Origin of the sequence: Halomonas sp. KM-1 (assembly GCF_000246875.1) — a bacterium.
Classification (GTDB): domain Bacteria; phylum Pseudomonadota; class Gammaproteobacteria; order Pseudomonadales; family Halomonadaceae; genus Halomonas; species Halomonas aerodenitrificans.
In genome coordinates this window covers 1-43,466 of the sequence record NZ_BAEU01000003.1, presented here as the reverse complement: position 1 = coordinate 43,466, position 43,466 = coordinate 1, and the positions used below count along the sequence as shown (strand labels likewise).

General features: G+C 66.1%; 37 protein-coding genes and 2 tRNA genes. 25 read left to right on the top strand and 14 right to left on the bottom strand.

The genetic code is table 11. From position 1 onward, the window contains the following. Positions 1-149, bottom strand: a 149-nt coding sequence (locus tag B8115_RS00260) for an AAA family ATPase (protein WP_010625719.1), incomplete at its 3' end; no start/stop codon positions are given. Positions 150-383: 234 nt separating this feature from the next. On the opposite strand from B8115_RS00260, the gene grpE reads away from it, so the two are divergent. The 5 genes from grpE to B8115_RS00235 all read left to right on the top strand — a co-directional run bounded on the left by grpE (position 384) and on the right by B8115_RS00235 (position 5,685). Next, the gene (gene grpE / locus B8115_RS00255) at positions 384-1,013 is read left to right on the top strand and encodes a nucleotide exchange factor GrpE (protein ID WP_010625718.1); all 630 of its coding nucleotides are present in this window, start codon (positions 384-386) and stop codon (positions 1,011-1,013) included. A 121-nt stretch (positions 1,014-1,134) separates the two neighbouring features. Continuing rightward, the gene (gene dnaK / locus B8115_RS00250) at positions 1,135-3,066 is read left to right on the top strand and encodes a molecular chaperone DnaK (protein WP_010625717.1); all 1,932 of its coding nucleotides are present in this window, start codon (positions 1,135-1,137) and stop codon (positions 3,064-3,066) included. A gap of 105 nt (positions 3,067-3,171) precedes the next feature. Then, a complete protein-coding gene (gene dnaJ / locus B8115_RS00245) occupies positions 3,172-4,323 on the top strand; it encodes a molecular chaperone DnaJ (protein WP_010625716.1) in 1,152 nt (383 codons plus the stop codon). A 175-nt stretch (positions 4,324-4,498) separates the two neighbouring features. Next, positions 4,499-4,780 carry a DUF2218 domain-containing protein gene (locus B8115_RS00240; protein ID WP_010625715.1) on the top strand — a complete coding sequence of 94 codons (282 nt, stop codon included), beginning with the start codon at positions 4,499-4,501 and terminating at the stop codon, positions 4,778-4,780. Further along, the gene (locus tag B8115_RS00235; protein WP_010625714.1) at positions 4,777-5,685 is read left to right on the top strand and encodes a DMT family transporter; all 909 of its coding nucleotides are present in this window, start codon (positions 4,777-4,779) and stop codon (positions 5,683-5,685) included. Before B8115_RS00240 ends, B8115_RS00235 begins: the two co-directional genes overlap by 4 nt. Here the strand turns inward: B8115_RS00235 and B8115_RS00230 are convergent. Next, a complete protein-coding gene (locus B8115_RS00230; RefSeq protein ID WP_010625713.1) occupies positions 5,682-7,670 on the bottom strand; it encodes an MBL fold metallo-hydrolase in 1,989 nt (662 codons plus the stop codon). The two genes, B8115_RS00235 and B8115_RS00230, sit on opposite strands and share 4 nt — an antisense overlap. Before the next feature lie 132 nt (positions 7,671-7,802). Here B8115_RS00230 and dapB point away from each other — a divergent pair, with 132 nt between their 5' ends. The 4 genes from dapB to greA all read left to right on the top strand — a co-directional run bounded on the left by dapB (position 7,803) and on the right by greA (position 13,877). Continuing rightward, a complete protein-coding gene (dapB, locus tag B8115_RS00225; protein WP_010625712.1) occupies positions 7,803-8,606 on the top strand; it encodes a 4-hydroxy-tetrahydrodipicolinate reductase in 804 nt (267 codons plus the stop codon). 364 nt (positions 8,607-8,970) lie between these two features. Beyond that, positions 8,971-10,116 carry a glutamine-hydrolyzing carbamoyl-phosphate synthase small subunit gene (gene carA, locus B8115_RS00220; protein WP_010625711.1) on the top strand — a complete coding sequence of 382 codons (1,146 nt, stop codon included), beginning with the start codon at positions 8,971-8,973 and terminating at the stop codon, positions 10,114-10,116. 57 nt (positions 10,117-10,173) lie between these two features. Next, positions 10,174-13,404, top strand: coding sequence for a carbamoyl-phosphate synthase large subunit (gene carB / locus B8115_RS00215; RefSeq protein ID WP_010625710.1), 3,231 nt, complete (start codon positions 10,174-10,176; stop codon positions 13,402-13,404). Then, a complete protein-coding gene (gene greA / locus B8115_RS00210; RefSeq protein WP_010625709.1) occupies positions 13,401-13,877 on the top strand; it encodes a transcription elongation factor GreA in 477 nt (158 codons plus the stop codon). The genes carB and greA overlap by 4 nt, the downstream gene beginning before the upstream one ends. 113 nt (positions 13,878-13,990) lie before the next feature. On the opposite strand, the gene yhbY is transcribed toward greA, so the two are convergent. After that, entirely contained in the window at positions 13,991-14,317 is a 327-nt protein-coding gene (yhbY, locus tag B8115_RS00205; protein WP_010625708.1) for a ribosome assembly RNA-binding protein YhbY, read from the bottom strand. A 164-nt stretch (positions 14,318-14,481) separates the two neighbouring features. Here yhbY and rlmE point away from each other — a divergent pair, with 164 nt between their 5' ends. From rlmE to pnp, 15 genes are all read left to right on the top strand, one after another. Continuing rightward, complete coding sequence (gene rlmE, locus B8115_RS00200) at positions 14,482-15,222, top strand: 23S rRNA (uridine(2552)-2'-O)-methyltransferase RlmE (RefSeq protein ID WP_010625707.1); 741 nt, start codon at positions 14,482-14,484, stop codon at positions 15,220-15,222. A 224-nt stretch (positions 15,223-15,446) separates the two neighbouring features. Continuing rightward, positions 15,447-17,468: an ATP-dependent zinc metalloprotease FtsH gene (gene ftsH, locus B8115_RS00195; protein ID WP_026037778.1), complete on the top strand. Its 2,022-nt coding sequence runs from the start codon at positions 15,447-15,449 to the stop codon at positions 17,466-17,468. Positions 17,469-17,623: 155 nt separating this feature from the next. Continuing rightward, positions 17,624-18,418: a dihydropteroate synthase gene (gene folP / locus B8115_RS00190; protein WP_010625705.1), complete on the top strand. Its 795-nt coding sequence runs from the start codon at positions 17,624-17,626 to the stop codon at positions 18,416-18,418. Next, on the top strand, positions 18,411-19,760 hold the full coding sequence (gene glmM, locus B8115_RS00185) for a phosphoglucosamine mutase (RefSeq protein ID WP_026037776.1): 1,350 nt from the start codon (positions 18,411-18,413) through the stop codon (positions 19,758-19,760). Before folP ends, glmM begins: the two co-directional genes overlap by 8 nt. Before the next feature lie 72 nt (positions 19,761-19,832). Next, positions 19,833-20,582: a triose-phosphate isomerase gene (gene tpiA / locus B8115_RS00180; RefSeq protein WP_010625703.1), complete on the top strand. Its 750-nt coding sequence runs from the start codon at positions 19,833-19,835 to the stop codon at positions 20,580-20,582. Between the two features lie 4 nt (positions 20,583-20,586). Then, positions 20,587-20,946, top strand: a complete 360-nt coding sequence (gene secG / locus B8115_RS00175) for a preprotein translocase subunit SecG (protein WP_010625702.1) — start codon at positions 20,587-20,589, stop codon at positions 20,944-20,946. 24 nt (positions 20,947-20,970) lie between these two features. Further along, positions 20,971-21,057 (top strand) — tRNA-Leu (locus B8115_RS00170). A 136-nt stretch (positions 21,058-21,193) separates the two neighbouring features. After that, positions 21,194-21,270, top strand: a tRNA-Met gene (locus tag B8115_RS00165). A gap of 214 nt (positions 21,271-21,484) precedes the next feature. Next, positions 21,485-21,946 (top strand): ribosome maturation factor RimP, encoded by a 462-nt coding sequence (gene rimP / locus B8115_RS00160; RefSeq protein WP_010625701.1) that lies wholly within the window; start codon positions 21,485-21,487, stop codon positions 21,944-21,946. 52 nt (positions 21,947-21,998) lie between these two features. Further along, complete coding sequence (gene nusA, locus B8115_RS00155; RefSeq protein ID WP_010625700.1) at positions 21,999-23,492, top strand: transcription termination factor NusA; 1,494 nt, start codon at positions 21,999-22,001, stop codon at positions 23,490-23,492. A gap of 27 nt (positions 23,493-23,519) precedes the next feature. After that, positions 23,520-26,057 carry a translation initiation factor IF-2 gene (infB, locus tag B8115_RS00150; RefSeq protein ID WP_010625699.1) on the top strand — a complete coding sequence of 846 codons (2,538 nt, stop codon included), beginning with the start codon at positions 23,520-23,522 and terminating at the stop codon, positions 26,055-26,057. 18 nt (positions 26,058-26,075) lie between these two features. Continuing rightward, positions 26,076-26,492 carry a 30S ribosome-binding factor RbfA gene (rbfA, locus tag B8115_RS00145; RefSeq protein ID WP_010625698.1) on the top strand — a complete coding sequence of 139 codons (417 nt, stop codon included), beginning with the start codon at positions 26,076-26,078 and terminating at the stop codon, positions 26,490-26,492. Continuing rightward, on the top strand, positions 26,492-27,409 hold the full coding sequence (gene truB / locus B8115_RS00140; RefSeq protein ID WP_010625697.1) for a tRNA pseudouridine(55) synthase TruB: 918 nt from the start codon (positions 26,492-26,494) through the stop codon (positions 27,407-27,409). The genes rbfA and truB overlap by 1 nt, the downstream gene beginning before the upstream one ends. Positions 27,410-27,512: 103 nt before the next feature. Next, on the top strand, positions 27,513-27,782 hold the full coding sequence (gene rpsO / locus B8115_RS00135; RefSeq protein WP_010625696.1) for a 30S ribosomal protein S15: 270 nt from the start codon (positions 27,513-27,515) through the stop codon (positions 27,780-27,782). 167 nt (positions 27,783-27,949) lie between these two features. Continuing rightward, a complete protein-coding gene (gene pnp / locus B8115_RS00130; RefSeq protein ID WP_010625695.1) occupies positions 27,950-30,082 on the top strand; it encodes a polyribonucleotide nucleotidyltransferase in 2,133 nt (710 codons plus the stop codon). A gap of 196 nt (positions 30,083-30,278) precedes the next feature. On the opposite strand, the gene B8115_RS00125 is transcribed toward pnp, so the two are convergent. The 11 genes from B8115_RS00125 to dksA all read right to left on the bottom strand — a co-directional run bounded on the left by B8115_RS00125 (position 30,279) and on the right by dksA (position 42,439). Then, entirely contained in the window at positions 30,279-31,454 is a 1,176-nt protein-coding gene (locus B8115_RS00125) for an acetyl-CoA C-acetyltransferase (protein WP_010625694.1), read from the bottom strand. A gap of 119 nt (positions 31,455-31,573) precedes the next feature. Continuing rightward, positions 31,574-31,954 (bottom strand): aspartate 1-decarboxylase, encoded by a 381-nt coding sequence (gene panD, locus B8115_RS00120; protein WP_010625693.1) that lies wholly within the window; start codon positions 31,952-31,954, stop codon positions 31,574-31,576. 36 nt (positions 31,955-31,990) lie between these two features. Next, a complete protein-coding gene (gene panC, locus B8115_RS00115) occupies positions 31,991-32,839 on the bottom strand; it encodes a pantoate--beta-alanine ligase (RefSeq protein ID WP_010625692.1) in 849 nt (282 codons plus the stop codon). 30 nt (positions 32,840-32,869) lie between these two features. Further along, a complete protein-coding gene (gene panB, locus B8115_RS00110; RefSeq protein WP_010625691.1) occupies positions 32,870-33,661 on the bottom strand; it encodes a 3-methyl-2-oxobutanoate hydroxymethyltransferase in 792 nt (263 codons plus the stop codon). Between the two features lie 120 nt (positions 33,662-33,781). Continuing rightward, complete coding sequence (folK, locus tag B8115_RS00105) at positions 33,782-34,276, bottom strand: 2-amino-4-hydroxy-6-hydroxymethyldihydropteridine diphosphokinase (protein ID WP_010625690.1); 495 nt, start codon at positions 34,274-34,276, stop codon at positions 33,782-33,784. Next, complete coding sequence (gene pcnB / locus B8115_RS00100; RefSeq protein WP_026037775.1) at positions 34,273-35,673, bottom strand: polynucleotide adenylyltransferase PcnB; 1,401 nt, start codon at positions 35,671-35,673, stop codon at positions 34,273-34,275. Before pcnB ends, folK begins: the two co-directional genes overlap by 4 nt. Positions 35,674-36,533: 860 nt before the next feature. Then, positions 36,534-37,925: a sigma-54 dependent transcriptional regulator gene (locus B8115_RS00095; protein WP_010625688.1), complete on the bottom strand. Its 1,392-nt coding sequence runs from the start codon at positions 37,923-37,925 to the stop codon at positions 36,534-36,536. Further along, a complete protein-coding gene (locus tag B8115_RS00090) occupies positions 37,903-40,860 on the bottom strand; it encodes an ATP-binding protein (protein ID WP_010625687.1) in 2,958 nt (985 codons plus the stop codon). The genes B8115_RS00095 and B8115_RS00090 overlap by 23 nt, the downstream gene beginning before the upstream one ends. Next, positions 40,850-41,026, bottom strand: coding sequence for a hypothetical protein (locus tag B8115_RS23695; protein ID WP_010625686.1), 177 nt, complete (start codon positions 41,024-41,026; stop codon positions 40,850-40,852). The genes B8115_RS00090 and B8115_RS23695 overlap by 11 nt, the downstream gene beginning before the upstream one ends. Positions 41,027-41,035: 9 nt before the next feature. Beyond that, complete coding sequence (gluQRS, locus tag B8115_RS00085) at positions 41,036-41,914, bottom strand: tRNA glutamyl-Q(34) synthetase GluQRS (RefSeq protein WP_010625685.1); 879 nt, start codon at positions 41,912-41,914, stop codon at positions 41,036-41,038. Positions 41,915-42,001: 87 nt separating this feature from the next. Then, complete coding sequence (gene dksA / locus B8115_RS00080; RefSeq protein ID WP_010625684.1) at positions 42,002-42,439, bottom strand: RNA polymerase-binding protein DksA; 438 nt, start codon at positions 42,437-42,439, stop codon at positions 42,002-42,004. 229 nt (positions 42,440-42,668) lie between these two features. On the opposite strand from dksA, the gene B8115_RS00075 reads away from it, so the two are divergent. Beyond that, positions 42,669-43,466, top strand: a 798-nt coding sequence (locus B8115_RS00075; protein WP_010625683.1) for an aminotransferase class I/II-fold pyridoxal phosphate-dependent enzyme, incomplete at its 3' end; no start/stop codon positions are given.

Below are 43,466 nucleotides of genomic sequence, written 5' to 3'. Positions count from 1 at the left end.
CTGCGCTCGCCCAGGCACAGCCCCAGGGCGCCGAGCAGGATCGACTTGCCGGCGCCGGTCTCGCCGGTGATGGCGGTCATGCCGCCGGCAAGCTCCAGATCGAGCGTATCGACGATGGCGTAATCGCGAATGGCAAGCTGAGTCAGCATGGGACCTCCCGGCGGCCGGTATCCTGGTGAGCTGGATATCCATACACGTTATTGCGTTTTTATACAGTAGTCGAGGTTCGCTCACAACACATGCGCAAAACAGACCCCATCGTTGATGCCCGATCACTTGAGTTTGCGGCGAGGACCCCCATATAGGCCGCAGACCTTACAAGGCATTTGCCGATTCGAAATCTTTCCGGCCTCGCTGGGCCGGTGCTGCTTCAGGAGATGCGCATGGCTAAAGAACCCCAGACCCCGCTTGACGACGAGCTGGCGCGGCGCGAGAAAGAGGCCCGTCCGGAGCCGCTGGAAGGCGAGCTGGACGATGCGGCTAGCCTCGTGGAGGACGACGCCGCGGCTTCCGAGGAGCCGACGGAGGTGAGCGACAACCCCGAGGCCGACATGCTGGCAGCCCAGGTCGAGGAGCTGGAGCAGAGCTTGGCCGAGGCCAAGGACCAGGCGCTGCGCGCCGCCGCCGAAGCGCAGAACGTGCGGCGCCGCGCCGAGCAGGAGGCCGAGAAGGCGCGCAAGTTCGCCCTGGAGCGCTTCGTCAAGGAACTGCTGCCGGTGGTCGACAGCCTGGAGAAGGCGCTGGACGCCATGGGCGAGGACGCCAGCGATGTTCACCGCGAGGGCGTGGCCATGACGCTGAAGATGCAGCAGGACGTGCTGGCCAAGTTCGGCGTCGAAACGGTCGAGCCGGCCGGCGAGCCGTTCGACCCGAAGTTCCACGAAGCGATGGCCATGGTGCCCAACCCCGAGCTCGAGCCCAATAGCGTGATGGAAGTGATCCAGAAGGGCTACCTGCTCAACGGGCGCCTGGTGCGTCCGGCCATGGTGGTGGTCAGTCAGGCCACCGGCTGAGGCCTAGCGAATGAAAACGGGGGCGGGGCTTGAAAAGCCACCCGGCGCCCCCAGATAGACGTCAACCGCGGCAACTGCCGCAGCGATGGATTCAAGGCAAACGAATTTTCGAGGATTTCCTATGGGACGCATCATCGGTATTGACCTGGGGACCACCAACTCCTGTGTGGCCGTGCTCGACGGCGACAGCGCCAAGGTGATCGAGAACGCCGAAGGTGCCCGCACCACGCCTTCCATCATCGCCTATACCGATGATGGCGAGATTCTGGTGGGGCAGTCGGCCAAGCGCCAGGCGGTGACCAACCCGCAGAACACCCTGTACGCCATCAAGCGCCTGATCGGTCGTCGCTTCAAGGATGACGTGGTGCAGAAGGACATCAAGATGGTGCCCTACGGCATCACCGAGGCCGACAACGGCGACGCCTGGGTGCAGGTGAAGGACAAGAAGCTGGCACCGCCGCAGGTCAGCGCCGAAGTGCTGAAGAAGATGAAGAAGACCGCCGAGGACTACCTGGGCGAGCCGGTCACCGAGGCGGTGATCACCGTGCCGGCCTACTTCAACGACAGCCAGCGTCAGGCCACCAAGGACGCCGGTCGTATCGCCGGTCTCGAAGTCAAGCGCATCATCAACGAGCCCACCGCGGCGGCGCTGGCCTACGGCATGGACAAGTCGCGCGGCGACAAGACCATCGCCGTGTACGACCTGGGCGGCGGTACCTTCGACATCTCCATCATCGAGGTGGCCGACGTCGACGGCGAGACCCAGTTCGAGGTGCTGGCCACCAACGGCGACACCTTCCTCGGTGGTGAAGACTTCGACATGGCGCTGATCAACTACCTGGTCGATCAGTTCAAGGCCGACAGCGGCATCGACCTGTCCGGCGACAACCTGGCCATGCAGCGCCTCAAGGAAGCCGCCGAGAAGGCCAAGATCGAGCTTTCCAGCGCGCAGCAGACCGACGTCAACCTGCCCTATATCACCGCCGACAACACCGGGCCCAAGCACCTCAACGTGAAGGTGACCCGGGCCAAGCTGGAGTCGCTGGTGGAAGAGCTGGTGCAGCGCTCGCTGGGGCCGTGCAAGACCGCGCTGTCCGACGCCGGCCTGTCCGCTTCCGAGATCGACGACGTGATCCTGGTCGGCGGCCAGACCCGCATGCCGCTGGTGCAGAAGAAGGTTGCTGACTTCTTCGGCAAGGAAGCGCGCAAGGACGTCAACCCGGATGAGGCCGTGGCCGTGGGTGCGGCGATCCAGGGCGGCGTGCTGGGCGGCGACGTCAAGGACGTGCTGCTGCTCGACGTCACTCCGCTGACCCTGGGTATCGAGACCCTGGGCGGCGTGATGACTCCGCTGATTGAGAAGAACACCACCATCCCGACCAAGAAGACCCAGACCTTCTCGACCGCGGATGACAACCAGACTGCCGTGACCATTCACGTGCTTCAGGGTGAGCGCAAGCAGGCTGGCCAGAACAAGTCGCTGGGCCGCTTCGACCTGGCCGACATTCCGCCGGCGCCGCGCGGCGTGCCGCAGATCGAGGTGGCCTTCGACCTCGACGCCAACGGCATCCTCAACGTGTCCGCCAAGGACAAGGCCACCGGCAAGGAGCAGTCGATCGTCATCAAGGCCTCCAGCGGTCTGACCGATGAAGAGATCGAGCAGATGGTGCGCGACGCCGAGGCCCACGCCGACGAGGACAAGAAGTTCGAGGAGCTGGTGGCGCTGCGCAACCAGGCCGACGGCATGGTCCACGCCGCGCGCAAGACCGTGCAGGAAGCCGGCGAGCATGGCACCGACGAGGAGAAGCAGGCCATCGAGACGGCCGCCTCCGAACTCGAGGAAGCGCTCAAGGGCGACGACAAGGACGACATCCAGGCCAAGCTGGACAAGCTGACCGAGCTCTCCGGTAACCTGGCGCAGAAGATGTATGCCGCCCAGGCCGAGGCCGCCCAGCAGGCCGGTGGCGAGGGCCAGGAGGCCGGTGCCAAGCAGGAAGACGACGTGGTCGACGCCGAGTACGAAGAAGTCAACGACGATCAGAAGAAGCAGTAATCGCCAAGGCGATGCCACGGACGACGGTAGCGCGGGGGGACGACTCCCGCGTTGCCGTTTCCGCGGATCGGGCAGCACTGCCTAGACCAGGAGGCGCATGGACCCATGTCCAAACGCGATTATTACGAGGTGCTCGGTGTCGAACGAGGGACCGACACCAAAGAGATCAAGAAGGCCTACCGGCGGCTGGCGCAGAAGTATCATCCGGACCGTAACCCGGACGATGACAAGGCCGCCGAGAAGTTTCGCGAGGTCTCCGAGGCCTACGAGATCCTCTCCGACAACGAGAAGCGTGCCGCCTACGACCAGTTCGGCCATGCCGGCGTAGACGGACAGGCCGGAGGTTTCGGCGCTGGCGGCTTCGGCGGTGCGGGTGCCGGCGGCTTCAGCGACATCTTCGGCGACGTGTTCGGCGACATCTTCGGTGGCGGCGGCGGTCGGCGCAGCCCCCATGCGCCGCAGCGCGGCAGCGACCTTCGCTACAACCTCGAGCTCGATCTCGAGAGCGCGGTGGCCGGCACCACGGTGGACATTCGCGTGCCGCGTCACGTGGAGTGCAGCCGCTGCGACGGCGAGGGCGCCGAGCCGGGCTCCACCAAGGAGACCTGCCCCACCTGTAACGGCCTGGGTCAGGTGCGCATGCAGCAGGGCTTCTTCGCCGTGCAGCAGACCTGTCCCACCTGTCACGGCAGCGGCGTGCACATCAAGGTGCCGTGTCACAAGTGCCACGGTGAAGGCCGTGTGCGTGAGACCCGCACCCTGTCGGTGAAGATTCCCGCTGGGGTCGATACCGGCGACCGCATTCGTCTCAACGGCGAGGGCGAGTCCGGCATCAACGGCGGCCCGCCCGGCGATCTCTACGTGCAGGTGGCGATAAAGCCACACCGTATCTTCCAGCGCGACGGCAAGCACCTGCAGTGCGAGGTGCCGATCAACTTCGTCGATGCCGCACTCGGTGGCGAGCTCGAAGTGCCCACCCTGGATGGCCGGGTCAAGCTCAAGATTCCGCCCGAGACCCAGACCGGCAAGCTGTTCCGCCTGCGCGGCAAGGGCGTCAAGCCGGTTCGCGGGGGCCCCCCCGGCGACCTGCTGTGCAAGGTGGTGGTGGAGACCCCGGTCAACCTCAGCGAAGACCAGAAGGCGCTGCTGCGCCAGCTTCAGGAGAGCCTGGGGGGCAGCAACAGCGCTCACCACTCGCCGAAGAAGAGCGGCTTCTTCGACGGCGTGAAGAAGTTTTTCGAAGACATGAAGCCGTAAGGCGGAACTGCGCCACGAAAGCCCCCGAGCCCTGGCGGTGTCGGGGGCTTTTGCGTTTTCGGCGTGAACGGTTCCTTCGAACCCAGCGTTCCGCCCTGCGCTGTGCATCGGGGCTGGCGCCAACCCGCTCCGGCGTCTTAGTCTGTTGGCTCAGATACGAATGGAGATCGTTGCTATGCCGATGTCGCGTGCGGTGATCGCCACCGAATCCGGGGCGAGGGTGATGAACCGGCTGTGCAAGCACTGGGCGCACAAGCTGGAGGTGGAGCAGGGCGAGGAGCAGAGTCGCGTGGCGTTCGAGGGCGGCTCCTGTGTGATGCGCGTCGAGCCGGGCAAGCTGCTGGTAGCCATCGAGGCGCTGGACGAAGAGGTGCTCGATCAGCTCGAGGGCGTGGTGGATTCCCACCTGCAGCGTATGGCGGGCGACGAGGAACTGGCTATCGTCTGGGAAAATTGAGCGCGCCGACGTCGCTCCGCCTGGCCCACCTCGGCATGCTGCTGTGGGCCCTGCTGGTGGGGCTGTCGTTTCCCGCCGTGGGGCTGATGAGCGAGCTGCCGCCGCTGTCGCTCACCGCCCTGCGTTTTGCCATCGCCTGTGCCGGGCTGTGGTGGCTGGCGCGGCGCTCGTCCGACTTCCTCCCGCCCTGGCGGGTGTTGCCGCTCTACACCCTGATGGGGCTGTGCCTGGCCGGTTTCTTCGGCGCCATGTTCTGGGCCGCCCATCACGCCACCGCGCTCTCCATGGCCACCCTCTACGTCACCGTGCCGCTGCTGGCCTACCTGCTGGGGCTCGGTTTTCGCGTCGAGCGGTTGGGCTGGCAGCTGCCGGCCATTCTCGCGCTGGGAGCTGCTGGGGCACTGGCGCTCGCCTTCGCTGAGGCCCGCAGCCACGGCGAAGGCATGCGGGTGGGGGTCGGCGAGGCGGTGTTCTTCCTCGGCTGCGTGTCGTCGGCGCTCTATCCGGTGCTGAGCAAATGGGGGCTGGCGCGGGAGTGGCTGCCAGAGTCGGCGGCGGTACGCACCTTCTGGAGCCTGGGGCTGGGCGGCATCGCCATCGGCCTGCTGGGACTCGCCATCGAACCCGCCACGCAGCTCGTTACCATGCGCTGGCAGGATCTGGCTCTGGTGGTCTATCTCGGGCTCTTCTCCAGTGCGCTCACCTTCTGGCTGATGCAGCGCGCTACCTCGGTGCTCACGCCGGGAGCCGTGACCGCCTACGGCTACATGGTGCCCTTCGTCTCCATGCTGCTGCTATTCGTCAACGCCCCCGAGCAGCTCGGCTGGCACTGGCTGCCGGGCAGCGCTCTGGTGCTCGCCGCCATCGGGCTGCTGCTGTGTCAGGATGGCAAAGCGGCCCGTTAATCCAGCTTGTCGTCATCCGTGGCTTCGCTACCTGGCGTCGCGGCCAGCCGCGCAAAATGGCGGCGAATTTCGGCGTAGAGCTCGCTCACGTCCTCCACGTGACGGCGCGAGAAGTGGAACGGCACCAGCTGGCCGACCCCGGCCGCGGCGGCGATTTCACCGCAGGCGCGGGCGGTCAGATGGCCGGTAAGCCGGGCCTGCTCGGCCTGGTCTTCACGAAACGAAGCCTCGCAGAACAGCACCTCGGCGCCGTGGGCAAGCGCACCTAGGCGCTCGCGGTTTTCCGGCGTGTCGCCGAAGTCGGTGGCATAGACCAGGCGCTGGCCCGGCTGCGCGAACAGCAGTTGCTCGGCCAGTTCGACGACGGAGTGCCGGCTGCCGTCGGGCAGGGCAATCTCGTCTGCGTTGCCTTCCAGCGCGCGCTGCTTGAGCTCGCCGAGCCAGGGGCCGGGCGCCCAGCCGTGGGCGTCCAGGCACTCCTTGCGCACCTTGAGCTGCGTCGCCGGCTCGTAGGCGAAGGCCAGCACCGGGGTGCCGTGATCCAGCGTGGCGGCGCGCACGCGAAAGCCGGGCTCGGCGTGGATCACGCCGCCATCCACCTCGCGTGGGGAGAGTACCTGCATCGGCTGCCCGGCAACGAGGCGATAGTGGGCCAGGCGCTCGCCGTGCAGCTCGAAGACCTCGAAGCGGGGCGCCTTCTCCTCGACCCGGTCCCACAGGATGCCGCGCAGAAAACCATCCAAGTGAGTGGCGAGCCCGGGCGGGCCGTAGACACGGCAGGCCGGATAGTCGCCGATGCGTGAGCGCAGCAGCCACAGGAAACCGCCGACATGGTCGACGTGGGCGTGGCTGATGAAGACGTCGCTGATCTGGTGGGCCAGCCGCGCCGGTAGTCGGCCGGGGTCGCCCAGGTCGAACAGCAGGCTGCGCTTGCGGTGGCGCAGGCGCAGATGCAGCAGCGGGTCGCCGAATACGCCGTTGACCAGCGTGGCGCGCAGTCCATTGAAGCGCAGCGTCGGGCGGGGGCCGGTGGTGTTTTCCTGAGGGGTAGTCGAGAGCGTCGGCTCTTCGCCGGATGCGGTCGACGAGGGGCGAGGATGGGGGCGCGCCGTGCCGAGCTGACCCTCGGCGTTGCGCCGGGCATCGCGAATGACCAGGGTGCGCGGCGTGTTCGTCAGGGGCGGAGTGCGCACGCTGAGCCGATGGCTCTCCACAGCGATGACTTCGCCCATGGCCAGGCTCGTCCCGGCGGCATCGAGCAGGCCGACCTGGCGTCCTGGCCAGGCATGAGGAGCATCGCCGGGCGGCGGGGCGCCGACGATGATCAGCGCCGACAGGTCGAGTTCCCGCGTCTCGGCGCCGTCGAGATAGGCGTCCCAGGCGCCGGTGCGCCACTGGCGGCGCAGCTGTTTGCCGGGGTGGCGCGCCTGAGGGTGCGCGGGCAGGTTCAGCGTCGCCAGGCCAAGGGCGGAGCGCTCATGTGGATACGGATCGCGCTCCTGCGCCGGCGCCAGGCGTACCACGGCACTCACCCGGCCGGCGTTGGCCAGTGCCGGCAGCAGCTCGGCGCCGCCGATACCGCGCTCCACGCCAGGAGCGTCGATGAGCAGCGGCGTCGCGTCGAGCCGTGCGACCATGCGGCGTACGGCTTCTATCAGCGGCAGGCGGAAGCGGGCGCTGTCCAGCGTGGCCAGTGCCTCGATGGCTTCCAGCTGCCAGTCGCCCAGGCGCGCATCCCAGCGCCCCAGGCGCTCATCCCAGTGCCCCAGGCATACGGCGCCGGGCGGGCCGAAGCCGGGCAGACCGGGGTCGGCGGCCAGGCAACGACACACCTGGCCGCGTTCGGCCAGGGCCGCCGCCGCGCTTCGTGCCAGGGTGCTCTTGCCGCTGCCGGGTGGGCCGGTGAGCAGCACGCGCGGATGTCGTTCGAGCAGCTCGACCAAGGCGGCTACGCGGGTGGTGTCGGGCGGCATCGGCTCAGACATGGCGTTCCTTGTGTGGGGGCGTCATGCCCAGTGTGGGCGATTCCGCCGCCGCTGCCCAAGCGCCCGGCCAGCCCGGTCGATGCTCTGATATACTGCTTCGATTCCCACTCGTCAGCTTTCGCAGGAGTCCGCATGACCCGTATCGCCATCGTCGGTGTCGCCGGCCGCATGGGCCGCACCCTGGTCAACGCCGTGCAGGAGGATGCCGGCGCCACCCTGGCCGGCGGTATCGTCGAGCCGGGCAGTTCGCTGGTTGGGGCCGATATCGGCGAGTTGGCGGGGCTCGGCAAGCTGGGCGTCGCCGCGGTGGACTCCCTCGAGGCCATCGTCGACGACTTCGACGTGTTGATCGACTTCACCGCCCCCCAGGTCACGCTGGCCAACCTGTCCTTCTGCGCGGCGCACGGCAAGCGCATGGTGATCGGCACCACCGGACTTGCCGACGACGAGCTGGCCGAGCTTGACGGCTATCGCGAGCGGCTGCCCTTCGTCTTCGCCCCCAACATGAGCGTCGGAGTGAACCTGACCCTCAAGCTGCTCGAGACTGCGGCCCGGGCGCTGGGCGACGAGGGCTACGACATCGAGGTGATCGAGGCTCACCACCGGCACAAGGTCGACGCGCCCTCCGGCACCGCGCTGAAGATGGGCGAGGTGGTGGCCGAGGCGCTGGGGCGCACGCTCAAGGAGCACGGCGTGTTCGAGCGTGTCGGCCAGTGCGGGCCGCGGGACCCCAAGGAGATCGGTTTCGCCACGGTGCGCGCCGGCGACATCGTCGGCGAGCACACGGTGATGTTCGCCACCGAGGGCGAGCGCATCGAGATCACCCACAAGGCCTCGAGCCGCATGACCTTCGCCAAGGGCGCGGTGAGGGCGGCGCGCTGGGTCGCCGACCAGAGTAATGGACGTTACGGCATGCAGGACGTGTTGGGCCTGTAAGCGCAGGGCAAGCCACGCGAGACGCCGGGGACAGGTTGAAAAAAGGAGAGAGGGAGCTGTCGACGGGGTAGTCCCGAGGACATCGCCAACTGCTCTGGACTGCCCGATGGGGGTAGCCGCTGAGCGCCATTTCCTGTAACATCTCCAAAATTTTGGCCGGGCGCCTGAAATACAGCAGTCCAACTGCGCGCTTGTTGCGTGGCCAGCCCCGAGCAAACAGAGACAACAAGCGGGATGAAACCGGTTCCATCGGCTTCGTCCCGCTTTTTTACGAGCCAAATCTGTCGCCGCGACGATAGCCGCCGAGCCTGCGCCCCTCAGGCTCGCACCAGCATGGGAGGACCTTGTCTTGAACAGCCCCGCATTGAGCAGACCCGCGATATTGGCCCTGGAAAACGGCAGCGTGTTTCACGGCACCGCCATCGGCGCCGATGGGCAGACCAGCGGCGAGGTGGTGTTCAATACAGCCATGACCGGCTATCAGGAGATCCTCACCGATCTCTCCTACACCCGACAGATCGTGACCCTGACCTACCCGCACATCGGTAACACCGGCGTCAACGCCGAAGACGTCGAGTCGGGCTCGATCGCCGCCGCCGGCCTGGTGATCCGCGACCTGCCGCTCATCGCCAGCAACTTCCGCTCCGAGCAGTCGCTCTCCGACTACCTCAAGAGCCAGAACGTGCTCGGCATCGCCGATATCGACACCCGCCGCCTGACCCGCATCCTGCGCGACAAGGGGGCCCAGAACGGCGCCATCCTGGCGGGGCGGGAGGCCGAGGGCGAAGACGCCGTCGAGCGTGCGCTGGCCGCGGCGCGGGCGTTCCCCGGGCTCAAGGGCATGGATCTGGCCAAGGAAGTCAGCTGCAAGCAGGCCTACGAGTGGAACGAGGCAGAGTGGGTGCTGGGCCAGGGTAACGTCGATGCCAGTGGCAGCGAGCGCCCCTTCCACGTGGTGGTCTACGACTACGGCGTGAAGTACAACATCCTGCGCATGCTGGCCTCCCGCGGCTGTCGCCTCACCGTGGTGCCGGCGCAGACCCCGGCCAGCGACGTGCTGGCGCGCAATCCGGACGGCATCCTGCTGGCCAACGGTCCCGGCGACCCCGCCCCCTGCGACTACGCCATCAAGGCGATCCAGGAGATTCTCGAGACCAACGTGCCGGTGTTCGGCATCTGCCTCGGCCATCAGCTGCTGGCCCTGGCCGCCGGTGCCAAGACGGTGAAGATGAACCACGGCCACCACGGTGCCAACCACCCGGTGCAGGATCTCGACAGCGGCCACGTGATGATCACCAGCCAGAACCACGGCTTCGCCGTCGACGAGGCGAGCCTGCCGGGCAACGTGCGCGCCATTCACCGTTCGCTGTTCGACGGCACGCTGCAGGGCATCGAGCTGACCGACCGCCCGGCCTTCAGCTTCCAGGGCCACCCGGAAGCGAGCCCCGGACCGCGCGACGTGTCGCCGCTGTTCGACCGCTTCGTGACGATGATGCGTGAGCGCCGCTGAGCGGCGCCGCCTTCGTCTTATCGCCTGCTATCAACGAATCCAGCCGCGGGAACCGACATGCCCAAGCGTACCGACATAAACAGCATCCTGATCATTGGCGCCGGCCCCATCGTCATCGGCCAGGCGTGCGAATTCGACTACTCCGGCGCCCAGGCCTGCAAGGCGCTGCGTGAGGAGGGCTACCGGGTCATCCTGGTCAACTCCAACCCGGCCACCATCATGACCGACCCGGTGATGGCCGACGCCACCTATATCGAGCCGATCACCTGGCAGGCGGTGGAGAAGATCATCGAGGCCGAGCGCCCCGACGCCATCCTGCCCACCATGGGCGGCCAGACCGCGCTGAACTGTGCGCTGGCGCTCGACAAGCACGGCGTGCTCGAGAAGTACGGCGTGGAGATGATCGGCGCCAACGCCGACACCATCGACAAGGCCGAAGACCGCGACCGCTTCGACAAGGCGATGAAGAACATCGGACTGGAGTGCCCGCGGGCCAAGGTCGCCCACTCCATGGAAGAGGCCTGGGAGATCCAGGCCGAGCTCGGCTTCCCGGTGATCATCCGCCCCTCCTTCACCATGGGCGGCTCCGGCGGCGGCGTGGCCTACAACAAGGAGGAGTTCGAGGAGATCTGCGATCGTGGCTTCGACCTCTCGCCCACCAAGGAGCTGCTGATCGACGAGTCGCTGCTGGGCTGGAAGGAGTACGAGATGGAGGTCGTTCGTGACAAGAACGACAACTGCATCATCGTCTGCGCGATCGAGAACTTCGACCCCATGGGCGTGCATACCGGCGACTCCATCACCGTGGCCCCGGCGCAGACGCTGACCGACAAGGAATACCAGATCATGCGCGACGCATCGCTTGCGGTGCTACGCGAGATCGGCGTCGAGACCGGCGGCTCCAACGTGCAGTTCGGCGTCGACCCCAAGACCGGGCGCATGGTGGTCATCGAGATGAACCCGCGGGTGTCGCGCTCCTCGGCGCTGGCCTCCAAGGCCACCGGCTTCCCGATCGCCAAGATCGCCGCCAAGCTGGCGGTGGGCTACACCCTGGACGAGCTCTCCAACGACATCACCGGCGGCCGCACCCCGGCTTCGTTCGAGCCCTCCATCGACTACGTGGTCACCAAGATTCCGCGCTTCACCTTCGAGAAGTTCCCCCAGGCCAACGACCGCCTCACCACCCAGATGAAGTCGGTGGGCGAGGTGATGGCCATCGGGCGTACCTTCCAGGAGTCGCTGCAGAAGGCGCTGCGCGGGCTCGAGACCGGCAATGACGGCCTCGACCCCAAGGTGAGCGAGTTCACCGAAGAGGCGATGCAGCACATCAAGGGTGAGCTGCAGGCCGCCGGCGCCGAGCGCATCTTCTACATCGCCGACGCCATGCGCGCCGGCCTGAGCGTGGAAGAGATCTTCACCCTGACCAATATCGACCCCTGGTTCCTGGTCCAGCTCGAGGAACTGGTGCGTATCGAGCAGGACGTGGCCAAGCGCTCGCTCTCAGAGTTCAGCGCCCAGGAGCTGTTCCGTCTCAAGCGCAAGGGCTTCTCCGACGCGCGCCTGGCCAAGCTGCTCGGCGTTTCCGAGAAGGAATTCCGCAAGACCCGCCAGAAGGCCGGCATCCGCCCGGTCTACAAGCGCGTCGACACCTGTGCCGCCGAGTTCGCCTCGGACACCGCCTACATGTACTCCACCTATGAGGAGGAGTGCGAGGCCGAGGTCAGCGACCGTCAGAAGATCATGGTGCTGGGCGGCGGGCCCAACCGCATCGGTCAGGGCATCGAGTTCGACTACTGCTGCGTCCACGCCGCCTTCGCCATGCGCGACGACGGCTACGAGACCATCATGGTCAACTGCAACCCGGAGACCGTCTCCACCGACTACGACACCTCCGACCGCCTCTACTTCGAACCGGTGACCCTGGAGGACGTGCTGGAGATCGCCGACAAGGAGCAGCCGGTCGGCGTGATCGTGCAGTTCGGCGGCCAGACCCCGCTCAAGCTCGCCCGTGAGCTCGAGGCCGCCGGCGTGCCGATCATCGGCACCACCCCGGACGCCATCGACCGTGCCGAGGACCGCGAGCGTTTCCAGCAGATGATAGACAAGCTGGGCCTCAAGCAGCCGCCCAACGCCACCGCGCGCAGCTTCGACGAGGCCTTCGCCAAGGCCGAGGCGATCGGCTACCCGCTGGTGGTGCGGCCGAGCTACGTGCTCGGCGGTCGTGCCATGGAGATCGTCTACTCCGCCGACGAGCTGGAGAACTACATGACCCACGCGGTCAAGGTCTCCAACGACTCGCCGGTGCTGCTCGACCACTTCCTCAATGCTGCCATCGAGATCGACATCGATGCCGTTTCCGACGGCCACGAAGTGGTAATCGGCGGCATCATGCAGCACATCGAGCAGGCCGGCGTGCACTCCGGCGACTCCGCCTGTGCGCTGCCGCCCTATTCGCTGCCCGCCGAGGTGCAGGACGAGATGCGCGATCAGGTCAAGCGCATGGCCGTCGAGCTCGGCGTGGTGGGCCTGATGAACGTGCAGCTGGCGTGGCAGGACGGCGAGATCTACGTCATCGAGGTCAACCCGCGCGCCTCGCGCACCGCGCCCTTCGTCTCCAAGTGCATCGGCACCTCGCTGGCCCAGATCGCCGCACGCTGCATGGCCGGCAAGAGCCTGGTCGAGCAGGGCTTCACCCGCGAGATCGTGCCGCACTTCTACAGCGTCAAGGAGGCGGTGTTCCCGTTCAACAAGTTCCCCGGCGTCGACCCGATCCTGTCGCCGGAGATGAAGTCCACCGGCGAGGTGATGGGCTCGGGCGAAACCTTTGCCGAGGCCTTCTACAAGGCGCAGCTGGGTGCCGGCGAGGCGATTCCCAAGCTCGAAGGCGAGCGTAAGGCGTTCCTCTCGGTACGTGAACCGGACAAGGCGGGAGTTATCGAGATCGCCCGTTCTCTGCTAGGATTGGGGTTCACCCTGTGCGCGACTCGCGGCACCGCCGCAGCCCTCGAAGCCGCCGGCCTCGAGGTGGAAGTCGTCAACAAGGTCTATGAAGGTCGTCCGCATATCGTCGATCTGCTCAAGAACGACGACATCGCCTATATCGTCAATACCACCGAGGGTCGCCAGGCGATCAACGACTCTTCGGTGATCCGCCGCACCGCACTGGCCCGCAAGGTGCCCTATGCCACTACGTTGGCAGGGGCCAGTGCCGTTTGCATGGCACTGGAATATGGCAACGAGATCACGGTGCGGCGGTTACAGGAACTGCATGCAGGAGCAACGCAATGAACAAGGTCCCGATGACCGTTGCCGGCGAAGCACGCCTGCGCAAGGAACTCGAGGAGCTCAAGAGCGAGGCGCGGCCCAAGGTGATCGCGGCCATCGCTGAAGCCCGTGAGCATGGCGATCTCAAGGAGAACGCCGAGTACCATGCGGCGCGTGAGCAGCAGGGCTTCATCGAGGGGCGTATCCAGGAGATCGAGAGCAAGCTCTCCAACGCCCAGGTGATCGATGTGGCCAAGTTGCCGCAGACCGGCAAGGTGATCTTCGGTGTCACCGTGGAGCTGATCAATCTCGGCAACGACGAGGAGGTCAGCTACCAGATCGTCGGCGAGGACGAAGCCGACATCAAGGCCGGCAAGATCTCCGTCACTTCACCCATTGCCCGTGCTCTAATCGGCAAGGAAGAGGGCGACGTGGTGGTGGTCAGCACGCCGGGCGGCGAGGTCGAGTACGAGATTTCCAGCGTCGATCACCGCTGAGCCCAGCTGAGTTCAGTCCAGCCCGGGCCGGTACGAAAAAGCCCGCGACATCATGTCGCGGGCTTGTTTTTTTAGGCCTTGGCTCTTTTTGGGCCTTGCCTCTGCGGCTTGCTTCAGTGCCGACCGTGGTGGTTCTCGAAGCGCTTGACGTTGGAGAGCTTCGGGTTGGCCTGGGGGCTCTTGCGGTAGAGCAGTGCCATCTTGCCGATGGTCTGCACGCGCTCGGCGCCGCTGGCCGCCAGCAGCTCCTCGAGCATGGCGGCGCGGTCGTCGCGCTCCGGCAGGGCCAGCTTGACCTTGATCAGCTCGTGATCGGACAGCGCCCGGTCGAGTTCCGCCAGCACGCCCTCGGAGACACCGTTCTCCGACACCGTCACCACCGGGTTGAGATGGTGGCCGATGCTGCGAAATGCTTTCTTTTGTGCCTGTGACAAGCTCATGGTATCTTGCGTCTTCCCGGTTGCGCGTAACCTGTCATGGTACGGTGAAATGCGCGCCGGCGAAAGCATGGCAAGGCCCGCCGGGCCCTCGTCCAGCTCTGCATCACACCGAACCGGGCCGGCATGTCTGCGCTCCGCTCGGCGTCTTCAGTCAAGGTGATCGTGTGGCTCGATCCACTTCCTCGTCCCGCAACGGCGCATCCGACGGCTCGCGCCGTCAGCAGCCTGGTGTCAGCAAAGGCAGTGCCAGCAAGGGCAGCGCCGGCAAGAGCAATGCCAGCAAGAGCAATGCCAGCAAGAGCAGCGCCGGCTGGCTCAAGGAGCACTTCGACGACCGTTTCGTGCAGCAGAGCTGGCAGGACGGCTATCGCTCCCGTGCCAGCTACAAGCTGCTGGCGCTCGACGAGAAGGACCGGTTGTTCAAGCCCGGCATGAGCGTGATCGACCTGGGCGCGGCCCCGGGCGGCTGGAGTCAGGTGGCGGCCGACCGCGTGGGTCCTGAAGGCATGGTGATCGCCTCGGACATCCTCGAGATGGATGCCCTGGCCGGCGTCGAGTTCATTCAGGGCGACTTCACCGAGGAGGCCGTGCTGGAGGCGATACTCGCCACCCTCGATGGCAGGCCGGTGGACCTTGTTATGTCCGACATGGCCCCCAATATGAGTGGTATGAGCGCCATCGACCAACCCCAGGCCATGTACCTGGTGGAGCTGGCGCTGGACTTGGCGCGCCAGACCCTGCGCCCCGGCGGTCGCTTCCTGGCCAAGGTGTTCCAGGGCGAAGGCTTCGATGCCTACCTGAAGGAGCTGCGTGAGAGCTTTACCAAGGTGGTGACGCGCAAGCCGGAGGCATCCCGCGCCCGTTCGCGCGAGGTCTACCTGCTGGCAGACGGATTTCGGGGCTGAGCCGCGGCTCGGCCCGACGACACGAGCCAGGGTGCGGCGGTGCCGTCCCTGGGCGATCGACAATAGCTTAAGACTAACAGCTCCATGACCAGACATGGCCGCCCAACTGTGCCACAGTGTGTGGTGGCGCGGGTGCGGCCCGCGAGGCGGAACATGGCCGCTCCATTCGTGGTCTTAGAGCCAGGCATCGTTGGCCGAGAGTAGCTTGCAATGAGGGTAGACCCTTGAATGATATGGCGAAGAATCTGATCCTCTGGTTGGTCATCGCGGCAGTGCTGCTGACGGTGTTCAACAATTTCACCGTCGATACGACACCGCAGACGATGAACTATTCCCAGTTCGTCCAGCAGGTGCAGAACCAGCAGGTCCGCAGCGTGACCATCGACGGCTACCGGATCACCGGCGAGCGCGCCGACGGCTCGCAGTTCCAGACCATCCGTCCGGCGGCGGAAGATCCCAAGCTGATCGACGACCTGCTCACCCATAACGTCACCGTGATAGGTCGCGAGCCGCAGGAGCAGAGCCTGTGGACCCGGCTGTTGATCGCCAGCTTCCCGATCCTCCTGATTCTCGCCATCTTCATGTTCTTCATGCGCCAGATGCAGGGTGGCGCCGGCGGCAAGGGCGGGCCGATGAGCTTCGGCAAGTCCAAGGCCAAGCTGCTCTCCCAGGATCAGATCAAGACCACCTTCGCCGACGTCGCCGGCTGCGACGAGGCCAAGGAAGAGGTCGAGGAGCTGGTCGACTTCCTGCGCGACCCCTCCAAGTTCCAGCGTCTGGGCGGCACCATTCCCCGCGGCGTACTGATGGTGGGGCCGCCGGGTACCGGTAAGACGCTGCTGGCCAAGTCCATCGCCGGCGAGGCCAAGGTGCCGTTCTTCTCGATCTCCGGCTCCGACTTCGTCGAAATGTTCGTCGGCGTGGGTGCGTCCCGCGTGCGCGACATGTTCGAACAGGCCAAGAAGCAGGCCCCCTGCATCATCTTCATCGACGAGATCGACGCCGTGGGCCGCTCGCGCGGCGCCGGCATGGGCGGCGGCAACGACGAGCGCGAGCAGACGCTGAACCAGCTGCTGGTGGAGATGGACGGCTTCGAGGCCAACGAGGGCATCATCGTCATCGCCGCCACCAACCGTCCCGACGTGCTCGACCCGGCGCTGCTGCGTCCGGGCCGCTTCGACCGTCAGGTGGTGGTGCCGCTGCCCGACATCCGCGGCCGTGAGCATATCCTCAACGTGCACCTGCGCAAGGTGCCGCTGGCCGACGACGTCAAGCCGTCACTGATCGCCCGCGGTACCCCCGGCTTCTCCGGTGCCGACCTGGCCAACCTGGTCAACGAGGCGGCGCTGTTCGCCGCGCGGCGCAACAAGCGCCTGGTGGGCATGGAAGAGCTGGAGCTGGCCAAGGACAAGATCATGATGGGCGCCGAGCGCCGCTCCATGGTCATGACCGACAAGGAAAAGCTCAACACCGCCTACCACGAGTCGGGCCACGCCATCATCGGTCTGGTGATGCCGGAGCACGACCCGGTCTACAAGGTCACCATCATTCCGCGCGGTCGTGCCCTGGGTGTGACCATGTTCCTGCCCGAGCAGGATCGCTACAGCCTGTCGCGTCAGCAGATCCTCAGTCAGATCTGCTCGCTGTTCGGCGGCCGTATCGCCGAGGAGATGACCCTGGGGCCGAACGGTGTCACCACCGGGGCTTCCAACGACATCAAGCGCGCTACCGAGCTGGCCCACAACATGGTCGCCAAGTGGGGCCTCTCCGAGGAGATGGGCCCGATCATGTACGACGAGGACGAGTCGCATCAGTTCCTCGGCGGCCCGGGCCAGGGCGGCGGCAAGCTGAAGTCCGGCGAGACCGTCTCCAAGCTCGACAAGGAGGTGCGCAAGGTCATCGACGAGTGCTACGCCAAGGCCAAGCAGATCCTCGAGGAAAACCGCGACAAGCTCGACGCCATGGCCGAAGCGCTGATGCAGTACGAGACCATCGACGCCGATCAGCTCAAGGACATCATGGAAGGCCGTACGCCGCGTCCGCCCAAGGACTGGGAAGACGGTGACTCGGGCACCGGCGCGCCAGTAAGCGGCGAGGCAGAGCCCAAGCCCGAAGCGGAGCCGGCACCGCAGCCGACCGATAGCAGTGGCGACGGCGGCGATGGCGGAGACCACGGTGACGAGGATGAGGACGACGAGCCTCGCCGCCGTCCCTCCGATCCGCTGGGCGGTCCCGCCGGATCGTGAGCCGCGATGCCGACACAGGCGCCCCACCGGGGCGCCTTTGCCGTGGGGCGACCTGACCCGACCCATGTCACAGGATGCATGACATGACAGATTCTCCTTCAGCGATTTGGCTGCCGTGTGGGCGGCATCGTCTGGACCTCTCCTACCCCCGCGTGATGGGGATTCTCAACGTCACTCCCGACTCCTTCTCCGACGGCGGCCGCCATGTCGCCATCGACGATGCCCTGCGTCACGCCGAGCGCATGCTGGCTGAGGGCGCGGCGATCATCGATGTGGGCGGCGAATCGACCCGCCCCGGCTCGCAGCCGGTGGCCACGCAGGAGGAACTGGACCGCGTGGCGCCGGTGGTCGAGCGGCTGGTGTGCGAACTCGATGCGCTGGTGTCGGTGGATACCAGCAATCCCGACGTGATGCGCGAGGTCGCTCAGCTGGGCGCCGGTATGCTCAACGACGTGCGCGCCCTGCAGCGCGAGGGTGCGCTGGAGGCGGCAGTCGGTACCGGCCTGCCGGTGTGCCTGATGCACATGCAGGGCGAACCACGCGACATGCAGCAGGCGCCCCACTACGATGAGCCTATCGAGGAGGCGGTGGCCGGATTCCTCGCCGCCCGGGTGGCGGCCTGCGAGGCCGCGGGGCTGCGTCGTGAGCGGCTGCTGCTCGACCCCGGCTTCGGCTTCGGCAAGACCGTGGAGCACAATCTGCGCCTGCTCAACCGCATGGAGCGCTTGGCCGAACTCGAGCTGCCGCTGCTGGTGGGCATGTCGCGCAAGAGCATGATCGGCAAGGTGCTGGGACGGCCGGTGGAGGAGCGTCTGCCCGGCGGGCTGGCGCTGGCGTCGCTGGCGATCGAGCGCGGCGCACGTATCCTGCGCGTCCATGACGTTGGCCCTGCCATGGATGCGGTGAACATGACCTGGGCCGTGCTTAGGGAAGGCTGCGAGAATGACTAGAAAATACTTTGGTACGGATGGCATTCGTGGGACGGTCGGCGAGTACCCCATTACGCCGGATTTCATGCTCAAGCTGGGCTGGGCCATGGGGCGGGTGCTGGCCCGTGAGTCGGGGCGCGCACGAGTCCTGATCGGCAAGGACACGCGCATCTCGGGTTACATGTTCGAATCGGCCCTGGAGGCGGGCCTCTCCGCCGCCGGCGTCGACGTGGCGCTGCTCGGTCCGATGCCCACCCCGGCGATCGCCTATCTCACGCGCACCTTCCGCGCCGATGCCGGTATCGTCATTTCGGCGTCGCACAACCCCTTTGCCGACAACGGCATCAAGTTCTTCTCCACCGCGGGTACCAAGCTTGCCGATGAGCTCGAAGAGCGTATCGAGGCGATGCTGGACGAGCCGCTGACCACGGTGGCGGCGGACAGGCTGGGCAAGGCGATGCGCATCGACGACGCGGCCGGTCGCTACATCGAATTCTGCAAGTCGACCATTCCCAACCGGGTCAGCTTGCACGGGCTGCGCATGGTGCTCGACTGTGCCCATGGCGCCACCTACCACATTGCGCCCAGCGTGTTCCGCGAGCTGGGTGCCGAGGTCAGCCTGGTCGGGGCCAGCCCCGACGGCCTCAACATCAACCGTGACGTCGGTTCCACCTCGCCGGCCTCCCTGCGGGCGGCGGTGATTCAACAGAGCGCCGACCTGGGCATCGCCTTCGACGGCGACGGTGACCGGGTGCTGATGGTCGATGCCGACGGTCGCGAGATCGATGGCGACGACATCCTCTACCTGATCGCCCGCGACCGCCATCAGCGCGGCCAGCTGGTGGGCGGCGTGGTCGGCACCCTGATGACCAACTTTGGCCTGGCCATGGCGCTCGAGAACATGGGCATTCCCTTCGAGCGTGCCAAGGTCGGCGACCGCTACGTGGTGGAGCGCCTGCTGGCCAATGACTGGCAGCTGGGCGGCGAGTCGTCCGGTCACATCGTCTGCGCCGACGTGCAGAGCACCGGTGACGGTATCGTCTCGGCGCTGCAGGTGCTGGCGATCATGATCAGCGAGGGTAAGCCTCTGCACACGCTGCTCGCCGGGCTGGAGAAGGTGCCGCAGGTACTGGTCAACGTGCGCCTGACGCCGGGCAGCGATGCCAAGGCGCTGATGGCGAGCCCGGCCGTCAAGGATGCCGTGGCCGAGGCGGAGGCGGAGCTGGGCGACGAGGGACGCGTACTGCTGCGCCCTTCGGGCACCGAGCCGCTGATTCGCGTCATGGTCGAAGGGCGCGCGCATCTCGACGTCGAGGGGTTGGCGCAGCGCCTGGCCGCTCAGGTCGAGGGAGAGTTGGGTTGACAACCGCCGCAACGGTTGTCTTGACTAGGCACCTCCTATACCATTTCGCTCCACTTTGAAAGAGGATGCAGCATGCGCACGCCGCTGATTGCCGGGAACTGGAAGATGAACGGTTCGGCCGCGCTGGTCGAGGAGTTCGGTCAGCGTTTCGCCGAAAAGACGCTCCCGGCGTCGCTGGACGTGGTCGTTCTGCCGCCTTTTCCCTATCTGGACGCGGCCCGGCGCGCCTTCGATGGCACGCCGATCCGCCTGGGGGCGCAAACCTTGAACCCGCTGCACTCCGGTGCCCGCACCGGCGAGGTGAGCGGGCGCATGCTCAAGGAGTTCGGCGTGGAATACGCCCTCGCGGGCCACTCCGAGCGTCGTCAGCTCTATCGCGAGGATGACGAGGCCGTGCTCGACCGGTTGCTGGCCGCGCTGAACGTGGGGATAACCCCGATTCTGTGCGTGGGCGAGACGCTGGAAGAGCGCGATGCCGGCAAGACCATGGAAGTGGTGCTGCGTCAGGTGGGCTATGTGATGGCCCGGCTGGAGCCCGATCAGCGTGAGCGTGTCGTCATCGCTTACGAACCGGTCTGGGCGATCGGTACCGGCCGCACGGCCACGCCCGAGCAGGCCCAGGAGGTCATGGCCGGTATTCGCGAATACCAGGCCGGCTATGATCGTGCTCTAGCGGCGGGCCTGCGTCTGCTCTACGGCGGCAGCATGAATGCCGACAACGCGGCTGAGCTGCTGGCTCAGCCCGACATCGACGGCGGCCTGGTGGGCGGTGCTTCGCTCAAGGTCGACGATTTCCTAGCCATTTGTCAGTCAGCAGGTTGAACTCATGCAAGTTGCCATTCTCATGATCCATGTGGCGATTGCCGTCGCCCTGGTCGTTCTCATCCTGCTTCAGCAGGGCAAGGGCGCCGAAGCCGGTGCCGCCTTCGGTGGCGGTGCCTCGCAGACCGTATTCGGCTCGCGCGGGACCGGCAGTTTTCTTTCGCGCACCACGGCGGTGCTGGCGGCGGCCTTCTTCGCCACTTCGCTGACACTGGCCTACTTCGCCACCCAGGCCGGGCAGGCGCCGGAAGCGGGAATTCCCGATGCGCGCCTGATCGAACAGCAGCGCGGCTTGCCAACGCTTGACGATGAAGCCCGCGACGTGGATAATACCGCGCCAGTGCTGGAGGAAAGCGGCGACTGAGTCGCGCTTCCGGCAGTCAAGCAAGCCGAAGTGGTGGAATTGGTAGACACGCTATCTTGAGGGGGTAGTGACCGTAAGGTCGTGCGGGTTCAAGTCCCGCCTTCGGCACCATCTGAAACGCTGCGAGCCCAATGGGGTCGTGAGTCGTCAGAAGCAGGATTGGCACCAGGAAGATTGCAGGTCCGTGTTAGCGCAAGTCTCCTTGACGCAAGCGCTTTCCACGCCTACAATCGCCGACCTGGAATGTTGCGGGGTGGAGCAGTCTGGTAGCTCGTCGGGCTCATAACCCGAAGGTCATCGGTTCAAATCCGGTCCCCGCTACCATTTTCAGCCAGGTGTTCCTATAAGGGATGCAGAGTGGCGAAAGTGGTACTACAGGTTTCTTGTGAAAGGCCCCTTCCTGCGAAGGGGCTTTTTGTTAGCAGCTTACTGCCGGCATGGGTCGGCAGTGCTTATCCGGGCAATGCCAATCAGCCACCTAGCTTTCCTGTTCACTCCCGGCCAGGTGCCTGATGCAACGGCTGTAGGAGCTTTTTCTGTGGCACTCAAGGACGCTGCGCTGCATGCGCTGATCGAACCGGTGGTCACCGCCATGGGATTCGAGCTCTGGGGCATCGAGTATCGCCCCCAGGGCAAGCACTCCCAGTTGGTGATCTACATTGATCATGCCGACGGTGTGAGCGTGGACCACTGCGCCGACGTGAGCCGTCAGGTCAGTGCCGTGCTCGACGTGGAGGATCCCATCCCGGGCGAGTATCGCCTGGAGGTGTCGTCACCGGGGATGGATCGTCCGCTCTACACCCTCGATCAGTTCGCTCGCTACGCTGGGCACGAGGTAGCACTGAAACTGCGCGTGGCCTTCGACGGACGGCGCAAGTTCCAGGGGTTGCTGGCCGGTATCGAGGAAGACGAGGTCTTGCTGCAGCTCGACGGCGAGGAATACTGCTTTCCCATCGAAAGCATCGATCAGGCACGGGTAGTCCCGCGATTCGAGGACTGAGGCGCAGGCCAGGTTCGGTGCACAAGAACAGGTTTTCTGGCGAGGCAAAGGCATGAGTAAAGAAATTCTGATGGTCGTCGATGCGATCTCAAACGAGAAGGGCGTACCCCGCCAAGTGATCTTCGAGGCGGTGGAGGCGGCGCTGGCCAGCGCGTCACGCAAGCGCTTCGAAGGTCGCGAGGTCAGCGTGCGCGTGCATATCGATCGTCAAACGGGTGACTACGAAACCTTCCGCCGCTGGGAGGTGGTGGAGGACGACGAGTTCGAGAACCCCGACGCCGAGATCAAGGAGTCCTTCGCCGCGCGTCGCGAGACGCCGCTCAAGCTGGGTGATGTGGTCGAGGAGCAGATCGAGAATGCTGCCTTCGGTCGCATCGCCGCCCAGACCGCCAAGCAGGTCATCGTGCAGAAGGTGCGCGAGGCCGAGCGCGCCGAGGTGGTACGGCAGTACGCCGAGCGCGAGGGCGAGCTGGTTGCCGGCATCGTCAAGAAGACCACCCGCGACGGTCTGATCATCGACCTGGGCGACAACGCCGAGGCGTTCCTGCCGCGCAGCGAGATGATTCCCGGCGAGCGCTACCGCATGAACGATCGCGTTCGCGCGCTGCTGCTCAAGGTCGACGCCGAGGCGCGTGGCGCCCAGCTGATCCTGTCGCGCACCTGCCCGGAGCTGATCATCGAGCTGTTCAAGATCGAGGTGCCGGAGATCGCCGAGCAGCTCATCGAGATCAAGGGCGCCGCACGCGACCCGGGCTCCCGCGCCAAGATCGCGGTCAAGACCAACGACCGCCGCATCGATCCGGTCGGTGCCTGCGTCGGCATGCGCGGTTCACGCGTTCAGGCGGTGTCGAGCGAGCTGCAGAACGAGCGGGTCGACATCATCCTGTGGGACGACAATCCCGCTCAGCTGGTGATCAACGCCATGGCACCGGCCGATGTCGGCTCGATCCTGGTCGACGAGGATGCGCATGCCATGGACGTGGCCGTGGCCGAGGACAACCTGGCTCAGGCCATCGGCCGCAGCGGTCAGAACGTGCGTCTGGCTTCCGAACTCACCGGCTGGCGGATCAACGTCATGACCGAGAGCGAGGCGGAAGACAAGCGCGAGCAGGAAATCGACAGTCTGGTCGAGAACTTCATTCAGCATCTGGAGATCGAGGACGACCTCGCCCGGCTGCTGGTGGAAGAGGGTTTCACCACGCTGGAAGAGATCGCCTACGTGCCCCTCGAGGAGATGCTCGAGATCGAGGAGCTCGACGAAGAACTGGTGGAAGAGCTGCGTGCCCGCGCCAAGGACGAGCTGCTGACGCTGGCCATCGCCTCCGAAGAGGAACTCGACGGCGCTCAGCCGGCCGACGACCTGCTGGAGATGGATGGCATGGAGCGTCATCTGGCCTTCATTCTGGCCAGCCGGGGCATCGTTACCATGGAGGATCTCGCCGAGCAGTCCGTCGACGACTTGATGGACATCGAGGGCATGGACGAGGAGCGCGCTGCAGCACTGATCATGACTGCCCGTGCGCCCTGGTTCGAGAACGAACAGTAAACGGGTCACGGGCTGAGGAGGGTCGAGATGTCGGAAATGACCGTTAAGGATTTTGCAGCGAAGGTTGGGCGCGACGTGCCCCGACTGCTGGAACAGATGAAAGAAGCCGGGCTCGAGCACAAGTCGGAGGGCGACGCTGTGTCCGAGGAGGACAAGCGCAAGCTGCTCGACTACCTGACCAAGAGCCATGGCGGCACCGGTGCCGGTGCGCGCAATCGCATCACGCTGACGCGCAAGACGCGCAGCAAGATCAAGACCGGCGAGCGTGGCAAGACCATCGAGGTGCAGGTGCGCAAGAAGCGTACCTACGTCAAGCGTGCCGAAGAGGAAGAGGCACCCAAGGCGGAGCCGGTGGAAGAGACCGGGCCGCGCCAACTGGTAGGCGATATGGCCGACTCCCAGGCCAAGCGCGAGGCCGAGCAGGTCGAGCAAGCCAAGGCGCGCGCCGCTGAGCAGGCCGCCAGCGAAGAGGCCGCCAAGGCCGAAGTTGCCGAGGCCGCTCAAGCCGCCAAGGCTGAAGCGCCCGAGATTGCGGTGCCCGAGCTGGTGGAGTCGGAAGAAGAGCCGGCTGCCCAGCCCGAGCCGCCGGCGCCGCCCAAGGAGGGCCGTACCGACCGTCGTACCGCGCCGCCCAAGAAGGCTTCGGCCAAGAAGGGGCGTCACGACCGCGACGACGACGACCGTGGCGACCGCGAGGAGCGTCGCCGTGGCGGCGGCAAGAAGGTCAAGCGCGCCGAGCGTCGCGGCGGCCGCCGCGGTTCCGGCCAGAGCGGCGGCGGCAAGCACGGCTTCCAGAAGCCGACGCAGCCGATCGTGCGTGAGGTCACCATCCCCGAATCGATCAGCGTTGCCGAGCTGGCCGACAAGATGTCGATCAAGGCGAACGAGGTCATCAAGACCATGTTCACCATGGGCGCGGCGGTGACCATCAACCAGACCATCGATCAGGACACCGCGGCCATCGTGGTCGAGGAGATGGGTCACAAGCCCAAGCTGATCAAGGACGACGCCCTCGAGACCGAAATGCTCGAAGGCATCTCCTACGAGGGCGAGGAGATCACCCGTTCGCCGGTAGTGACCGTGATGGGTCACGTCGACCACGGCAAGACCTCGCTGCTCGACTACATCCGTAAGGCCAAGGTGGCCACCGGCGAAGCCGGCGGCATCACCCAGCACATCGGTGCCTACCACGTCGAGGACGAGCACGGCGGCGTGACCTTCCTCGATACCCCGGGTCACGCGGCGTTCACCGCCATGCGTGCGCGCGGCGCCAAGGCCACCGACGTGGTCATCCTGGTAGTGGCGGCCGACGACGGCGTCATGCCCCAGACCATCGAGGCGATCGAGCACTCCAAGGCGGCCGAGGTTCCGATGGTGGTGGCGGTCAACAAGATCGACAAGCCGGCGGCCGATCCGGACCGGGTCAAGAACGAGCTGTCCCAGCACGGCGTCATCTCCGAGGAGTGGGGCGGCGACACCCAGTTCGTCCACGTCTCGGCCAAGAGCGGCGAAGGCATCGAGGACCTGCTGGAGGCGATCCAGCTGGTTTCCGAGGTGCTCGAGCTCAAGGCCGTGCCGGAAGCGCCCGGCAAGGGCGTGGTGGTCGAATCGCGCCTCGACCGTGGCCGCGGCCCGGTGGCCACCGTGCTGGTCCAGAACGGCACCCTGAAGAAGGGCGACATCGTGCTGGCCGGTTTGCACTACGGCCGCGTGCGCGCGCTGACCAACGAGCTCGGCCAGCAGGTCGACTCGGCAGGCCCCGCCATGCCGGTGGAGATCCAGGGCCTCGACGGCACTCCGGATGCCGGTGACGATTTCATGGTCGTGGCCGACGAGAAGAAGGCTCGCGAGGTCGCCAACTTCCGTCAGGGCAAGTACCGCGAGGTGCGTCTGGCGCGTCAGCAGAAGGCCAAGCTGGAGAACATGTTCAGCCAGATGGGTCAGGACGAAGTGGCCAAGGTCAACATCGTGCTCAAGGCAGACGTGCAGGGCTCGCTGGAAGCGATCAAGGGCGCTCTCGAGGAGCTCTCCACCGACGAGGTGCAGGTCTCCGTGGTCTCCTCCGGCGTGGGCGGCATCACCGGCACCGACGCCAACCTGGCGCTGGCCTCCGAGGCCATCGTGGTCGGCTTCAACGTGCGTGCCGACGCCGCTGCCCGCGAGATCATCGAGCGCGAAGGGCTGGATCTGCGCTACTACAGCGTCATCTACCAGCTGATCGACGAGGTCAAGCAGGCCATGAGCGGCATGCTGGCACCGGAGTGGAAGGAAGAGATCGTCGGCGTGGCCGAGGTTCGCGACGTCTTCCGCGCGCCCAAGATCGGCGCCGTGGCCGGCTGTATGGTGGTCGAGGGTACCGTCTTCCGTAACAAGAAGATCCGCGTGCTGCGCGACAACGTCGTCATCTACGAGGGCGAGCTCGAATCGCTGCGCCGCTTCAAGGATGACGTGCAGGAAGTGCGCAGCGGCATGGAGTGCGGTATCGGCGTCAAGAACTACAACGACGTCCAGGTCGGCGACAAGATCGAGGTCTTCGACCAGGTCAAGGTCGAGCGGACGCTGTAATCGCAGCGGGAGTAGTGCATGCGCGAGTTCAAGCGTACCGATCGGGTCGGCGACCAGCTGCAGAAGGAGCTGGCCGTGCTGATCCAGCGCGAGGTCAAGGACCCGCGCCTGGGCATGGTCACCGTCAGCGGGGTCACGGTCAGCCGTGACCTCGGCTACGCCGACGTCTACGTGACCCTGCTGGGCGAGGACAGCCCCGAGCGCATCAAGGAGAACCTCAAGGTTCTCAAGCAGGCGGCGGGCTTCCTGCGCAGTCAGATCGCCCGACGCATCAAGCTGCGTCACGTGCCGGAGCTGCGCTTCCACTACGACGAGAGCGTGGTGCGTGGCCAGCGGCTCTCCTCGCTGATCGACGAGGCCGTTTCCAGCGACCGTGCCCGTCACGACGATGACGAGCACGGCCCGGACGGCAGCGGCGAGGGAGAGCGCGGCTGATGGCGCGGCGTCGTCGCGGCCTGCCGGTCAACGGCGTGCTGTTGCTCGACAAGCCCAAGGGCGCGTCGAGCAATCATGCCCTGCAGCGGGTGCGACGCCTGCTGCAGGCGCAGAAGGCGGGCCATACCGGCACCCTGGACCCGATGGCCACCGGGCTGCTGCCGGTGTGCCTGGGCGAGGCGACCAAGTTCTCGGCGCACCTGCTAGAGGCCGACAAGGTCTATCGCACCCGGGTCCAGCTGGGCGCGGTGACCGACACCGGCGACGCCGAAGGCGAGGTGATCGAGCGCTGCGCGGTGCCGCCGCTGACGGCGGCGGACGTCGAGCGTGTGCTCGAGCGCTTTCGCGGCGAGATCGAGCAGACGCCGCCAATGTACTCGGCACTCAAGCATCAGGGGCGCAAGCTCTACGAACTGGCCCGCGAGGGCAAGAGCGTCGAGCGTGCAGTGCGCCGCGTGACGGTGTATGATGCCCGGCTGCTTGCCTTCGACGGCGATGCCTTCGAGCTGGAAGTCCGGGTCAGCAAGGGCACCTACGTGCGTACCCTGGCCGAGGACATCGGCCGGGCTCTTGGCAGCGGAGCGCACATTACCGCCCTGCGGCGGCTGGCCACCGGCCCCTTCGACAGCGAGGGCATGCTGCCCATCGAGGCGTTGGAAGCGTTGTCGGGTCAGGACGAGCGGGAGGCGGCGCTGCTGCCGGTCGACGTGCTGGTGGCGCATCTGCCCAAGCTCGACGTCGACGAGAGCGCCAGGCAGCGGCTCGTGCACGGTCAGGCGGCAAGCGTCGATGCCGGCGGCGAGCAGGCCGGCAAGCTGACGAGACTTTACTGCGGCGAGACCTTCATCGGGCTCGGCGTGGTGACGGGGCCACAGGAGGTGGCACCGAAGCGGCTGCTCAATACGGCAGCCGATTGAGGGGTGGCGCGAGCGCCGTCCCGTAAGGAGAGACGCCCGAGACTGCAAATATGCGTGGTCTCACACATTCACGTTTCAGGCATATTGCTTACTGGAGAAACAGATGGCACTTACCGCTGAACAGAAGGCCGAGATCGTCAAGGAATTCGCCCGTGGCGACAACGACACCGGTTCCCCCGAGGTTCAGGTGGCCCTGCTGAGCGCCAACATCGACGGCCTGCAGGACCACTTCAAGACCAACAAGCAGGATCACCACTCCCGTCGTGGTCTGATCCGCATGGTCAACCAGCGCCGCAAGCTGCTGGACTACCTGAAGCGCAAGGATCTGGCGCGCTATCAGGCATTGATCCAGCGCCTCGGTCTCCGTCGTTAAACGACGCGAAGCTGGAAACGAAACGGGCAGTCCCCACCGGGGGCTGCCCGTTTTGCGTTTTCAGGACGAAAGCGGCGGTATAGGTGGCTCTCACGCGCGTCAACCCCTAAAATGGTCGCCGAGTCAAAACGACCCATACATGTAGAGAAAAGTTGAAGGAAGTCGCCGTGAATCCGGTCAAGAAAACGTTTCAATACGGTCGCAGCACCGTCACCCTGGAAACCGGGCGCATTGCCCGCCAAGCCACCGGTGCCGTCATGGTCACCATGGACGAAACCGTGGTGCTGTGTACCGTCGTGGCCCGCAAGGACACCAAGCCCGGGCAGGATTTCTTCCCGCTCTCCGTGCACTATCAGGAGAAGACCTATGCGGTGGGCAAGATCCCCGGCGGCTTCTTCAAGCGTGAGGGGCGTCCTACCGAGAAGGAAACCCTCACCTCGCGCCTGATCGACCGCCCCATCCGCCCGCTGTTCCCCAAGGGGTTCATGAACGAGGTGCAGGTCATCTGTACGGTGCTCTCCACCGACCGCAACCATGACCCGGACATCGCTGCCATGCTCGGCACCTCGGCGGCGCTGGCGATCTCCGGCGTGCCGTTCAACGGCCCCATCGGTGCCGCCCGCGTCGGCTTCGACGAGGAGAAGGGCTACTTCCTCAACCCCACCGTGGAAGAGCTGGCCAGCTCCGAGCTGGACATGGTGGTCGCCGGTACCGAGAAGGCCGTGCTGATGGTCGAGTCCGAGGCTGAAGAGCTGCTCGAAGACGAGATGCTGGGTGCCGTGCTCTTCGGCCACCAGGAGATGCAGGTTGCCATCCGCGCCATCAACGAGCTGGTCGCCGAGGCCGGCAAGCCCAAGTGGGACTGGCAGCCCCCCGCCGAGAACACCGCGCTCAAGCAGGCCATCGCTGACGCCTTCGAGGCCAAGGTCGGCGAAGCCTATCGCATCACCGACAAGATGGCGCGTCAGGACGCGCTGGCCGCGCTCAAGGAGCAGGCGGTGGAGCAGCTGGCCGGCGAGGAAGAGGGTAAGTTCGACGCCGACGAGGTCAAGGGCGCCTTCGCCGGCCTCGAGAAGCGCGTAGTACGTAGCCGTGTGGTCAAGGGCGAGCCGCGTATCGACGGCCGCGACCACAAGACCGTGCGTCCGCTGGCCATCGAGGTGGGCAGCCTGCCCAAGACCCACGGCTCGGCGATCTTCACCCGCGGTGAGACCCAAGCCATCGTCATCGCCACCTTGGGCACCCTGCGCGACGCCCAGTTGATCGAGTCGCTGGAAGGCGAGCGCAAGGACCGCTTCCTGCTGCACTACAACTTCCCCCCCTACAGTGTGGGTGAGGCCGGCTTCATGGGCGGACCCAAGCGTCGCGAGATCGGCCACGGCCGACTGGCGCGCCGCGGCGTGCAGGCCATGCTGCCCGATGAGGCGGACTTCCCCTACACCATCCGTGTGGTCTCCGAGATCACCGAGTCCAACGGCTCCAGCTCCATGGCCTCGGTGTGCGGCTCGTCGCTGGCCCTGATGGACGCCGGTGTGCCGATGAAAGCGCCGGTGGCGGGTATCGCCATGGGCCTGGTGAAGGATGAGAGCGGCTTCGCCGTGCTCACCGACATCCTCGGCGACGAAGACCACCTGGGCGACATGGACTTCAAGGTGGCCGGCAGCGCCGCCGGCGTCACCGCGCTGCAGATGGACATCAAGATCGAGGGCATCAACGAGGAGATCATGGAGATCGCCCTGCAGCAGGCCCACGAGGCCCGTCTGCACATTCTCGAGCAGATGAACGAGGTGATCGGCCAGAGTCGCTCCGAGGTCTCCGAGAACGCACCCTCCATGGCCACCATCAAGATCGACCCGGAGAAGATCCGCGACGTCATCGGCAAGGGCGGCGCCACCATCCGCAAGATCTGCGAGGACACCGGCGCTTCCATCGATCTGGACGACGACGGCACCGTGCGCATCTACGCCGAGGACAAGGCGGCGGCCAAGAAGGCCATCGACATCGTGCTGTCGATCACCGCCGAGGCCGAGATCGGCAAGCTCTACCGCGGCAAGGTGGTGCGTATCGCCGACTTCGGCGCCTTCGTCAACATCATGCCGGGTACCGACGGCCTGGTGCACATCTCGCAGATCGTGCCCGAGCGGGTCAACGACGTGCGTGATTTCCTCAATGAGGGTGACGAGGTGGTGGTCAAGGTGCTCGACATCGACAACCGCAACCGCGTGAAGCTCACCATCAAGGAGATCGGCGCGGAAGAGAAGGCTGCCTTCGAAGCCGCCGAGGCCGAGGTCGCGCTGTAAGCCGCACCCGACGCCGAAACGCGAACCGCCCCCATGGCCTCTGGCCATGGGGGCGGTTTTTTAGCATCGCGGCTGATCCGGCGACAGGCCTTTGCGGAGGCGCTGTAAACCCTTCCCTGGGCGCTACTTTTGCCTTCCCTGGCAAAAGACCTCCGCTACGTCCTGCCCCCGGCGCCGCTCGTGCCGCGGTACGTGCTTAGCGCTCAATGGCGAGGGCGACACCCTGCCCACCACCGATACACAGCGTGGCCAGGCCCTTCTTGGCGTCACGAGCAATCATCTCGTGCAGCAGGCTGATCAGCACGCGGCAGCCGGAGGCGCCGATGGGGTGACCCAGGGCGATAGCGCCGCCGTTGACGTTGACCTTGGAAACGTCCCAGCCGAGCTCCTTGTTGACCGCCAGCGCCTGGGCGGCGAAGGCCTCGTTGGCCTCGACCAGGTCGAGGTCGTCCAGGCTCCAGCCGGCCTTCTCCAGGCAGCGTCGGGTCGCCGGTGCCGGGCCGATGCCCATGATCGCCGGGTCGACGCCGGCGTTGGAGTAGGCCACGATGCGTGCCAGCGGCTCGAGTCCGAGTTCGCGTGCCTTGTCGGCGGAACACAGCATCACCGCAGCGGCGCCGTCGTTGATTGAGGAGGCGTTGCCGGCGGTGATGGTGCCGTCCTTCTTGAACGCGGGGCGCATGCCGGCGAGCTTGTCGGCGCTCACTTCGCGCGGGTTCTCGTCGGTGTCGAACACCACCGGGTCACCCTTGCGCTGGGGGATCTCCACCGGCACGATCTGACCCTTGAAGCGGCCCTCCCGGATGGCGGCGGCGGCCTTCTGCTGCGAGGCAGCGGCGAATTCGTCCATCTCCTCGCGGGTGATGCCGTACTTTTCTGCCAGGTTCTCGGCGGTGATGCCCATGTGGTAGTTGTTGAAGGCGTCCCACAGGCCGTCGTGCACCATGGTATCGATGGCCTTCCAGTCACCCATGCGCTGGCCGTTGCGCGAGTTGGGCAGTACGTGGGGCGAGGCCGACATGTTCTCCTGCCCGCCGGCAATGATCAGCTCGGCGTCGCCGCAGCGGATCGCCTGAGTTGCCAGGTGCAGGGCCTTGAGGCCCGAGCCGCACACCTTGTTGATGGTCATGGCGGGTACGGCGGCGGGCAGGCCTGCCTTGATGGCGGCCTGGCGGGCCGGGTTCTGGCCCACGCCGGCGGTCAGCACCTGACCGAGCAATACCTCGTCTACCTGCTCCGGGGCCACGCCTGTGGTGGCCAGTATGTCCTTGATTACCAGCGCACCGAGGTCGCTGGCGGCGATGCCGGAAAGTGAGCCCCCAAAGGCGCCGATGGCGGTGCGGCGGGCGGCAACGATCACCACGTCTTGCATTGTCATTCTCCCGAGTCGTTCACTGGCGTCAGCCCGACCAGCATAGGCGACTATTGTGCAGCGCGGCAATCCCCCGCTGGCGTGACGGTGCACGACACTGCCGCGAGTCACCCCTCAGTTCAGGCGAACTGGACGGGAATGGCGTTGCTGGTGTGGCTGACGGCGTTACCTTCCTGCAGGTAAACGAGGCGTGGCTGGTGGTGCTCCAGTTCGGCCTCGCTGTAATGAGCATAGCTGCAAATGATCACGCGGTCGCCGGGACCGGCGAGATGCGCGGCGGCGCCGTTGATGGAGATGACCTGCGAGCCCTCTTCGGCACGAATGGCGTAGGTGGTGAAGCGCTGGCCGTTCTCGACGTTGTAGATCTGGATCTGCTCGTTCTCGCGAATGCCGGACATGTCCAGCAGCTCGCCGTCGATGGCACATGAGCCTTCATAGTTGAGGACGGCATGAGTGACGCGGGCCATGTGCAGCTTGGCCTTGAGCATGATGGTGAACATGCGGGTTTTTACCTCCAGGTAGCGCTGGGAACCGCCTCAGTGCGGCAGGGTCAGGGTCAGATTGTCGATCAGGCGGGTCTTGCCCAGGCGTGCGGCGGCGAGCAGCACGGCGCCACGGGTGGTGGCATCCACCGGTGTCAGGTCGGCGGCGCGCAGTTCCAGATAGTCGGGCTCGAAGCCGGCCTCGCGCAGCCGGGCCAGCCCCGTCTCTAGGGTCGCCTCGATCGGCGCTCCGGCTTCCAGGACCTCGCGCAGGGCGACGAGGGTGCGCTGCAGCTCCGCTGCCGTGTCGCGCTCACGGGCGTCGAGGTAGCCGTTGCGTGAGGAGAGTGCCAGGCCGTCCTCGGCGCGCACGATGGGCACGCCGACGATCTCGATGGGGAAGTGCAAATCCGCCACCATCTTGCGGATCACTGCCAGCTGCTGGTAGTCCTTCTCGCCGAAGCAGGCCACGTCGGGCTGCACCAGGTTGAAGAGAATGGAAACCACGGTGGCGACGCCGTCGAAGTGGCCGGGGCGCGAGCCGCCGCAAAGCCCCTCGCTGACCACCGGTACGCGCACCTGGGCGAGGCCCTGCAGGCCGCGGGGGTAGAGCGTGGCATCGCTGGGGGCGAAGAGCAGATCGCAGCCGGCGGCCTCGAGCTTGGCCTGATCGTCGGCCAGGGTGCGGGGGTAGGCATCCAGATCCTCGCCCGCGCCGAACTGCAGCGGATTGACGAAAACGGTGGCAATCACCACGTCGGCATGTCGCCTGGCAGTTTCCACCAGGGACAGGTGGCCGGCGTGAAGATTGCCCATGGTCGGCACCAGGCCGATGCGCTGCCCGCGTCGGCGATACTCGCCGAGTGCCTCACGCAGCGCCGGAATGTCTCGCAGAGTACGCATCGGCATGACTCCTGGAAGGAAAGCGCAGTATCAGAAGCTGTGTTCCTTGGCCGGGAAGCGGCGCGCCTTGACCGCTTCGTGGTATCGGCGGAACGCATCAGGGATGTCGTTGGCCTCGGCCAGGAAGTTCTTGACGAAGCGCGGTGTGCGCCCATGGGTGACGCCCAGTACGTCATGCATGACCAGGATCTGACCGTCGGTATCGGGGCCGGCACCGATACCGATCACCGGTACGTCGAGGGCCTCGGTGACGGCACGGCCGAGGCTGGCCGGCACGCACTCCAGCAGAATGACCGAGGCGCCGGCATCGGCCAGGGTGCGGGCATCCTCGAGGATCTGTGCGGCACGTTCGGCATCGCGCCCCTGCACCTTGTAGCCGCCGAGCTGATGCACGGTCTGTGGTGTCAGGCCCAGGTGGGCGCAGACGGGAACGCCGCGACGGGTCAGCTCACGAATGCCCTCGGCCATCCAGGCTTCGCCCTCGACCTTGACCAGCTCGGCACCGGCGCGCATCAGCTCACCGGCATCGTTGAGCATGCGCTCGGTGGTGGCGTTGCTCATGAAGGGCAGGTCGACCATCAGCAGGCTGGCGCCCTTGGCGCGCGCCACGCAGCGGGTGTGGTAGCAGATGTCGTCGAGGGTCACCGGCAGCGTGCTGTCATGCCCCTGCAGCACCATGCCCAGGGAGTCGCCGACCAGCAGTACCTCGATACCCGCCTCGGCTGCGGTGCGGGCGAAGGTAGCATCATAGGCGGTCAGGCAGCTGAAGGTTTCTCCAGCGCGCTTGTAGGCCTGCAGTGTGCTTAGCGTGACGGTTTTCATGGCGTGCTCTCGTTGTGTCTCGGGCGAGCGGTCTGGAGCCGCCTGCACCAATGCTGCGCATGATTGTTACCAGAATAAGGCAGTCGTGTCGACTGGTAACACTTGGTCCCTCACTCAGCGCTACTCAGGTAACACTTCGATCTCATCGCTTGTCGCAAGAGCGCTCGCCAGGGCCGCCACAGGGCGCCCATCCGGCAGCTGCAGTTGCGGCGACAGCTCGGCGAGCGGCAGCAGGACGAAGCTGCGCGCGGTCATCTCGGGGTGCGGCACCCGCAGGCGCGGCAATTCCAGGCACTCGTCACCGTACAGTAGCAGGTCGAGGTCGAGCGTGCGGGGCCCCCAGTGGCGCCGGCGCACACGGCCATGGCGCTGTTCCAGGGCCTGCAACTGGTCGAGCAGGGCGAGAGGGGACAGACGGGTACGCAGATGGGCGACGGCATTGATGAAGTCGGGCTGGTCCTGTGGACCGAGCGGCCGACTGACGTACAGCCGCGAGGCGGCGACGCGCTCGGTCAACGGCAGTGTGCCGAGCGCTTCGAGCGCCAGGCGCACCTGGGCGATGGGGTCTTCGAGATTGCTGCCCAGCCCGACATAGACGTCGACGAGAGGCGTCATGAGGGGCCGGAGGAGCTGCGCCGGCGACGTTTGCGTGGGCGCCGACGGCGCGAGTCGCTACCGCCGGGTCCGGCATCGGCGCCGGCCTTCTCGAGCAGACGCCGCTGCTCGTGCTCGTCGCCTTCCTGATAAGCGGTCCACCATTCGCCCAGTCCCGCCTCGATCTCGCCGGCGGCTTCACGCAGCAGCAGGAAGTCGTAGGCGGCACGGAAGCGCGGATGCTCGCGGGTCTGCAGGGCGCGCTTGCCGCGCCGCTGGGGCAGGCGCTGCTGCAGGTCCCAGATGTCGCGCATCGGCATGCTGAAGCGCTTGGGGATCGAGATGTGCTGCAGCTGGCGCGACAGGACCTGCTGCGAGGCCAGCTGCAGTGCCGGAATGGGTGGCATGCCGTCGGCCTCCAGCGCGGCCTGGCGGCGCTGCACGGGCCCCCACAGCAGGGCGGCGAAGAGGAAAGCCGGCGTGACCGGGCGCTCCTCATGGATGCGCTTGTCGGTGCTGGCCAGGGCGTGCTCGATGAGCGGTTCGGCCCAGGGCTGCTCCACCATCGCCTCATCGGTTTCGGGGAAGAGCATGGCAAACAGGCCGTAATGGCGCAGCAGGCGGAAGGTTGCCACGCCATGGCCGGCCATGAACAGCTTGAGTACCTCATCGAACAACCGTGCCGACGGAATCTGCAGCAGCAGCGGTGCCAGCTTCTCGATCGGCGCTTCCGAATCGGCGGCGATATGGAAGTCCAGCTTGGCGGCGAAGCGAACCGCACGCAGCATGCGTACCGGGTCTTCGCGGTAGCGCACGGCCGGATCGCCGATCAGCCGCAGGGTGCGCGACTCGATGTCACGCATGCCGTCGGCAAAGTCGTGAATCGAGAAATCGGCGATGCTGTAATAAAGGGCATTGACGGTGAAGTCGCGGCGGATGGCGTCTTCCTGGATGCTGCCCCAGACGTTGTCGCGCAGCAGCAGGCCGTGCTCCGACTGCTGGGCGATATGGTCGCCATGGTCGTCGCTGTGGGTACCGCGGAAGGTGGTGACCTCGATCACCTCGCGGCCGAAGCGCACGTGCACGATGCGAAAGCGGCGGCCGATGATGCGCGAATTGCGAAACAGTTCGCGTACCTGCTCGGGCGTCGCATCGGTGGCGACATCGAAGTCCTTGGGCATCTTGCCCAGCAGCGAGTCGCGAATGCAGCCGCCGACCAGGTAGGCCTCGAACCCGGCATTGTGCAGGCGATAGAGCACCTTGAGCGCCGGCTCGCTGAAGTGCTGACGCGACACGGGGTGCTGATCACGAGGAATGATTCGAGGGCCTGCGTGCCCCCCTGAGGCATCCTGGGGGCCGAAAAGTGTCCTGAAATGCGCGCCAGGGCTCTGCAGAAAGCGGGTAAATCCTTTGAACATGCGGCGATATCGACTCGCAGTGTGCGAAAGTACTAGAGTGTAGCGGACCGCCGACACCTTGCAAAGCGGCGCACGGATCATCGCGACGGTATCGCAGCAGAGATATGCAAAAGAGGAGGCCCGTGGGCCTCCTCTCACAAGCAAAAATGTTGCTGCGTCCTTGCGGCTGTTTCTTCTTCGTGATGGCGCATCGCCTTGAATACGCACCACAGTCACCAAGAGTCACAGGCAAACAGTGTTGTTGTGATTGTTGACGTTCCTGGTTATGCGACCGCCTCGTATTCAAAACAATAATCCAACCACGACGGCATGGAAGATATGCCTCCCTTCGGCTTGTTGGCATTGTTGCCGAAGGTGCGCGTTTGCGGCCATTGTTCTTGTTGGTGGCCGGGGTTGGCGCGTCGCGTCCTGATGGATCCGGTGCTTCGCTCGTGTCTTGTTGTTGTTGCAGTCGAAGCGAAGGGCAGCGTTCTCCGGGGCATCTTGTTGTTGTTGCCCCTCGCCGCGTCTCTATCACAGCCTGCCATTGTTGTTGTTGTTGTTGGCGCAGGCCCTGCTCCCCCGATGCCTTGTTATTGTTGTTGGCTCGGGATGCAGCCGGATGTTGTTTTTCTTGCCATGAATGTTGCACGGCATATGCCAAGGTTTTTTTAATTCATGCAAAACAATGGGTTATTTCGTCGTCTCGGATGCGTCCCGGCATGGCGCGGAGAATGTGTTACCCCGGTTGCGCCACGAGGGGGCAGGTTCTGGGTGGGAAGGTAACACTTGGTGCATGGGCGCATGGAAGGGCACAAAAAAGCGCCTCGGCGAAGCCGCACGAGACGCTTGGACATTAGTCGTAGAAAGGGGCGAAGCGGTCAGGCGCTGCTGCGGCGGGCCTGCTTCTTGCGCGGGATGCCCAGGCGCTGACGCCGCTCCCACAGGCACTTGCGACTGATACCGAGCTTCTGGGCCAGCTCCGTCTCGCTCATGTGATCCTGATGTTCGAGCACGAAGTGCTGGAAATAGTCCTCCAGCGACAGGTCCTCTTCGGCGTCCAGCGCTTCGCTTTCGACCTGGGCGGTGGCCGGCTGGGATTCGACGATGCTGCGGGGCGCCGGTGCCAGGCTCGGCCTGAGGCCCAGATCGTCGGGGTGAATGAGATGGCCCTCGGCGAGGATCACGCCGCGTTCGAGCGCGTTCTCCAGCTCCCTCACGTTGCCAGGCCAGGGGTAGTCGCGTATCTCGCGCCGCGCCGCTCGCGACAGGCGCAAGCCGTCGCGATGGTGGCGCTGGCAGGCCTTCTCCAGCAGTACGTCGGCGATCAGCAGGATGTCGTCCTCGCGCTCGCGCAGCGGCGGCAGGTCGATCTGCATCACGTTGAGCCGGTAGTAGAGATCGAGGCGGAACTCGCCGGTCTTCGACAGTGCGCGCAGGTCGCGATGCGTGGCGGCGATCAGACGCACGTCGACATGGCGGGTCTCCACCGAGCCGATGCGGCGGATCTCGCCCTCCTGCAACACACGCAGCAGGCGGGCCTGGGCGTCCAGCGGCAGCTCGCCGATCTCGTCGAGAAACAGCGTGCCGCCATCGGCGGCTTCGACCAGGCCGGTGCGGGCGGCGCTGGCGCCGGTGAAGGCACCCTTCTCGTGGCCGAACAGCTCCGACTCGATCAGGGTTTCGGGAATGGCAGCACAGTTGACGCAGATGAGCGGGGCGTGGACGCGCTGGCTCTGCTGGTGGATGGCACGCGCGACCAGCTCCTTGCCGGTGCCCGACTCACCCTGGATCAGCACGGTGACGTCGGCGGGGGCTGTCTTGCGAATGCGGGTATAGACCGCTTGCATTGCTGCGCACTCGCCGATCATCGGCTGGCGTGTACCGCCGGCATCGGTGATGTCGGGGGGAGAGGTGCTGTGGGTCGACCGCTGATGGAGCACCCGGGCCACGGTTTCCAGCAGCTCGTCATGGTCGAAGGGCTTGGCCACGTAATCCACGGCGCCCTGCTTGAGCGCCTCCACCGCGGAGCGCATGCTGGCATAGCTGGTCATGATCAGTACCGGGGTCGGCGCGGCGTGCTCGATCAGGTCGGTGCCGGGCTCGCCGGGCAGGCGCAGGTCGCTGATCACCAGATCGAAGCCGCGCGGCTCCAGCGCCAGCGCCTCGTCCACGCAGCCGGCCTCGCTCACCTGGTAGTCGTGGCGCTCCAGCAGCCGGCGCAGTGCGGTGCGGATGATGGCTTCGTCTTCAACGATCAGAATCCGGCTCATCGGTATGTTCACCATCCTCTCGTTCGGTGGGCAGCCACAGACAGATGCGGGTGCCCCGCTCAGCCCCGGGGGGCGGCGATTCGATCTCTATCCTGCCATGATGCTCGGCAACGATGCTGTAGACCAAAGGCAGACCGAGTCCCGTGCCTTCGCCCGGTGGCTTGGTGGTAGTGAAGGGTTCGAAGAGGTGCTCGCGCACCCGGTCGTCGAGCCCATGCCCCTCATCGGTCACGGTAACCTTCACCGTGTCGCCATCCGGCTCGGCATCGATGTCCACCTTGCCGCCAGGCTCGCTGGCATCCCGTGCATTGCTCAGCAGGTTGATCATCACCTGCTGCAGCCGCTGGGTGTCGCCGAGCACCTTCAACGCGGGAGGACAGAGATTGCGATATCTGACATCCTCGCCCGAGCGTGCCAGCCGGATCAAGTGCAGCGCCTCGTCGGCGATGGCGGCAATGGAGACCGACGCCAGGGTGGTGTCCTTCACATGACGACCGCCGTGGGCGAAGCCCACCAGTGAGCTGACGATGCGCGAGATACGGTCGGTCAGCTGCTGGATCTGCCGGGCGGTTTCCAGCACTTCGGGGTCGTCTGTGTCATAGCGCAGGTTCTGGGCCAGCGAGGAAATGCCGGTCACCGGATTGCCGATCTCGTGGGCGACCCCGGCCGCCAGCTGACCGATCGAGGCCAGCCGGGCGGCATGCACCAGCTCGTCCTCGAGCCACTTCATCTCGCTGTGGTCCTCGACCAGGATCACGGTGCCACCGCGCACGTCGTCGTCGGCTTGCAGCTCGGCGCGATGGAAGGTCAGGTAGCGGATGTTGCCGCTCAGCTCGACCGGCTGCTTGTAGAGGTGGTCGTTGGGCTCGACCAGGGCGCGGCCCAGCAGCTCGGACCAGGGCGCCGGCAGGCCGTCGCGTCTGGCCCCCACGACGCTGCCGCCGTCGATGCCGGAGAGCTCGGCCAGGGCGTCGTTCCACATCAAGAGCTCGTCGTCGACGCCGAAGGCGCACAGCCCCACCGGCAGGCGGGTGAGGATGCGCCGATGGTAGCGGCGCAGACCGTCGAGTTCGCGGGCCAGTCCCGTCAGTCGCGAGCGGTAGGCCTCCAGCCGGCTCTCGACGAAGTGGATGTCGTCGGTGGGCTCCTGGCCGCTGCGGCGATAGGGCAGGTAGCGGTCGACGATGTCCTGGGCCACCGAGGGGCCCATCAGGCCGGAGAGGTTGGCCTGGATACGATCGCGCAGCCGGCGCAGGGCATAGGGGCGGCCGTCCAGCGGCGACATGCCGAGGTCGGTCAGGGCGCGCTCCACCTCACGCTGGGCGACCTCCTCGCCCAGCGCCTGGGCGAGCGGCTGCTTGAACTCCTCGCCGGTGGCGGCGATCAGCTGCATGCGCTTGGGCCGGATCACGGCATCCACCGAGCAGGCTTCGGCAGCGGCGCGCTCGCCCTCGGAGGTGCGCGTGGCCAGCGAGACGATGATGAAGACGAGCACGTTGAGCGCCAGCGACACCAGGGTGACCACGTACCAGTCCGGCTCGCCGTCGAGCAGTTCCAGGCCCGGCGGGATCAGGATCAGGGTGGGCAGGCCGGTGAGCAGCGGCAGCCACAGGCCGACGAGCCAGATGACGACGCCGACGACCAGGCCCGAGACCATGCCCTTGCGGTTGGCGCCCGGCCAGTAGAGCAGCGCCAGCAGCCCTGGCAGGCACTGGGCCATGCCGACGAAGGCCGCCAGGGCCAGGGTGGTCAGGTCGTGGTTGACGCCGACCGTGCGATAGAACAGCCAGCCGCTGAGGATGACGGCGGCCATCAGCGCCCGGCGCAGCCAGCGCAGCCAGCGGTAGAGGTTGGGCTGGGCCTCGGGCGGGTGAGCCACCAGCAGCACGTGGTTGAGGATCATGCCGGAGAGCGCCATGGCGATGATCACCATGGTGCCGCTGCTGGCGGCCAGGCCGGCGAGGAACGCCAGCGCCTGGACCCAGAAGGCGTCGGAGAGTCCGAAGGCCAGGTAGGCGGCGCCCACCAGCTCGTGGCTGCCCAGCCGCTGGCCCGCCCACAGAATCAGCGGGACCGGAATCGCCATCAGCAGCAGGAACAGCGGTAGCGACCAGCTCGCCTGCAGCAGAGTATGTCGCGACAGAGTCTCGGCAAAGGTGATGTGGAAGATGTGCGGCATCAGCAGCGCGGCGGCGAAGAACAGCAGCAGCAGGGTGCGCCAGTGGGCGGCGTCCGGCTGCACCACGCCGGCCTGGTACAGCTGGCCGGGGCCGTCGAGCCAGTGCTGCAGGTCGGCAGGGCCATCGAAGACGACGAACAGGGCGATGGCGCCCAGTGCCAGCATGGCGAAGAGCTTGACTACCGAGGTCAGGGCGATGACCGCCAGCAGGGTATCGTGCCGCGCCGGGCCCTTGCCGTGGCGGGCGCCGAAGATCATCGCGAACAGCGCGATCAGGGCGCACAGCGCCAGGGCGAGCAGCGACGGTGAGGCGGTGCCGGTCATCAGGAAGATGGCATCGCCCAAGGTCTGCACCTGCAGCGCCAGCAGCGGCATCACCGCCAGCAGGCTGATCACCGTGATCATGGTGCCGACCCAGCGCGAGCGGAAGCGGAAGGCGAACAGGTCGGCCAGCGAGGCGAGCTGGTGGGTACGGGTCATGCGCTGGATGGGCACCAGCAGTACCGGGGCCAGCAGAAAGGCGCCGGCCACGCCCAGGTAATAGGCGAGATAGCCGTAGCCCGAGCTCGAGGCCAGCTCCAGGCTGCCGTAGATCGCCCAGGCGCTGGCATAGACGCCCAGCGCCAGGGTGTAGACGGCCGGATGACGGGTCACGCGGCGGCTCAGCCAGCCCCGCTCCACCGCCAGGGCGCAGAGAAACATCAGCAGCAGGAAGCCGGTACCGAGGGCGAACACGCTGACCAGGCTAGCGTTCATCGAGCTTCCTCTTCTGCTCCAGCCACAGCGTCAGGGCGATCAGTACGCCCCAGATGACGAAGGGGCGGTACCAGGCGACTCCGGGGCTCGACCAGCCGCTCATCAGCAGCGGCGACAGCAGATAGCCGGCCAGAACCAGGAACAGCATGATGCGATAGACGTACATGGGCGCTCCTCACTCCTGGCGGTGGGCCTCGGGGCGGATTCGGCTCGGTTCCCAGTGGTCGATGGCCCAGGCCAGCTGCTCTGGCACCGGCACCGTGTCCAGTTCGGCGGGCGGCGCCTGGTCGAGTGCCGCCAGGGCGCGGTACAGCAGCGGCCGTACGGCGCTCTCCTCGCACGGCAGCGCCGGGGCCAGATTCTGCTTGGAGAGCTTCTGGCCGTCGCGATTGACGATCAAGGGCAGGTGCAGATAGCGCGGCTCGGCCAACTCCAGCGCCTGCTGCAGCTGGCGCTGCCAGGGCGTGTTGTCGAGCAGGTCGAAGCCGCGAACGATATCCGTGATGCCCTGATCGGCGTCGTCGACTACCACCGCCAGCTGGTAGGCCCACAGGCCGTCCTTGCGCTTGAGCACCACGTCGCCGAGCTCGGCCGGATCGAAGCGCTGCTCGCCGAACAGGCGGTCCTGCCATACCACCGGACGCAGGCCGAGGTCGCTGCGCAGGCGCCAGGCAAGCGGCTTGTCCGGTTCGCGCGGACCTTCACGGCACCAGCCGGGGTAGACCGAAAAGTCACGCCACTGCTTGCGCGAGCAGCTACAGGGATAGGCCAGCCCCAGCGCCTCGAGCCGCTCCAGTGCCGCAGCATAAGCCGAGTCGCGTGAGTGTTGCCACAGCACGGGACCGTCCCAGTGCAGGCCGAACGCCTCGAGCTGGCGCAGGATGGTATCGGCGGCTCCTGCGGGGCAGCGCGGCGGGTCGATGTCCTCGATGCGTACGAGCCACTCGCCGCCGGCCCGGCGCGCATCGAGAAAGCTGGCCAGGGCGGCGATCAGCGAACCGAAGTGCAGGGCGCCCGAGGGGGTCGGGGCGAAGCGACCGCGATAACCGGTCATGACGCGCTCCCGGAGACGATGGCCGACATGCGAACGGGCACCCAGGGGTGCCCGTTGCGAAGTGACGCGACCCACACGCTAGGGACCTCAGCCGCCGAGCTGCTTTTCCTTCAGTTCGGCCAGGGTCTTGCAGTCGACGCACAGCGTAGCGGTGGGGCGAGCCTCCAGCCGGCGAATACCGATCTCGACGCCGCACGCCTCGCAGTAGCCGTAGTCCTCCTCATCGATCTTCTCGAGGGTCTCGTTGATCTTCTTGAGCAGCTTGCGCTCGCGATCGCGGGTCCGCAGCTCCAGGCTGAACCCCTCTTCCTGGGTGGCCCGGTCCGCAGGGTCGGCGTAGTTGTTCGCCTCTTCCTGCAGGTGGCGCACGGTGCGATCGACTTCTTCCATGAGCTCCTGTTTCCAGCCCAGCAGGATCTGTCGGAAGTGCTCAAGCTGCTGCTCGTTCATGTACTCTTCACCCGGTGCCGACTCGTACGGGGTGAACTTTTTGGGCGCTTCCGTTTTCTTGTCTGCTACTGGCATGGGACTGCCTCATTACTTGAGTGACTGCTGATCAATACCCGCCGCAACCTGGTGCAAGGTATCTCACGCCAAAGGCATGCTTGTTTATCGGATATTGACCAACTTTGCAATACCTGGCAGCAACGCCTGGCATCCCCAGGTGAGTCAAATCAATGGTATGGTTTTTTGACCGTGGGAACGGGAAAAGTGCCCAACGTCGGTCATCTATCTTGTGTTTCAGGAGTCAGCCATGTCGTGGAATCCGCGCGTTGATCGCGTCGCCCCCTTTCGTGTGATGAGCCTGCTGGAGACCGCTCAGGCGCGCGAGGCGGCCGGCCACGACGTCATTCATCTCGAGGTGGGGGAGCCCGACTTCGCCACTCCCGAGCCGGTGGTGGCAGCCGGGCAGGCGGCGCTGGCCGCAGGGTACACGCGCTACAGCCCGGCGGCGGGGCTGCCGGCCCTGCGCCAGGCGATCGCCGGCCACTACAGCGAGCATTTCGGTGCCGACGTCGACCCCAGGCGGATTCTGGTCACGCCCGGGGCTTCTGGGGCGTTGCTGCTGGCCAGTCAACTGCTGGTAGGGCCCGGCGACCGGGTGCTGATGGCCGACCCCAACTACCCCTGCAATCGCCACTTCATGGCGCTGGCAGGGGCCGAGGTGGATACCGTCCCCGTCGGCCCGGAGAGCGGCTGGCAGCTCGATGCCAGCCTCGTCGCGCAGCACTGGCAAGAGGCGACCCGACTGGCGATGCTCGCCACGCCGTCCAACCCCACCGGCCATATGCTCGATGCGGCACAGCTACAGGCGGTGGCCGACATGGTGGCCGAGCGCGGCGGCCACCTGCTGGTGGATGAGATCTACCAGGGGCTCAGCTACGACATCGCGCCGCTGTCGGTGGCCTCGCTGAGTAGCGATGCCTTCGTGGTCAACAGCTTCTCCAAGTACTTCGGCATGACTGGCTGGCGCCTGGGCTGGCTGCTGGCGCCGCAGGAGGCCGTGGAGCCGCTGACCCGGCTGGCGCAGAACGTCTTTCTGGCCGCCCCC

Coding starts and splice junctions, on each gene's coding strand:
- grpE (WP_010625718.1), top strand. CDS start 384: ATGGCTAAAGAACCCCAGACCCCGCTTGACGACGAGCTGGCGCGGCGC.
- dnaK (WP_010625717.1), top strand. CDS start 1,135: ATGGGACGCATCATCGGTATTGACCTGGGGACCACCAACTCCTGTGTG.
- dnaJ (WP_010625716.1), top strand. CDS start 3,172: ATGTCCAAACGCGATTATTACGAGGTGCTCGGTGTCGAACGAGGGACC.
- B8115_RS00240 (WP_010625715.1), top strand. CDS start 4,499: ATGCCGATGTCGCGTGCGGTGATCGCCACCGAATCCGGGGCGAGGGTG.
- B8115_RS00230 (WP_010625713.1), bottom strand. CDS start 7,670: ATGTCTGAGCCGATGCCGCCCGACACCACCCGCGTAGCCGCCTTGGTC.
- dapB (WP_010625712.1), top strand. CDS start 7,803: ATGACCCGTATCGCCATCGTCGGTGTCGCCGGCCGCATGGGCCGCACC.
- carB (WP_010625710.1), top strand. CDS start 10,174: ATGCCCAAGCGTACCGACATAAACAGCATCCTGATCATTGGCGCCGGC.
- greA (WP_010625709.1), top strand. CDS start 13,401: ATGAACAAGGTCCCGATGACCGTTGCCGGCGAAGCACGCCTGCGCAAG.
- yhbY (WP_010625708.1), bottom strand. CDS start 14,317: ATGAGCTTGTCACAGGCACAAAAGAAAGCATTTCGCAGCATCGGCCAC.
- folP (WP_010625705.1), top strand. CDS start 17,624: ATGGGGATTCTCAACGTCACTCCCGACTCCTTCTCCGACGGCGGCCGC.
- glmM (WP_026037776.1), top strand. CDS start 18,411: ATGACTAGAAAATACTTTGGTACGGATGGCATTCGTGGGACGGTCGGC.
- tpiA (WP_010625703.1), top strand. CDS start 19,833: ATGCGCACGCCGCTGATTGCCGGGAACTGGAAGATGAACGGTTCGGCC.
- secG (WP_010625702.1), top strand. CDS start 20,587: ATGCAAGTTGCCATTCTCATGATCCATGTGGCGATTGCCGTCGCCCTG.
- nusA (WP_010625700.1), top strand. CDS start 21,999: ATGAGTAAAGAAATTCTGATGGTCGTCGATGCGATCTCAAACGAGAAG.
- infB (WP_010625699.1), top strand. CDS start 23,520: ATGTCGGAAATGACCGTTAAGGATTTTGCAGCGAAGGTTGGGCGCGAC.
- rbfA (WP_010625698.1), top strand. CDS start 26,076: ATGCGCGAGTTCAAGCGTACCGATCGGGTCGGCGACCAGCTGCAGAAG.
- truB (WP_010625697.1), top strand. CDS start 26,492: ATGGCGCGGCGTCGTCGCGGCCTGCCGGTCAACGGCGTGCTGTTGCTC.
- rpsO (WP_010625696.1), top strand. CDS start 27,513: ATGGCACTTACCGCTGAACAGAAGGCCGAGATCGTCAAGGAATTCGCC.
- B8115_RS00125 (WP_010625694.1), bottom strand. CDS start 31,454: ATGCAAGACGTGGTGATCGTTGCCGCCCGCCGCACCGCCATCGGCGCC.
- panD (WP_010625693.1), bottom strand. CDS start 31,954: ATGTTCACCATCATGCTCAAGGCCAAGCTGCACATGGCCCGCGTCACT.
- panC (WP_010625692.1), bottom strand. CDS start 32,839: ATGCGTACTCTGCGAGACATTCCGGCGCTGCGTGAGGCACTCGGCGAG.
- panB (WP_010625691.1), bottom strand. CDS start 33,661: ATGAAAACCGTCACGCTAAGCACACTGCAGGCCTACAAGCGCGCTGGA.
- folK (WP_010625690.1), bottom strand. CDS start 34,276: ATGACGCCTCTCGTCGACGTCTATGTCGGGCTGGGCAGCAATCTCGAA.
- pcnB (WP_026037775.1), bottom strand. CDS start 35,673: ATGTTCAAAGGATTTACCCGCTTTCTGCAGAGCCCTGGCGCGCATTTC.
- B8115_RS00095 (WP_010625688.1), bottom strand. CDS start 37,925: ATGAGCCGGATTCTGATCGTTGAAGACGAAGCCATCATCCGCACCGCA.
- B8115_RS00090 (WP_010625687.1), bottom strand. CDS start 40,860: ATGAACGCTAGCCTGGTCAGCGTGTTCGCCCTCGGTACCGGCTTCCTG.
- B8115_RS23695 (WP_010625686.1), bottom strand. CDS start 41,026: ATGTACGTCTATCGCATCATGCTGTTCCTGGTTCTGGCCGGCTATCTG.
- gluQRS (WP_010625685.1), bottom strand. CDS start 41,914: ATGACCGGTTATCGCGGTCGCTTCGCCCCGACCCCCTCGGGCGCCCTG.
- dksA (WP_010625684.1), bottom strand. CDS start 42,439: ATGCCAGTAGCAGACAAGAAAACGGAAGCGCCCAAAAAGTTCACCCCG.